At 40.9% G+C, this 57,671-nt stretch carries 48 protein-coding genes and 2 tRNA genes (2 of these 50 cut by a window edge); 24 read left to right on the forward strand and 26 right to left on the reverse strand.

All coding sequences use genetic code 11. The features are described from left to right. Positions 1-1,943, reverse strand: partial view of an outer membrane beta-barrel family protein gene (locus IWX76_RS05675; RefSeq protein WP_196858883.1) — the 5' portion only. It extends 847 nt beyond the left edge of the window; 1,943 of the gene's 2,790 nt are visible here — the first part of the coding sequence; the start codon lies at positions 1,941-1,943; its stop codon lies off the left edge, out of view. Between the two features lie 189 nt (positions 1,944-2,132). Here IWX76_RS05675 and IWX76_RS05680 point away from each other — a divergent pair, with 189 nt between their 5' ends. Next, on the forward strand, positions 2,133-3,191 hold the full coding sequence (locus IWX76_RS05680; RefSeq protein ID WP_196858884.1) for a 2Fe-2S iron-sulfur cluster-binding protein: 1,059 nt from the start codon (positions 2,133-2,135) through the stop codon (positions 3,189-3,191). Here the strand turns inward: IWX76_RS05680 and IWX76_RS05685 are convergent. Together IWX76_RS05685 and IWX76_RS05690 are read right to left on the reverse strand one after the other, a co-directional pair. Beyond that, positions 3,181-4,206 (reverse strand): cytochrome d ubiquinol oxidase subunit II, encoded by a 1,026-nt coding sequence (locus tag IWX76_RS05685; protein ID WP_196858885.1) that lies wholly within the window; start codon positions 4,204-4,206, stop codon positions 3,181-3,183. The genes IWX76_RS05680 and IWX76_RS05685 overlap by 11 nt on opposite strands. A 2-nt stretch (positions 4,207-4,208) precedes the next feature. After that, a complete protein-coding gene (locus IWX76_RS05690; protein ID WP_196858886.1) occupies positions 4,209-5,534 on the reverse strand; it encodes a cytochrome ubiquinol oxidase subunit I in 1,326 nt (441 codons plus the stop codon). A gap of 51 nt (positions 5,535-5,585) precedes the next feature. Between IWX76_RS05690 and IWX76_RS05695 the strand changes: the two genes are divergently transcribed. Both IWX76_RS05695 and IWX76_RS05700 read left to right on the forward strand, forming a co-directional pair. Continuing rightward, positions 5,586-5,990 carry a hypothetical protein gene (locus IWX76_RS05695; RefSeq protein WP_196858887.1) on the forward strand — a complete coding sequence of 135 codons (405 nt, stop codon included), beginning with the start codon at positions 5,586-5,588 and terminating at the stop codon, positions 5,988-5,990. Between the two features lie 36 nt (positions 5,991-6,026). Then, complete coding sequence (locus IWX76_RS05700; RefSeq protein ID WP_196858888.1) at positions 6,027-6,506, forward strand: hypothetical protein; 480 nt, start codon at positions 6,027-6,029, stop codon at positions 6,504-6,506. A 142-nt stretch (positions 6,507-6,648) separates the two neighbouring features. On the opposite strand, the gene IWX76_RS05705 is transcribed toward IWX76_RS05700, so the two are convergent. Then, positions 6,649-7,869 carry an MFS transporter gene (locus IWX76_RS05705; protein ID WP_196858889.1) on the reverse strand — a complete coding sequence of 407 codons (1,221 nt, stop codon included), beginning with the start codon at positions 7,867-7,869 and terminating at the stop codon, positions 6,649-6,651. Between the two features lie 94 nt (positions 7,870-7,963). Here IWX76_RS05705 and IWX76_RS05710 point away from each other — a divergent pair, with 94 nt between their 5' ends. Further along, positions 7,964-10,621 (forward strand): PAS domain S-box protein, encoded by a 2,658-nt coding sequence (locus IWX76_RS05710; RefSeq protein WP_196858890.1) that lies wholly within the window; start codon positions 7,964-7,966, stop codon positions 10,619-10,621. A 73-nt stretch (positions 10,622-10,694) separates the two neighbouring features. On the opposite strand, the gene IWX76_RS05715 is transcribed toward IWX76_RS05710, so the two are convergent. From IWX76_RS05715 to IWX76_RS05740, 6 genes are all read right to left on the reverse strand, one after another. Continuing rightward, positions 10,695-11,303 carry a DUF4142 domain-containing protein gene (locus IWX76_RS05715; protein ID WP_196858891.1) on the reverse strand — a complete coding sequence of 203 codons (609 nt, stop codon included), beginning with the start codon at positions 11,301-11,303 and terminating at the stop codon, positions 10,695-10,697. A 55-nt stretch (positions 11,304-11,358) separates the two neighbouring features. Continuing rightward, positions 11,359-13,068, reverse strand: coding sequence for a sodium:solute symporter (locus IWX76_RS05720; protein WP_196858892.1), 1,710 nt, complete (start codon positions 13,066-13,068; stop codon positions 11,359-11,361). A gap of 98 nt (positions 13,069-13,166) precedes the next feature. After that, positions 13,167-15,533 carry a PIG-L family deacetylase gene (locus tag IWX76_RS05725; protein WP_334641295.1) on the reverse strand — a complete coding sequence of 789 codons (2,367 nt, stop codon included), beginning with the start codon at positions 15,531-15,533 and terminating at the stop codon, positions 13,167-13,169. Positions 15,534-15,676: 143 nt separating this feature from the next. Beyond that, entirely contained in the window at positions 15,677-16,276 is a 600-nt protein-coding gene (locus IWX76_RS05730; RefSeq protein WP_196858894.1) for a hypothetical protein, read from the reverse strand. A gap of 28 nt (positions 16,277-16,304) precedes the next feature. Further along, entirely contained in the window at positions 16,305-16,469 is a 165-nt protein-coding gene (locus IWX76_RS05735; RefSeq protein ID WP_196858895.1) for a hypothetical protein, read from the reverse strand. A 62-nt stretch (positions 16,470-16,531) separates the two neighbouring features. Further along, on the reverse strand, positions 16,532-16,966 hold the full coding sequence (locus IWX76_RS05740) for a DoxX family protein (protein WP_196858896.1): 435 nt from the start codon (positions 16,964-16,966) through the stop codon (positions 16,532-16,534). 129 nt (positions 16,967-17,095) lie between these two features. Here IWX76_RS05740 and IWX76_RS05745 point away from each other — a divergent pair, with 129 nt between their 5' ends. Beyond that, a complete protein-coding gene (locus IWX76_RS05745; protein WP_196858897.1) occupies positions 17,096-18,052 on the forward strand; it encodes a YihY/virulence factor BrkB family protein in 957 nt (318 codons plus the stop codon). A gap of 38 nt (positions 18,053-18,090) precedes the next feature. Here IWX76_RS05745 and IWX76_RS05750 read toward each other — a convergent pair whose 3' ends face one another. After that, positions 18,091-18,537, reverse strand: a complete 447-nt coding sequence (locus IWX76_RS05750) for a KTSC domain-containing protein (RefSeq protein WP_196858898.1) — start codon at positions 18,535-18,537, stop codon at positions 18,091-18,093. A 190-nt stretch (positions 18,538-18,727) separates the two neighbouring features. Here IWX76_RS05750 and IWX76_RS05755 point away from each other — a divergent pair, with 190 nt between their 5' ends. Both IWX76_RS05755 and IWX76_RS05760 read left to right on the forward strand, forming a co-directional pair. Then, positions 18,728-18,982, forward strand: coding sequence for a hypothetical protein (locus tag IWX76_RS05755; protein ID WP_196858899.1), 255 nt, complete (start codon positions 18,728-18,730; stop codon positions 18,980-18,982). Continuing rightward, positions 18,972-19,667, forward strand: a complete 696-nt coding sequence (locus tag IWX76_RS05760; protein ID WP_196858900.1) for an SRPBCC family protein — start codon at positions 18,972-18,974, stop codon at positions 19,665-19,667. Before IWX76_RS05755 ends, IWX76_RS05760 begins: the two co-directional genes overlap by 11 nt. Positions 19,668-19,736: 69 nt before the next feature. Here the strand turns inward: IWX76_RS05760 and IWX76_RS05765 are convergent, their stop codons facing one another. Further along, on the reverse strand, positions 19,737-20,267 hold the full coding sequence (locus IWX76_RS05765; protein WP_334641297.1) for a DUF5362 family protein: 531 nt from the start codon (positions 20,265-20,267) through the stop codon (positions 19,737-19,739). Positions 20,268-20,354: 87 nt separating this feature from the next. On the opposite strand from IWX76_RS05765, the gene ychF reads away from it, so the two are divergent. Continuing rightward, the gene (ychF, locus tag IWX76_RS05770) at positions 20,355-21,449 is read left to right on the forward strand and encodes a redox-regulated ATPase YchF (protein ID WP_196858901.1); all 1,095 of its coding nucleotides are present in this window, start codon (positions 20,355-20,357) and stop codon (positions 21,447-21,449) included. A 281-nt stretch (positions 21,450-21,730) separates the two neighbouring features. Here the strand turns inward: ychF and mgtE are convergent, their stop codons facing one another. Beyond that, complete coding sequence (gene mgtE / locus IWX76_RS05775) at positions 21,731-23,104, reverse strand: magnesium transporter (RefSeq protein ID WP_196858902.1); 1,374 nt, start codon at positions 23,102-23,104, stop codon at positions 21,731-21,733. A 377-nt stretch (positions 23,105-23,481) separates the two neighbouring features. On the opposite strand from mgtE, the gene IWX76_RS05780 reads away from it, so the two are divergent. Further along, positions 23,482-23,553 (forward strand) — tRNA-Arg (locus IWX76_RS05780). A gap of 278 nt (positions 23,554-23,831) precedes the next feature. Beyond that, a complete protein-coding gene (locus IWX76_RS05785; RefSeq protein ID WP_196858903.1) occupies positions 23,832-24,428 on the forward strand; it encodes a tetratricopeptide repeat protein in 597 nt (198 codons plus the stop codon). Positions 24,429-24,548: 120 nt separating this feature from the next. Here the strand turns inward: IWX76_RS05785 and IWX76_RS05790 are convergent, their stop codons facing one another. Then, positions 24,549-24,731, reverse strand: coding sequence for a DUF3606 domain-containing protein (locus IWX76_RS05790; RefSeq protein ID WP_196858904.1), 183 nt, complete (start codon positions 24,729-24,731; stop codon positions 24,549-24,551). Between the two features lie 80 nt (positions 24,732-24,811). Between IWX76_RS05790 and IWX76_RS05795 the strand changes: the two genes are divergently transcribed. The 3 genes from IWX76_RS05795 to IWX76_RS05805 are packed head-to-tail and all read left to right on the forward strand — an operon-like array spanning position 24,812 to position 28,229. Continuing rightward, entirely contained in the window at positions 24,812-25,339 is a 528-nt protein-coding gene (locus IWX76_RS05795; RefSeq protein ID WP_334641301.1) for a TspO/MBR family protein, read from the forward strand. Between the two features lie 44 nt (positions 25,340-25,383). Next, positions 25,384-27,702, forward strand: a complete 2,319-nt coding sequence (locus tag IWX76_RS05800; protein ID WP_196858905.1) for a patatin-like phospholipase family protein — start codon at positions 25,384-25,386, stop codon at positions 27,700-27,702. Further along, on the forward strand, positions 27,699-28,229 hold the full coding sequence (locus IWX76_RS05805; RefSeq protein ID WP_196858906.1) for a hypothetical protein: 531 nt from the start codon (positions 27,699-27,701) through the stop codon (positions 28,227-28,229). Before IWX76_RS05800 ends, IWX76_RS05805 begins: the two co-directional genes overlap by 4 nt. Here the strand turns inward: IWX76_RS05805 and tamL are convergent. Beyond that, entirely contained in the window at positions 28,226-30,619 is a 2,394-nt protein-coding gene (gene tamL, locus IWX76_RS05810; protein ID WP_196858907.1) for a translocation and assembly module lipoprotein TamL, read from the reverse strand. The genes IWX76_RS05805 and tamL overlap by 4 nt on opposite strands. Between tamL and IWX76_RS05815 the strand changes: the two genes are divergently transcribed. The 5 genes from IWX76_RS05815 to IWX76_RS05835 all read left to right on the forward strand — a co-directional run bounded on the left by IWX76_RS05815 (position 30,610) and on the right by IWX76_RS05835 (position 36,417). Next, on the forward strand, positions 30,610-31,356 hold the full coding sequence (locus IWX76_RS05815) for a TrmH family RNA methyltransferase (RefSeq protein WP_196858908.1): 747 nt from the start codon (positions 30,610-30,612) through the stop codon (positions 31,354-31,356). The two genes, tamL and IWX76_RS05815, sit on opposite strands and share 10 nt — an antisense overlap. A gap of 52 nt (positions 31,357-31,408) precedes the next feature. Further along, positions 31,409-31,482, forward strand: a tRNA-Cys gene (locus IWX76_RS05820). 36 nt (positions 31,483-31,518) lie between these two features. Continuing rightward, positions 31,519-31,695: a spore protein gene (locus IWX76_RS05825; protein WP_196858909.1), complete on the forward strand. Its 177-nt coding sequence runs from the start codon at positions 31,519-31,521 to the stop codon at positions 31,693-31,695. A gap of 236 nt (positions 31,696-31,931) precedes the next feature. After that, positions 31,932-35,027: a SusC/RagA family TonB-linked outer membrane protein gene (locus IWX76_RS05830; RefSeq protein ID WP_196858910.1), complete on the forward strand. Its 3,096-nt coding sequence runs from the start codon at positions 31,932-31,934 to the stop codon at positions 35,025-35,027. A 16-nt stretch (positions 35,028-35,043) separates the two neighbouring features. Further along, on the forward strand, positions 35,044-36,417 hold the full coding sequence (locus tag IWX76_RS05835; RefSeq protein WP_196858911.1) for a RagB/SusD family nutrient uptake outer membrane protein: 1,374 nt from the start codon (positions 35,044-35,046) through the stop codon (positions 36,415-36,417). 101 nt (positions 36,418-36,518) lie between these two features. Here IWX76_RS05835 and IWX76_RS05840 read toward each other — a convergent pair whose 3' ends face one another. Next, positions 36,519-37,550, reverse strand: coding sequence for a quinone-dependent dihydroorotate dehydrogenase (locus tag IWX76_RS05840; RefSeq protein ID WP_196858912.1), 1,032 nt, complete (start codon positions 37,548-37,550; stop codon positions 36,519-36,521). 124 nt (positions 37,551-37,674) lie between these two features. Here IWX76_RS05840 and IWX76_RS05845 point away from each other — a divergent pair, with 124 nt between their 5' ends. Together IWX76_RS05845 and IWX76_RS05850 are read left to right on the forward strand one after the other, a co-directional pair. Then, positions 37,675-39,588, forward strand: coding sequence for an ABC-F family ATP-binding cassette domain-containing protein (locus IWX76_RS05845; RefSeq protein WP_196858913.1), 1,914 nt, complete (start codon positions 37,675-37,677; stop codon positions 39,586-39,588). 45 nt (positions 39,589-39,633) lie between these two features. Next, a complete protein-coding gene (locus tag IWX76_RS05850) occupies positions 39,634-40,833 on the forward strand; it encodes a type IX secretion system plug protein (protein WP_334641304.1) in 1,200 nt (399 codons plus the stop codon). Here the strand turns inward: IWX76_RS05850 and IWX76_RS05855 are convergent. Continuing rightward, positions 40,791-42,314, reverse strand: coding sequence for an alpha-amylase (locus IWX76_RS05855; RefSeq protein WP_334641305.1), 1,524 nt, complete (start codon positions 42,312-42,314; stop codon positions 40,791-40,793). The two genes, IWX76_RS05850 and IWX76_RS05855, sit on opposite strands and share 43 nt — an antisense overlap. Before the next feature lie 38 nt (positions 42,315-42,352). Here IWX76_RS05855 and IWX76_RS05860 point away from each other — a divergent pair, with 38 nt between their 5' ends. Further along, positions 42,353-42,874, forward strand: coding sequence for an acyl-CoA thioesterase (locus IWX76_RS05860; protein ID WP_196858915.1), 522 nt, complete (start codon positions 42,353-42,355; stop codon positions 42,872-42,874). Between the two features lie 10 nt (positions 42,875-42,884). Here the strand turns inward: IWX76_RS05860 and IWX76_RS05865 are convergent, their stop codons facing one another. After that, positions 42,885-43,454, reverse strand: coding sequence for a hypothetical protein (locus tag IWX76_RS05865; RefSeq protein WP_196858916.1), 570 nt, complete (start codon positions 43,452-43,454; stop codon positions 42,885-42,887). A 78-nt stretch (positions 43,455-43,532) separates the two neighbouring features. Then, positions 43,533-43,937, reverse strand: coding sequence for an EVE domain-containing protein (locus IWX76_RS05870; RefSeq protein ID WP_196858917.1), 405 nt, complete (start codon positions 43,935-43,937; stop codon positions 43,533-43,535). Between the two features lie 142 nt (positions 43,938-44,079). On the opposite strand from IWX76_RS05870, the gene IWX76_RS05875 reads away from it, so the two are divergent. Next, positions 44,080-44,973, forward strand: coding sequence for an SMP-30/gluconolactonase/LRE family protein (locus tag IWX76_RS05875; RefSeq protein WP_196858918.1), 894 nt, complete (start codon positions 44,080-44,082; stop codon positions 44,971-44,973). On the opposite strand, the gene IWX76_RS05880 is transcribed toward IWX76_RS05875, so the two are convergent. The 3 genes from IWX76_RS05880 to holA all read right to left on the reverse strand — a co-directional run bounded on the left by IWX76_RS05880 (position 44,974) and on the right by holA (position 50,206). Beyond that, positions 44,974-45,630 carry a DUF6266 family protein gene (locus IWX76_RS05880; RefSeq protein WP_196858919.1) on the reverse strand — a complete coding sequence of 219 codons (657 nt, stop codon included), beginning with the start codon at positions 45,628-45,630 and terminating at the stop codon, positions 44,974-44,976. Between the two features lie 410 nt (positions 45,631-46,040). Then, positions 46,041-48,599: a zinc-dependent metalloprotease gene (locus IWX76_RS05885; protein ID WP_196858920.1), complete on the reverse strand. Its 2,559-nt coding sequence runs from the start codon at positions 48,597-48,599 to the stop codon at positions 46,041-46,043. A 581-nt stretch (positions 48,600-49,180) separates the two neighbouring features. Continuing rightward, positions 49,181-50,206, reverse strand: coding sequence for a DNA polymerase III subunit delta (holA, locus tag IWX76_RS05890; protein ID WP_196858921.1), 1,026 nt, complete (start codon positions 50,204-50,206; stop codon positions 49,181-49,183). A gap of 56 nt (positions 50,207-50,262) precedes the next feature. Here holA and IWX76_RS05895 point away from each other — a divergent pair, with 56 nt between their 5' ends. Then, the gene (locus IWX76_RS05895) at positions 50,263-50,724 is read left to right on the forward strand and encodes a type I restriction enzyme HsdR N-terminal domain-containing protein (RefSeq protein ID WP_196858922.1); all 462 of its coding nucleotides are present in this window, start codon (positions 50,263-50,265) and stop codon (positions 50,722-50,724) included. Positions 50,725-52,005: 1,281 nt separating this feature from the next. Here IWX76_RS05895 and IWX76_RS05900 read toward each other — a convergent pair. The 4 genes from IWX76_RS05900 to IWX76_RS05915 form a co-directional block, all read right to left on the reverse strand. Beyond that, positions 52,006-54,672: a valine--tRNA ligase gene (locus IWX76_RS05900; RefSeq protein ID WP_196858923.1), complete on the reverse strand. Its 2,667-nt coding sequence runs from the start codon at positions 54,670-54,672 to the stop codon at positions 52,006-52,008. 451 nt (positions 54,673-55,123) lie between these two features. Then, positions 55,124-55,627 (reverse strand): hypothetical protein, encoded by a 504-nt coding sequence (locus tag IWX76_RS05905; RefSeq protein WP_196858924.1) that lies wholly within the window; start codon positions 55,625-55,627, stop codon positions 55,124-55,126. A gap of 2 nt (positions 55,628-55,629) precedes the next feature. Beyond that, complete coding sequence (locus tag IWX76_RS05910) at positions 55,630-56,154, reverse strand: SprT-like domain-containing protein (protein ID WP_196858925.1); 525 nt, start codon at positions 56,152-56,154, stop codon at positions 55,630-55,632. 2 nt (positions 56,155-56,156) lie between these two features. Next, positions 56,157-57,023 (reverse strand): hypothetical protein, encoded by an 867-nt coding sequence (locus tag IWX76_RS05915; RefSeq protein ID WP_196858926.1) that lies wholly within the window; start codon positions 57,021-57,023, stop codon positions 56,157-56,159. 465 nt (positions 57,024-57,488) lie between these two features. On the opposite strand from IWX76_RS05915, the gene IWX76_RS05920 reads away from it, so the two are divergent. Next, a protein-coding gene (locus IWX76_RS05920; RefSeq protein ID WP_196858927.1) for a M13 family metallopeptidase crosses the window boundary here: on the forward strand, positions 57,489-57,671 show its start. It continues 1,857 nt past the right edge of the window; only the first 183 of its 2,040 coding nucleotides appear in the window; it begins with the start codon at positions 57,489-57,491; the stop codon falls past the right edge of the window.

The following is a 57,671-nucleotide window of genomic DNA, read 5'->3' on the forward strand; positions in this document are numbered from 1 at the left end:
GTAGGTTGGGTTGTTCTCCCTAAATAATTTAAACGAAAAGATTTTTGTTGCGAGAACTTGTATTGGTAACTGGCCTGTGGGTTCCAGTTGACGAAGTTTCGCACCATGTGCTCACCTGTGTATACATCAAGCTGGTCGAAATTAACAGCGCTTACTTTAGTACCGAAATTGATGATTGTTTTTTCACTTTTATAGTTAAAAACGGCACCAACCTGATTAGAAAGCTGCTCCAATTTATAGTTGTTGCTAAATGCGGTATCCAGCAGGGTATATTGACCAGGCGCATTGGCATTGTAAGAGCGCCTGTCCTGATCTGTATTATTAATACCCAGTCCATAGTTTAACACCACAGAAAAGTTTGTACTAATAGGCTCTGAGTAAGTTAGGTTTGAGGTGAATACTTTAGTGGATATTTTATTCACTTTGTACTGATCAATAATACTGGTGCTGTCTAACAAACCGTTTTGGTTATAGAACCCATTTTCTGACTTCAGGAAGCCATTAGCATCTGATTCATTAATGTTTCCGCTAACATTTACGGAAACACTCCGCCCCTTTTTCTTAAACCTTTTGTTCCAGAAAGCGGTTGCTTTAAATATTTTCTCGTCCGTATCATTACTCACTTCGCGGTCACTCGTATTCAGCAGTACATCATTACCCCGGGTGCTGGTGGACTGGTAATTACTGATGGCTTCATTATTTTTTAAGGTTCCATCTACACTTACTTTTAAGGAAGAGGTAGAGTCCAGTTTTATCTCGTAGATCCCGTCGAGTTTTTGCCGAAAAGCAAAGTTGTCGAACACCTGATCAGAATTACTAATGATTAATCCGCTGGGCAGGTTATTTTGAATCCTGGTATTTTTTGCGCCAGTTACATCGAGTGATCCTATTTTATAATTGGTATTGATAGATTCTTTATCGTCATTCCATTTAGCATCGTAATGCAGTCCCCCTGTTCTGGCCACGGGAATTCCCTCCCCATTGTACCGGCCATTGAAAGATTCCAGTGCATCCTGTCCGCTGGAGATATAGATCATGCCATCGTCGTTAAATTCCATATTTGACGAAGCGCCATATTTATTGCCATCTTCCCAGCCCAGGCCCATCACACCTGTATTGCCTAGCGTACCATAACCGGAAAACTTCTTTTTACCTTTAAAGTAGTTGAACATCGCCTGTCCGGTGTAAATTTCATCGGTGGCCAACCCTACATCCACCTTTCCAAAGTACCCCTGTTTTTTGTCTTCCTTTAATTTAATGTTCAATGTTTTGTTTTGAACGCCATCATCGATACCGGTAAAGGTAGCCTGATCGCTTTTTTTATCAAACAACTGTACTTTATCAACCATATCGCCACGAATATTCTTGGTGACCAGCGTGGGGTCATCGCCAAAGAATTCCTCACCGTCGACTAACACTTTACTCACTGTTTGTCCCTGGGCAGTAATTTTACCATCCTTGTCCACCTGTATACCTGGTAACTGTTTAAGTAAGTCTTCTACTTTAGAATTAGGCTGTATGGTGAAAGCAGCGGCATTAAATTCGGTGGTATCGCCTTTGATCTTTATAGCACCAGCAGTACCCCTGATGATCACATCTTGCAGAAGTTTTGCCTTCAGTGTAAGGTTTATTTTGCCGAAATCTTTCTCGTTAGTGCCAGCATCTATTTGAAAACGGTCCACATAATCGGCATATGACGGGTAAGTAACCATTAAAATAAACGGACCAGGCTGTAAGTTACCAATATAAAAAGCACCTGAGCTACTGACCCGCGAAAAGTTAACCAGGGTAGAATCTTTGGCATTTAATACCGATACAGAGGCGTTGACAAGTTTTGTGGTGTAAGCTGTATCAACAACATATCCTTTAACGATATGGTTTTTTTGAGCATACATGGAGGTGCAGCAAAAGCTGGCAAGTAACAGAAGGAGAAGCGTTTTCATACTTGGAATATCTTATAACGAAACTAATATAAATTTTAAGCACTTAAATTATTTTAACATAATTTAACACATTTAATCCCAAAGTTAAGCGTATGCTATCGTGAACAAGGTTTCGTATATTTGATGGAGATGACGATCTTTGCGAATGATGTAATCGTGATAGCTTCATTGCGTAAAGGGAAATAAAGTATGACAGAGACAACCGCACTTAAAATTGTAGACCATCAGCTGATGCCCGGCGACAACGTAGTTATCAAATTTGTAGCTGTAGACGGACAAAAGATTACCTATCAACCTGGCCAGTTCCTGGTTTTTTCATTTATAATTAACGGTAAAGAAATTCGCAGGTCGTATTCTATCTGCAGCACGCCCTTTATGGATGAGCCTCTTACCATTGCCGTTAAATTGGTGGAAAATGGCGAGATCACCAAGTTTCTTCACCATAAAATAGGGATAGGTGATGTGCTCCAGGCGCTACAACCCAGCGGCATTTTTACTTACACACCCCTGCCCTCGTTAAAACGTACGGTGTTTTTATTTGCTGCTGGTATAGGCATTACACCCATCTATGCCATATTGAAAACTGCCCTGTTGGCAGATGAGGCTGCAAAAGTGGTATTGGTTTACAGCAATAAAACGGTAAACGACACCCTGTTTTATGAGGAGTTAAAAGTTTGGGAGCAAAATTATCCGGAACGCCTGAAAGTAATCTACATTTTTAGCGACACTAAAAACCTCCTTAAAGCACGATTGAACAATGTTCGCATCGAAAATATCGTAAACACATTTTTGGAGTATAATAAAGAAGACGCTTTGTTTTACACCTGTGGGCCCATTAATTATATGGTGCTGTGCAGAATTACCTTGCGTGCCCTTGGTTTCCCTCAGGAACAGATAAAAAGAGAAACCTACTTTATTCCGGAAGACGAAGTGGATGAGGACGACATGACGGAAAAAGCCCCGAAAGATACCAACACCTATACGGTAATGATCGACTACCAGGGCAAAACCCATCACCTGGAGGTTCCTTATTATAAAAGAATACTTGATGTGGCCTTAGATCAAAATATTAACCTGCCCTATAGTTGTAGAGCTGGAATGTGTAGTACCTGCACAGCTACCTGTACTTCAGGAGGTGTGAGGATGGAATATAATGAAGTGTTAACCGATGAAGAAATTGAAAATGGAAGGGTATTGATCTGCACCGGACATCCGACAGCCAATAATACCCATATTGTTATCGGTTAATGCGATGAACCTCGGCTTTTTTTTCCTGAAAGACATAAATCAGGTACACTAATGCAGGCAGAATAAATAAACTGCCTATTAAGAGCGCATAACCTAACAGGTCGATCGTTTTTGTTTGCCCCTGGTGTTCCAGTAGCGATAATGCCTCACCATCTTTAAATAACAGGATATTTGGAAAGTGAGAATAGGTAGCGGCAAACAAAATCATGGTGACCTGGAAACCTGCCAGCAAGCGGATCAATGCTTTGGTACCGGTTCGCAAACGGTTCAGCATGACCAACAAGGAAATACTGGCTGACACGATGGCGACTATACCTACAGGATGGCCAAATATCCAGGATAACAAAGGAATACCGGCCAGCGTAGCGGCTATAAATACCAATGCCCCTGAAAAAAACACAGCAAGGGCGGCAGCTTTTGCTTTTCTGATAAATATGTTTTTATCGGCCATATCCTTAGTCTGGCCAATTATAAATACCGCAGCAAGGTAAGCACAAATGCAAACGGTAAAAATACCCACACTTACGGAAAACCAGTTTAACCAACTGTATACATAGGCCACCAAGAAATCATTGGCATCACGGTCTATAGCCCCTGATACGGCACTAGCCGCTATGATTCCTAAAAAAAAGGGTGTAATTAAACTGGAATAAACAAAAATAGAAGAGTACAGTTTCTGCATATCATCTCTTACGGCATCGTAGTTTCTAAAAACAAATGCTGTTCCACGGGCGATAATACCCAGGAGCATACACACCAGCGGAATATGCAGGTATACAGAGACCGTGGTATAGATAACAGGAAAGCCGACAAAAAGAATGACCACAGCAATGATGAGCCACATGTGGTTAGCCTCCCAAATAGGCCCTATAGCCTCATACATTGTTTTTCTGGTCGTAGCTCTTTCCGATTTACGGGAGAATAATTCGATAATACCGGCACCAAAATCTGCTCCACCTAACAAAAGGTACAAAAGAATGGCTATCCATAAAAAAATGACAACAACGTATATCATGATTAGTGTTTTGGTTTAGTTTCTGAATCGTACAAGGTTCCCACCATGGTAATTTGGCGGTACAGGAGAAAAGTAACGATGACAAACAGCGACAGGTAGACCAGGGTGAAAAGGTAAAACGAATAGCGGATGCCTGGCATTGGTGTTAACGCATCGGCGGTACGCATGACGCCATGGATGATCCAGGGCTGCCGGCCCACTTCAGTGACCGTCCAACCGGCTTCCAGCGCAATAAAGCCTAATGGCGTGCTGAAAACAAATAATTTGAGCAGCCATTTTTGCTGCAGCCAGTTTTTCTTTTTCCATAAGGCTATAAAATATAATATGGCCAGGCCCACCATGAGCATGCCCAGGCCTACCATCACCTGGAAAGCATAATGGGTAACAGCTATGGGTGGTTGCTCGTCTTTAGGGATTCGATCCAGTCCGATGACTTCAGCATCCACATCACCATGGGCCATAAAACTCAATAAACCCGGAATCCTGATGGCGTAGTTTACGGTTTTGCTGGCCGTATCAGGGATACCTCCAATAATTAAGGGGGCATTGCTTTCGGTATGGAAATGCGCTTCCATAGCAGCAAGTTTAGCTGGTTGACGTTGGGCAACGTCTTTTGCAGAAATATCGCCACTAATGGGTTGTAAACAAGCGGCAATGGTGGCAAATATGGCTGCAATTTTAAAAGCCTTTTGGTGAAACAACACATTTTTACCTTTCAGGATCATGAGGGAATGAACACCCGCAACGGCAAAACCGGTTGATACAAAGGCAGCAATAGACATGTGTAACGCTTGCGAAAACCAGGCATCGTTAAACATGGCTGCCATGGGATCTATATTGAGGTATTGGCCATTCACATAATCAAAACCAGCCGGACTATTCATCCAGGCGTTTGCAGCGATGACAAGAATTCCAGAAGCGATGCCACTGATGCCAACAACCACACCCGTTGCCCAATGAAACCAGGGTTTAAGCCTGTTCCAACCATACAAATAAAAGCCTAACGCAATGGCCTCAATAAAAAAGGCTGTACCTTCCAGGGAAAAAGGCATCCCAAATATTGGTCCAGCATGCTCCATAAATTTTGGCCACAGCAATCCCAATTCAAATGACAGTACGGTACCTGAAACGGCCCCGGTAGCAAAAAAGATAGCTACACCTCTACTCCAGGCCTTAGTGACATCAAGATATACAGCTTTTTTAGTTTTTAACCAGATCAAGTGGGAGACCATCATAAAAAATGGCATCACCATACCAATACAGGCAAAAATAATGTGAAAACCAAGAGAAAAAGCCATCTGGAGCCTGGCGGCTAAAAGATCATCCATAAGAGCAGTTATTAAAAAAAACAAAATACGAATAAACGTTGTAATTACTATATGCAAGAAGAACCAATATACTGGCTGTTCATACTCGCTATTCCCATCGCGTGTATGTCGTGGACGGTGACTCATGAAGAAGTTTTCCGTGAGCCACGAGAGTATTGCGTAAAGCGCTCTCAAGAAGACAAGAAACTGCTTAAAAGAAAATTTTTCTACTTGTTAACCTGTGAGTATTGTTTTAGCCATTATGTAACGTTATTTATGCTGTTTATTACAGGTTACCAACTCTACCTGACCGACTGGCGGGGTTACCTGATTGCCGGTTTCTCCTTAGTATGGATTGCTAATATTTACATGAGTTTGTATAACATTATCCGCATCGACTTAAAAAAAGAGAAGATCATCACTAAAAAAGAAGAACTTGCCATTGAAGAAAAGAAAAAGGAAACCATAATTTCCTAATTTAACCATCCTAAATTTATTTATATTTTATTACAGATGACTTTGTTTAAAAAAGGAAAATTAGTCTTTACCGAAAGCCTGCAACAGGAAAACGACACGGAAACAAATGTTGCCTACTTTACCGCCAGGGCTTTGGTGGTTACTGAAGAAGATAACAAGGCCATCGGAACTATAGAAAACCTTAAAATATCAGACCTGATTTCTAAATTGTCGTGTTACTTATATGATGGCGTTAATAGTAGGGAAGCTCATAGATTATATACCTGGCCTGTTAACCTGGGTGATAACAACGCTTGGGCGGCAAGCAAAAGGGAATTTTTAGAGCAGCATGTGATGCACTTCCCCATCCGGATCCATGGCGTAGAAAATGAAAACCAGGTCACCTGGTCGTTCATCACTCCTGAGGAATTTAAGCAAACACCGGATGACCTGCAAGCCACTGCAGACTTCCAGCAGTATCTTGACCACCAGTCGGAATACTTCTTTTTAAGAAAAGAGAAAAACGATCCAAAATAATTTTTAAAGCCATACAATAAGGTGAATATAGACACGTTTATATTACCGAGAGCGTTAATTTAAGCGGGGGTATTTCGGACGGAATATCCCCGTTTTCTTTATCTACATTTTTCCAATCTATTCCCATTTTCATGTGGCTTGCCTACTCTTCGGCATAAGATTTTGGCATGACCAACCTGCTGAACCCAAATGCACATAAGACCAATAAAGCTGCCAAAGCTACCCACAGCACCTCATAACCAGCTTTTTCTGCTAGATAGAAACCTGCCGTAGGACCAACTACTTGTGCTACCGACCAGCTTAAGGTATAACCTGCTGCGTATTGACCGCGGTTAAATTCATTGCTGCGACTAATAACAAAAGTATTAATAAAGGGCAGAGAGAACATTTCGCCAAACGTGAAGATTACTGTGCAGAGTAAGGCCACAAGCAGAGGTGCCGTTTTAGGGATCAGCAATAATAAATAAGCCAAGGCAACCAATATTACCCCCACTATAATATAGTACATCGGTGTCCGCTTGTTTTCGATCTTACTGATCATCACCATTTCAAATGCTGCGATAATAAGTCCGTTGAGTCCCAACACCAGACCAATTAAAGACTCGTCCAGGTGCCATACCTCTTTAAAAAACAAAGGTACTACCCTGAACATCAGAAAAAAACATGTGGTGAACAAGGTATTTAACAAGATAAACCTGATAAAAAGCGCGTCCTGCCAGGGCATGCGTACCACGATACCTTTTAATTTATCTTTTATCGCTTTTCTATAACCTCTCACCACGGGTAACCAATAAAGAATAGCCAGCCCAGACAGTATACTTACCGTACCATCGACAATAAATAACAATTGATAGTTAAACGAGGCGATGATGCCGCCAATACTGCTCCCTACCGCCCAACCCAGGTTAACGGCCAGTCGGTTAAGGGAATAGGAACGGGTTTCGGTGCCTGGTGTGGCATAACTGGCAATAGCCGCAAAGTTGGCCGGCCTGAATGCCTCAGAGAAGAAGCTGATGACCAGGGTGAGGAAACACAGGGTTTCAAAATGCCTGATGGTAGAAAAAAAAATGAAGAGCGCACCACCTGTTAAAGTGCTAAAAATCTGTACGGTCCGGAAACCAAACATGTCCGTAAACTTACCCCCAGCTGTAGCACCTAAAATGGAGCCCAATCCGAATAAAGTAATGATTAATCCGGCATCAGATGCTGGCCGGTGTAAAAATTGGGTAACGTAGAGGCTCATAAAGGGCACCGCCATATAACTGCTGCGGTTGATGAGCATAACGATACTTAACAACCAGGTTTCCCTGCTCAGGCCGCTAAAGGATTCTTTATAAGTTGCTGCAATAACGTTAATTCCCATTGTGCCGGTGCTCCATAAAATTTGTCAATTCAGATTGCAATAATACGCGAAAAAGTAAATAAAACGCTATTTTAGCTTAATACCTGCAGTTTGCATGATACAAAACGATAGAATGAATATTCCGGAAGAAGGATACAAAGCCATTTTTTACAAAAGCAACGTAGCAAAATTAATTTTATGCGCTAATGCTCCACATTACACCATTATGGATGTAAACGATGCTTACCTGGCGTCTACCAATAGCACCCGTGAAGCTTTGATTGGCCAGCCGGTTTTCACCGTATTTCCACAAAACCCGACTGATCACATCTCTAAAAATATTGAGAGAACAATTTTTTCTTTTGAAGAGGCGATCAAAACTAAAAAAGCACACACTTTATATAAATATCGCTATGATATTCCCATATCAGGCACTAATGAATTTGAGGAGCGGTATTGGACAACAACACATACTCCGATTTTAGACGAAGCAGGAAATGTGGCCTATATTATTCATTCTCCACAAGATGTTACCGCACACCATTATCTGGAAATAAAGGCTAGAGCAGGTATAGATGCCTTAAAAAAACAAAGAAAACAATTGTATTCGGTATTTATGCAAGCGCCTGTAGGTATAGGCATCTTTATTGGGCCTGATTTTATTGTAGACATGGTTAACCCTGTCCTCAGTGCTATCTATGGAAAAACGACTGAGGAGTTACATGGTAAACCTATTTTTGATGTGTTAGCACAAGCAAAAGGAATAGGCTTTGAAGAAGCGCTTGACCGTGTACGTAAAACGGGAGAGCGTTATGAAGGCAAAAACGTCGAATTACCATTGATCAGAAATGGAATACTGGAGAAAGTTTACGTAGACTTTGCCTATCACCCTTTTTATGACGAGGATAACGCTATTACCGGCGTAATTGCTGTAGCCTCTGAAGTTACTGAGCAGGTTAGGTTTATGCATAAGCTGGAGGAAGCTGAAGAGCGTGCAAGACTTGCCGCCGACGTAGTAGACATGGGTATTTTTGACCTCAATATACTAAGCGGTGCGCTCATTACCTCTCAGCGTTTTGCAGACATTTTTGGTTTTGATGAACCGGTAAGCGGTGAAGAGTATAACAAGGTACTCCACCCTGAGGATGTGATGACCAGAAAAAAAGCACATGAATCAGCTATCGAAAATGGCAGAATGAATTATGAAGCCAGGATACTTTGGAAGGATAAATCTATACATTGGGCTCGTGTGGAAGGAAAAGTCATTTACGATAAAAAGGAAAATCCCATCCGTATTTTAGGAACCTTACTAGACATTACGGCCCAAAAAAGTGATAAAGAACAACAAATGAAATTGATAACCCTGGTAGAAAATGGGGTAGACTTAATGTCTATCCTAAACTTGGACGGTTCAAATTCATATATTAATGCCGCAGGAATCAAAATGTTAGGATTTTCTTCTTTAACACAAGCTATCAATACGCCTATTTCTGAATTTTACAGTCGGGAAGACTATGAGCTGATTCAACGCGAGGTGCTACCTGCGGTATTACGCAGGGGCATGTGGACGGGGAATATGAAAGTTATCCATAATGCCACGGGTGAAGTTTTCCCCGTATCTACCACTTGCATTCGCATTAACGATGGTTCTATGACAAAACCTATTGGTGTGGGTATTGTAATGCGGGATCTAAGGCCTGAATTGATGGCGAAACAAGCACTGGCCGACAGTGAAGAACTTTTAAGAAATATTACCTCTGCTTCTCCTACCGCTTTATGGATGTCGGATGAAGAAGGACGCATCATTTATGTTAATGAAACGTGGACAGACTGGTGCGACAATACTTTCGAAGATAACATGTGCAATGGATGGATCGATCCCATCCATGAGCAAGACCAACAACTGTTTAAATCCCGCTTCGACACCTCTATCCGGGAGCGAATAAAATTTGAAGTAGAATTTAGAATTCAAGACGCCAATGGAAAACTGCGGTGGTGCGTGGCAATTGGTGACCCCCAATACAGAGAACATGGTGTTTTTACAGGTTTTATTGGCTCTTGTACAGATATTACGGAACATAAAGATTTACAAAACCAGAAAGACAATTTCATCGGCATTGCCAGTCACGAGTTAAAAACGCCTGTAACCAGTTTAAAAGGATATACTCAAGTATTAGCACGTGTACTCAATAAAAAAGGGCTGGATATAGAAGTAAGTATGATGCACAAAATGGATGCACAGCTGAACCGCCTTACCAGTTTAATAAACGACCTGCTGGATGTAACAAAAATCAATTCGGGCAAATTGCAATATAATAGTCAGGAATTTGAAATACAGCCCATGTTAACAGAATTGGTTGAAGACCTACAGCGAACGAGCAGTAAACACCACCTGATCGAAGTATATAAGGCTACAGGTACTGTATTTGCTGACAAAGATAGGATTGAACAGGTGGTAATCAACCTGATTACAAACGCCATAAAATACTCACCTGAAGGAGACCAGGTCATCATTCGTTGTGAGCAGGTTGATCAGGAAATTGTGGTAAGTATACAAGATTTCGGCGTTGGCATTTCCAAATCAAATCAATTTAAAGTGTTTGAACAGTTTTACCGCGTAAGCGCTGAAAAGCAACATACTTTCCCCGGTGTGGGATTAGGATTGTACATTTCAGCGGAGATCATTGAACGTAGCGGTGGCCGGATCTGGGTAAACAGCGAAGAAAATAAAGGTTCCTGCTTTTATTTTTCCTTGCCCATTTATAAAGTCTGAAAAATATGTTAAACCAGTACGCATACAACCTGTTACCAGGAGAAGTTACCGCACTGGTTTAATGAATATTTGGTTATAAACCAGCATGTATAGTTTTTGCCTCTGTATGATGATGCACAATTACAGGCATTGTTTTTTTAGCAAAGCTAACCACGTCTTGTTTATTTAAATCCTGACCGTTTTTAAAAAGTTCAACCGTTTTTTGGTGTCCATCGACCATCATTTGCATATATTCTTTATCAAATGCAGCCCCGGTTAAAGTGACCAGGCGATCATACTGTTTTTTCTGTTCTGGCAGCAATTCTGTAGGCAGTAATATTCCTGCTTTTTCTGCAATGGCAGCTAACTCTTTATTGGCCTGACTATGATCTTTTATCATTTGTGCAGCGAAGGCCTTTACTTTTGTACTACTAGCTTTTTTAGTGGCCAGTTCAGCGAAAACCACTTCTAGCATACCGGATGCCCCTGCATCTTTCATGAATGCTGCACTATCATCGTCGGCATTAGATTTATTGGTAATGTTACCGGGATGGTTCTCTGTCCCTGCTTTTTTGTCGTTGTCATTGGCGTTTACATTCATGGAATCCGACTCATGGGCATCCGCCGATCTATTCTCCGGACTCTGGCATGCCTGGGCAGCACACAAAGCGAACGTCAATAAAGCTAAACTCATCTTTTTCATAGGTTCTGTTTTTCAGGTTAAACTCCCTGTTAAAACAGCGATGATCAGAAATAGTTTACAAGCTTTTTTCAGGAAGATGATCCGGCTTTTTTAACAGGGCCTGCATCAGCAGCGACAAGAAGATCACTAATAAACAACCTATTACATTGAGCCAGAGGTAAGCTACTACCTGCAGGTATCCACAAATACAGACGGTAATTTCGGCCATGATGGCCGCAATAAACACCGCCCGTCCATTTACCTTTTTTAAGTAAAAGGCGACTAAAAACACCCCTAGAATAGTGCCGTAGATATAAGAGCCCAACACATTGACGGCTTCAATCAGGTTGCCAATTTTACTGGCATATAGCGCCATCAGGATACAGACAAAGCCCCAGAAAAAGGTAAGCCAGCGCGACGCTTTCAGGTATTGCTTATCAGAACCGTCTTTTTTAATCAGTCGTTTATAGATATCTATGACGCTCGTTGAAGCGAGAGAATTTAAGGCGCTGGCGGTAGAACCCATAGAGGCCAGGAAGATAATGGCGATTAACAAGCCAATCAGGCCTTTTGGCAGGTATTCGGTAACGAAGCTCAGAAAGATGTAATTGTTGTCGTTAATGTCTGCATTGGCATCATTCTTCAACATGAGATCCGTAGTTTTTTTACGCACTTCCTTCTCTTTCACATCCGCAGCAAGCAGCAGGGTTCGTTGGGCATCAATACGTTGCTCGTCGCCCTGGTCTATCGCCAGTCCTAGCTTATCCAGCTCTTGCTGCTTGGCCTGGAACGCTTGTTGGTGCTCCGCCTTAATAGAATTTAGCTGAGGTGCATATGCACTATTTTCTAGTTTATTTAATTCAAAGCGGTTAAAAAAGACCGGTGGTTTAGTGTATTGGTAAAAAGTAAAAACCAGTACGCCAATCAACAGAATTAAAAATTGCATGGGTATTTTAACTATACCATTCATCAATAAACCCATACGGCTCTGCCCTACCGACGAGCCGGTAAGGTAACGCCCTACCTGACTCTGGTCGGTACCGAAATACGATAATTGAAGAAAAAAACCACCGATTAAACCGCTCCATAAAGTGTAAGGGTTGTCCCAGTCGAAATTGAAGTTGATGGCCTCTGTACGTCCCATTTTACCCGCAATACTTATGGCTTTACCAAACCCAACACTGGAAGGCAACAGCTGCACGACAATAACCCCAGCAGCAAATAGACCGGAGAAAATAATTGCCATTTGCAGCATTTGTGTATAAGAAACTGCCCTGGTGCCCCCGTAAACAGTATATAGCACCACAATACTTCCTATAAAAATAGTGGTAAACGTAGGATTGATATTCAGGATGATGGATAAGATAATAGATGGCGCATAAATGGTAATCCCCGTGGATAAGCCCCGTTGGATTAAAAATAGAAAGGCTGTTAATGCCCGGGTGTTTAAATCAAAGCGCTGTTCAAGGTATTCATAGGCCGTATACACCTTTAGGCGATGAAAAATAGGCACAAAGGTTACGCAGAGGACAATCATGGCCAGTGGCAAACCGAGGTAAAATTGAACGAAGCTCATTCCCGAAGAATAACCTAATCCAGGGGCAGATAAAAAGGTAATTGCACTGGCTTGGGTAGCCATCACCGACAGGCATACACTATACCAGGGCATGGACTGGTTCCCTAACAGATAACCCTGAATATTTTCAGTGCCGCGACTCCGGTAAATACCGTAAACCACGATGAATAATAGTGTACAAACTAATACCGCCCAATCCAGATTACTCATGAAAAATATCGGGTAAAGAAGTACAACATTAATATGATCAGGCCTAGCCAAAGGATGAGCAGCCAGTAAATTCTATTCCAGTTTCTTTCTTTTTCCATCTAGTTTTCCCGTTTAGCAAGCAGGTTTACAAACAAGCGGAAAGCTCCGGGAACCCCTGCTGGCAGCTCCCTAAAAAATGACAAACCGGTATAGACATATTTTCCTTTTCCATAAGGCGCAACAATAAGCGAACCCTGTTGTGGCGCCTGCCCAGGGTCATTCATGGCTAAAATAGCGGTATACTTGGTATCGGTTGACGCAGAAAAATAAAGACCTCGCTCCTGCACCCAACCATCGAAATCCTTAGCGGTAATTTTATTCGGATAATTTAAAACCTGATGTTCAGGCACTAAAAAACTAACTGGTGATTGCTCATTTGTTACCCGGTTACGGCTTAGCTCAAAAGGATAAGGACCTAAATTTTCTATTTTTAGTGGGTTGTTCACATTGTATTGTACAAGTAGGGTACCGCCCATTTCTACATATTTTAGGAGGCGAGGCTGCATGGCACTTATCCGGTTGTTCACATTGTAAAGACGCACACCAGTAACAATGGCATCAAAACGTGATAAATCACTATACAAAACCTCATTATCGCTTAACATGGTTACCTCATAGCCTACCTGAGTTAAGGCTTGTGGCAACAAATCGCCTGCGCCTGCTACATAACCGATACGTTTATGCAAGATCTTTAAATCGGTTTGTGCCAGTTTCATCTCTGCTACCGGAAAAACCGTTTGTAAAGGAATATGTTCAAAATTGATCCTTTCCAGACCCTGGTGATAAGTTTCACCCTCCACCATCACATTTAACGACATCACACCCGTATGTTGCGAACCAGCAGGCTGAACAGAAAGTGTTATGGTTTTTTCTGCCCCTTTTTTAGCGAAACTAAAGTCAACCTGAGCTGGCGTAACTGCCCATCCTGCAGGAACTACAGGCTTTAACACACCCGTAACATTATCTTTAAAACTGCGTAAACGAACGCTGAAGGTTTTAGCTTCTGTTCCGGTAAATAAAGCCGCTGCTTCCGACAAGTTTGCGGTCACAGGGGGTGCAACAACCAGTGGCTGGTATATTTCGCCACGGGCAGGGTCTGTAAATTTATAAATAAGTGGTCGTTGAATCTTAATTTCCTCTTTGCCAAAAAGTACTGACACCTGGAATACATCAGGATCAGGATTCTCTGGTAGGCCGCGCAATGCCAAAGAATCGACAATATAATTTCCAAGGGGATGTGGTTGTATTAACCAATAAGGCTGTGAGGTTTTCAGTGTGGAAGGTGGAAGGTTTACCTTAATCGACTGCATTTCATTGTGCTTTAAACTTAGCTCCTGACTAGTGCCACCGCTGCTAAAACGCAGGCGAACGGGCATAATGATGGTTGCTCGGTTAATGGCTTGCACTTGCATCGGGATAGACGCCGTTACGGAATATTCAGGTGCGCTCACGTTGGCTTCCATCCAAATACCGGCACAGGCCAGGATAAGTTCATCTAACAATTCATGTTTGAAAGGGAGTGATTTTGTGGTTTTCCTTAAGGTAAGAAGCATTGGCAGGGAGGCCGCGGGATTGGCCACCTGGTATTCCTTGTTGATCTGGTTTAGCAGTTGCTGCACCTTTGCCATGTCGGCATTGCGATTCAGGCTTAGGTTTATGCCTTCAAACAAGTCGGATTGTGCAGGTTTACCCGCTAGCGGATAAAAGTATTCGAAGGCCGAACCCCGTTGTGCCGCAGCACCGAAACCCTGACTACGATGTTTTGAGCGACTGGCAGCGGCAAGTTCGCCATAACTTTTACCCAATAATACATTGTAGCCGCCCACATCTATCTTTAATTGGTCTTCGGAAGTGGTATTGTTGCCGCCAAAATTAAAAGTATTCCAAACCACACGTGTTACCTGCCAGGGTTTAACCAGCTTGAGCTGTTCTGGAAACTGACGTGGGTCTGCAGCTGCTTTAAAAGCTTCCTGTGCTAACATGGCAGATGCCGTATGGTGCCCATGACCGGCCCTGGAATCGGGCGGAAAACGCGTAATGATTACATCGGGCTGGAATTTACGGATCACCCAGACCACGTCACTTAATATTTTTTGTTTATCCCAGATCTTGAAACTTTCTTCGGGGTTGGTAGAAAAACCAAAGTCATTAGCCCGGGTAAAGAATTGTTCGGCCCCGTCAATGCTACGGGCGGCTAGAAGCTCTTGTGTACGTAAAAGACCTAAAAAATCAGCCTGTTCAGTACCAATTAAATTTTGTCCGCCATCACCTCTGGTTAATGATAGATAACCTGTTCTTACTTTTTTTTCTTTAGCCAGGTAGGCCAGTAAGCGGGTGTTTTCATCATCAGGGTGGGCCGCCAGGTACAAAACACTACCGCTAACATTTAGGGCTTCCAAGCCCTGTTTGATTGATGCAGCGTCCATGGACACAGCCTCTTGCGCAACAAGGCGAAAGGAGGCAATTGAAAGAAGTAAAAAAACTTGGAAGAACCTGAAAATCATCGTATATAATTGATGTTCCCAATTTAATTAAAAATCAGACAGGGCCAAGAGCTGCTATAAAGATTTTACAAGAGGATCTTGCTGCTCACCTCTTTATCAATGGTAATAAAACCAGGATATTTAACAAGGCTGTTTCCAACCATGAAACTAGGTTTGATTTTTAGCGTAACAATTCCTTTTTGTTCAGCGCCGCCCTGGCTGGCTTTAAAGAAACGGGCTACTTCGTCCATCACCTTACTATTGCTTAAAAAAGGAAAAACATTGGCATTGATATCAACGGGTACAATGGTGGTTTGTCCGGGTTTTACCATAACCTGCTGGTTCACAAATCCGGTAGCAATCTCTGCCTGGTTGATCAGAATTTTATATTCAAACTCATTTATGGAAGCGAGGTCACCTGTTGGATTAGTAATCTCCAGGTTCAATTTAGCCCGCATGGGGATATCTTTTCTTAAGAAACCTAAAGCTAAGCCAGGTAAACTACCCAGGTTAATATTTTCTTTTTCGAGTATGCTTTTAACATCTGTTCCTGCTATGGTAATCTGATCTGCCGAAGCTATTTTATAAGTACACTTTTCAAGCGCTTTGATCTGTTGTGTTTGTTTGTTGATTCCGCAACTCCATAGCGTTACCGCTAGCAGGCAAATCGAAAGAAGTTTGTTCATATCAGCTATAACGACGAAATATTAAATTCTATACATGAGGGTTATCATGTTTATCAGTCTTCAGGTCTGTTTTTTTAATGTGGTCTTCCAGATCTTCTTTATCCTTATGATTCTGACGCCTGATGATGAGCCAAATGGCCAGCAGTACGAAAACTACACCAATAACAATTTTAAAATCAACTTCCTCCATCATAACTTTTTTGTGCTAAACTATAGTTTCGGGATGAACCCCAGATAAACTGAACATAAAGTTTATTAAAAAGTTCTGCGTTTATTGGTCTTATGTGCAATAATACTATCGATGCTAAATCTCCCCGGACCAGAAAACAATAGAAATACAAAGGCAACTAAGAACATTAAGCTTGGTTCCTGCTTAGAAAAGGGATCTGAACCATGAACAACGAAACAAGCCACCACCATGGTTATAATAAGTGGAATGAGCGCCAGGCGTGTAAACAGTCCCAAAATAACCAGAACGGCACAGAAAAATTCCGCAAAAATAGCCAGGTAAAAAGACGTTGCCATTCCAAGGCCAATAGGATCACCAAATTGTATTTCTCCACCACTTAATACAACATTCAACTTACCCCAACCATGGGTTAACATGATTGCTGCAAAACCTACACGTAAAATTAACAGTCCAAAATCTAAACTTTGGTGGTTATAATTTGTATTAAATATTCTTTTCATCCTTTTTTATGGTTAAGAGACTGACGTAAATATATTATTTTTTATTAATCCTTAATTAAGAAAAATACTTTGGCAACTAGTTTGCTTCAAGCTTTGCTCTTAAATATACGCTAAATTAAAACCTATATTATGAAAAAAATTACTTTTAAAGGTGCCTGGGAAGTATTAAAAGATGCTTTTGGCGGCTTTTCTGATCATAAAGTAACTAAACTGAGTGCGTCATTAGCTTATTATACTGTTTTCTCAATGGGACCATTGCTGATCGTCATTATTGCGATATGTGGTTTTTTTCTGGGCAGAGAAGCTATAGAGGGACAAATTTATCAGCAACTGGAAGGATTTTTAGGTTCGGACACAGCGATTCAGCTACAAGACATGATTAAAAAGGCTGCTATAAGCGATAAGAGTTTGATGGCCATTATTATAGGTGGTATTACCTTGTTGGTAGGTGCCACGACTGTATTTGCTGAGATTCAGGATTCCATCAACACCATTTGGGGCTTAAAGCCAAAGCCAAAAAAAGGATGGTTAAAATTGATACAAAATAGGTTATTGTCGTTCTCGGTTATTATCAGTTTAGGTTTCCTGCTGTTGGTTTCCCTTGGCGTCACGGCCATCATTGACGGCTTCAGCAATAGTTTTGCAGCCAGTTTCAAAGACGTCTCCGTAGTATTGGTATATGTTGTCAATCAAATTGTTACACTGCTGGTGATATCTTCTATTTTCGGTGTTATTTTCAAGGTATTACCCGATGCGGAGATTAAATGGCGTGATGTAATTCTCGGATCCATGGTCACCGCGGTGTTGTTTATGATTGGAAAATTTGGTATATCTTTCTATATCAGTAGCAGTAATGTAGGTAGTACATATGGTGCTGCGGGGTCTTTAGTTATTTTATTGCTGTGGACTTATTACTCATCGATCATTCTTTATTTTGGAGCAGAGTTCACTAAAGCTTATGCAGTTAAGTATGGAACTAAAATTCACCCTAATGCATATGCTGTAACCACCCGCGAAGTAGAAATAGAAACCGGAGATGATTCGATACAAGAAAACGCAAAAAAGCCTACTGAAGTAAAGAAATAAACAACAGTAGGCAAAAAAAAATATATCGTATCGGTTGCTTAAGCGGTTTCCATTTTAACAATGTTCCTGTAAGGGAATACGCTAAAAATGTGTCTGCGCGCAAAGCGACCAGGTGAATCTGCGTTTACTAATTTAACATAAACTGCACGTGGTACTTCAAAATATTCGTAACCGCTACCATCAAGGAAATGAACTTTTAAAACTGTTTTTTCCCAGGTAAAATCTGCGATACCGCAAGATCCTGTAGTTTGGTCATATTCTTCTTTTGATAAGGCTAAGGTCTCTGGAGCAATACTCACTAAAAAGTGGTAAGCCTCAATGATATCCTTACTTTTATGTTCAGCTTCTATTTTAGCTTCTTCATTATCGTTGAACTTATCAGGGTGACAGTCTTTCATTAAATTCCTGTAAATGGTCTTTAATTCTTTAAGCTCGGCATCCTTTTGTACACCTAACAATTTTCTGTAATCTACTATTTTCTTCATAAAATTTGCGCAAAGATACGCCAATTTTATTGGTATTTGTATGATGTTTAAAATATTTATAACGTGTTGATTAATTGATGTTTTAACACACTTGCGTTAGGCTGCCCTCATCATGTAAAGCAGTATCTTTTTAAGGCGACTTAAAACACTCCGCTCCTTTAACTGTTTTAATCTCAAACAACTCCTTAAGATGACTGAATTTGAATCACAAAACCCAGAATTTACTATCGAAGTAGACTTCGATGGTCATTCGCAATCTTTCCAGGTAAAACCTGAAGAAACCAGCGATGGTGTATCCTATTACAGCTGTTTGCAGGAAGGAAAAACAGTTACCCAACTGAGAACAAACGAAAAAGGGCAATGGGAACAAATCTGGGGCAAGCTATCTCCCCAACAGGTGGAGGCGCTGGGCGCTGTACTAAAAAAGGAAACGTATGAAGACTGAGAATAAGCTTAAGCCCCGGTCGGGAAATTATGAGATCGAAAAGCACCATTATGAAAATATGGGGCTTAATGAACGTATGGCATCCCTACTATTGGGAGGCATTTTAATTGGTTCTACTTTAAAAAATCCGCTAAAAGGCCGATTCCTCTATGGGGCCTACCTGGCCTACCGAGGCATGACGGGTAAATGCATGTTTTATGATTACCTGGGTATTGATGGGAAAAGGCCTCAAGCCGTTAACATCAGGGGTGAATTTGAGATTGATCTGCCACCGGCAGAAGTGTATGCTTACTGGCGGAACTTAAAAAATCTGCCAGGAACAGTAAATAACTTATTGGACGTAGATGTAGTGGATGAGCACCACTCTACCTGGAAAACTGCGGCACTGGGTAAATTTTTAGCCCTGAAATGGGATGCAGAAATTGTTAAGGATGAGCCTGGCCATTTAATAGGCTGGCGTTCCATAAATGCACCCCTGGTACAACATGTTGGTAAGGTTGAATTTGAAGAAACACTGGATGGACGTGGCACTTTATTAAAGGTTGTGTTGTCTTACCGCCCCATCATTGGTGGCATTGGTGTAGGCTTATCTAAATTAATCAACCCTTATTTTGAACACTTGCTGCAGAAAGAAATCAGGAATTTTAAATATACCATTGAGCATAAAACTCCGGTTTTTGTATAATTCGTAAAATACTTATATAATAGAATAAGCCAGGACATTCATCCTGGCTTTTTTTGTAAATGATATTTTTTATCCAGCGCCTACAGCGGTACCCAGACCGGCAACAATAACGAGAATTAGGGTGAGAATGTAAAAGGAAATTAGTACAATCATCAGGATGCCCCAAAATTTAAAGAAGGATTTTAAATTGTTCATCGCCTCGGCCAGACTTTCCTGCTCGCCATATAATATTGCCTTATTTGCTGCATTAGCATGTTTAAACAGCAACAAACTTGGGTAAAAATATAAAAGCGCAATAACTAAAAAATAGACGGTTAAAAAGCCCGACCCCATTGCGGCAAGGGGATTGCCCGGACTCATTTTGGCCAGTACAGACACAAAAGCCCCGGCGCCAAAGCCCATCATGGCTACAATTGCAGTGATGACGAAGCCGACGATAGACAGGAATTTAGTCCATTTGGCGGTATCGTACAGGTAACTCCTGATGTCTTCAGTAATGATTAAAGGTTGCTGAGGAAGTTCTGCTGATAGCTCCTGTTTTGTTTCTTCGATATTGTCCATTCGTAGTGACGTTTGATCTAATTTTGTGTTTTTAAACATAAAGAATATTTACACGCTCTGCAAGTTTATTACGCTCGGGTTTTAATTTTTTTGATACCTTTGCGCCAAATTAACACAAATCTATTCATGGCATTACAATGTGGTATAGTGGGTTTACCAAATGTTGGAAAATCTACCTTGTTTAACTGTTTATCGAACGCTAAGGCGCAGGCAGCAAATTTCCCTTTTTGCACCATCGAACCTAATATTGGCGTTATTACTGTTCCAGATGAAAGGCTGACCAAGCTTGCTGAGTTAGTAAAACCTAACCGGGTGGTGCCAAATACCATTGAGATCGTTGATATCGCCGGATTGGTTAAGGGTGCCTCCAAAGGTGAAGGTTTAGGTAACCAATTTTTGGGTAACATTCGTGCAACCAACGCCATCATTCACGTGTTGCGTTGTTTTGATGATGGCAATGTGATCCATGTGGATGGCTCTGTTGATCCTATTAGAGATAAAGAAATTATCGACACGGAATTACAGCTAAAAGATTTAGATACAGTTAGTAAACGCATCCAGAAAGTAGAGAAAATGGCTAAAACCGATAAGGAAGCCAAAAGAACTTTCGACCTGTTGAGCATCATCAAAACGCATTTGGAAGGTGGAAACTCAGTTCGTTCTGCTGCATTAAACGCTGATGATTTCGATTATATAGAAGATTTGGGTTTATTGACTCAAAAACCAGTGATGTATGTATGTAATGTTGATGAAAATTCTGTCATCAATGGAAACGCCTATGTAGATCAGGTAAAAGAAGCCGTAAAAGGAGAAGGTGCTGAAGTACTGGTTATTTCGGCTAAGATAGAATCAGAAATTGCAGAACTGGAAAGTTATGAAGAACGTCAGGAGTTTTTGAATGATTTAGGTTTAACCGAATCAGGAGTTAACAAATTGATCGTTGCCGCATACCGTCTGTTAGATTTATATACTTATTTTACTGCTGGTGTACAAGAAGTAAGATCATGGACCATTACGAAAGGATTTACCGCGCCACAAGCGGCTGGTGTAATTCATACAGACTTTGAGAAAGGTTTTATTCGTGCAGAGGTGATAAAATACAACGATTTCATAACCCTGGGTTCAGAAAATGCTTGTAAAGATGCTGGAAAACTTGGTGTGGAAGGTAAAACTTATGTAGTGGAAGATGGCGACATCATGCACTTCCGATTTAACGTTTAAGGAATAATCGATTGATATTTGTTTGTAACTGAGTTATAAACAGCAAAAATGCAGCTTCATAAAGAGCTGCATTTTTTGTTAGTTATATTTTGATGAGTCTGGGTTTATGGTTTTATAGCGACGTGCTCAACTCGTTTAGTTATCCTATTAAGCAGGGTAAGCAACTGCGTTTACCTGGTTATAAAATCTATGTTCAAGTGGCTAAGCAACCGCGTTTACCTGGTTATAAAATCTACGTTCGAGTGGCTAAGTAACTGTATGTTTAGGTTTATAAAACCAGGTCAGAGCAATATGCCCTCGAGGAACATCACAGCGACCGAGAAGTAAATGATAAGTCCGGTTACATCGACCAGCGTGGCAACAAAAGGTGCAGAAGAAGTTGCAGGATCGGCACCTAGCTTTTTAAGCAGTAAGGGTAACATCGATCCAGCCAGGGAGCCCCAAAGGACCACACCTACCAGCGCCACACCTACAGTTAATCCAATAAGCATCCAATGCGGCCCATACATATCGCTAAACAGCGTCCATACAAAGATTCTGGTAAAACCAATTGTTCCTAATACAATACCTAGAATTAAACCAGAAAGGATTTCACGTTTCATCACTTTCCACCAATCTCCAATCGTAATTTCTCCTAAAGCCATGGCCTGTATAATTAGTGTGGATGCTTGTGAACCACTATTACCCCCGCTGGAGATAATTAAAGGAACAAACATGGCCAGAATAACCGCCTTAGCGATATCTGCTTCGAAATAACCCATGGCGGTGGCGGTTAACATTTCCCCTAGAAATAAGATCACCAGCCAGCCTACCCTCTTTTTCACTAAACCAAATAAAGGCATATCGAGGTATGGCTCGTCTAAAGCCTGGGTGCCCCCAATTTTATGCATGTCCTCTGTGTACTCCTCGTTGGCGATCCAGAGGATATCATCGACAGTAACAATGCCTAATAAAATATCATGATCATCCACTACCGGAAGTGCCACCCGGTTGTTCATCCGGAATACATTAATGGCTTCTTCCTGCGGGTCGTTTGCTTTTAATGCAATGGTGCGGTTATCGGCGAGGTCGCCAATCATAACTTCCGGACTGGCCAATAAAATCTCTCTGATTCTAATGTCATCTAACAACACCCCATTATCACCGATTACATAAATGACATCGATGGTTTCAGAGTTTTTACCATAACGTCTGATGTGCTCCAAAACCCGACTAACGGTCCAGTCTTTTTTAACAGCCACGTAATCTGGTGTCATCAAACGGCCCACACTGTCCTCTTCATAACCCAGAAGCGACAAGGCCTCTACCCGATCTGTAGCCGGCAATAACTGAATCAATTTGGCAACAGCATCACCTTTTAGTTCACTGAAAAGTGAGGTACGGTCGTCGGGAGGAAGTAAGTTGATTAATTCGGCTAGTTTTGGGCCTGATAGTTTTTTGATAATCCTTTCCTGGGTTGGAAAGTCAAGAATTCTAAACACATTAACGGCGCGTTTTATGGCCAGGGTATCTAAAAATTTTACGGCATATTGGGGAAGTTCGTTGATCAGGTGTTCAACATCTGAGATGTTCAGGTCATCTAAATAGACTTTTAATTGTGCATTGTCACCCTTTTCAACCAGTTCAACCACTTCTTCAACAATCAATTCTTCCATAAAATACGACTCTTTTTTTACATGTTTATGCTTCTTGTTCAGGATTGCAAAAGTGGGGTTTTATTTTTAGAATATGGTTGTAGAGGATAAGTTAATTTGATTGCGACTTAGCTTGAAATTAGTTTACATAAAAAAGTCTTATTATTCTATGTTGTTTACTAATAGTTATGAGAAAATCAGGGGAATGCGCGCAAGGTTTTTAGCGGCAACAAGCTTTTCGTTAAAGGTGTTATTGATAAAAGAGGCGGACGGTGTTCGTGCTGTACGGGGGTTTAGGAGATGATATCTTTGACCTTTATTCAATATAGTCTTTATAACAATGATTTAATTTAAAAACCTCTAGAGATCACCAATGATTTATATATATTTGCGGCCTTGTTCCCGTAGTTCAATGGATAGAATGTTAGATTCCGGTTCTAATGATGGGGGTTCGAATCCCTTCGGGAACACAAACAATTGTATTTAATGATGTTTAGAGGCGGTTTTTGCTAAACTACATACTTAAACACCTATGTTCTTACAAAGAAGCTCCTTAAATGGGGCTTTTTTTATGTCTTTTAATTACCGCTGCATAACTTCCAATTAATTAATATGTTTACTTTTATAAAGACAATGTTATATACAATTTAATAACTTAAACTATTTATCAAACGCTAACATACGGTCAGCTGCTTATATATGTTTTTTAAAAGCTAATGACCATATGATATGCACTCAAAAAAGAATTATGAAAAAAACGTTTCTCCTTTGCTCACTCCTATTTTTCGGCACCACGATGGTCAATGCCCAGGATATAAAAGATTTATATTTCGACTACATGACCACCAGAATGGTCGAAAGTCAAAATAATGAGACAATTAGATCAGCTGCGGCATTATTAAATCGAGCTTCAGAATTAAACGATAAACAGATCGCTAATGTAAATTTCCACCTTGGTAGAATTTATGCCTCAACGGGCGCTCCGGAAAAAGCCATCACCCATTATGAAGCTTCTCTCAAATTAGTACCAGATTATTTTGTTACCCATAACGCATTAGGTTTCCTTCACCTTAAAAAATGTGACACCCTAGGACAAGCAGTAACCGCATCAGCTAAAGCGAAAGACGTTACGCTAAATGAAAAAACTTATAAAGCTTATAAACTTCAGGTTGATAAAACAATTCCATATTTTGAAAAATCACAGGCTTGCGATCCCGACGAAAGAACGATGAATATTTTAAAAGGCCTTTATAATAGCACTAAAAATACTACTGCATTAGCAACACTTCCCGATCGTTTGGCATCTTTAAGCAAAGAGTGTGTCACCTTACTGGATGATGAATAAGTTATACGGAACAAAAAAAAAGGCTCATCACATGGTGAAGGGCCTTTTTTTTGAATTAGTTACGATATTGAAACCTGACCGTACCTAAAATGGAGTTGATCTTTTCTGAATGGCATTGATCTATTTGTGTTTCTGTAGGTACTCTTCCACTTTATCCCTACTGTTGCCAACAGCTTTAATAGCGTCCCTTACTTGTTCCCTGCTAACCCCTAATTTTTCTTGAAGATAAGATAACTCATAGTCCTCATTACCATCTATCTTACTTCGATCTCTTTCATCTTGAATATTTTTGTTGTCTGCCATAATGATTCGTTTAATGAAAATATAAAACAGGAATAATGGTCAAAGTGTTTTATAGAAGGTACATTTGTTTAACCCAAGGCATGATTATTGGAGTCCAAAACCACCATCCCAAACACCATATGACGACAGAAAGAAGCAAGTTCCAATTTTTCCCCTTTATCATCAACCTCGCTATCCCTTTACTCATTGGTGTCATCGGAAGTCTCTTTACCCGACAATCCGTTTCTACCTGGTACCTTACCCTCGCTAAACCAAGCTTTAATCCACCAAGTTGGGTATTCGGGCCCGTGTGGTCCGCCATTTACATCATGATCGGCATCTCGGCCTACCTGGTCTGGAAAAAAAGGAACCAGATTGCACATGTACCCCGCACTGCAGCCATTTACTTCATCCAGCTGGTGCTCAATTTACTTTGGTCATTCCTGTTCTTTTACGCACATAAAATTGGTGCTTCCGTATTCGAAATCGTCGCCTTACTGGTGGCTGTGATCATCAATGCACGCGTATTTTACAAAATCGACAAAACCGCCGGACTGCTGTTTATTCCTTATATTTTATGGGTAAGTTTTGCTACACTATTAACGTATAGTATCTACAATTTAAACTAAACACCTATCCTAATTAATTAAAAAAGCACTATTTTTAGGATGTGATGTCCTATAAATATTTGCTGTTATTACTACTCTTTTCCAGCGCTTTACCCGGGTATTCACAGCGGGTGGGATTGGTATTGAGTGGTGGTGGTGCAAAAGGGCTTGCACATATTGGAACACTGAAAGCACTCGAAGAAAACAACATCCCGATCGACTACATTACTGGCACTTCCATGGGTGGGGTCATCGGTGCCATGTATGCCGCAGGTTACTCACCGGCACAAATGGAAGAAATAGCGAAAAGCAATGAATTCCAGTCCTGGGTAAGGGGCCGCTACACCAGCGATTACAGCTTTTTCTTCCAGAAAAATGGGGTCAATGCTTCCATGCTGAGCGCCAAACTTACCGCAGATACCAGCCTAAGGTTAAACTTCCGCTCGAGCCTGGTGAACGACGTACCCTTAAATTTTGCCCTGATGCAACTATTCTCCCAGGCATCGGCTATAGCTAAAGACGACTTTAACAAGCTGTTTGTGCCCTATCGTTGTATGGTGTCTGACGTACTCGATCAAAGCGCCATCACCGTAAAAAAAGGAAGTCTGGCCGAGGCCGTGCGTGGCACCCTAACCGTACCTTTTGTGTACCGCCCGATTAAACTGGATGATAAATATGTATTTGATGGTGGCTTATATAACAATTTTCCTGTAGATGTAATGAAGCAGGAATTTAATCCCGACTACATTATTGGCGTTAATGTATCTTCCAAAACATCTGATATCTTTCCCGACGAAAACGACGATCGCAAAATGAACCGGTTCATCCTGCAGATGTTTTTATCACGTTCTGATTCTACCCTAATTGGAGATGATGGCGTTTACATCAGACCCGACCTTAAAGATTTTAGTTCTGCCAATTTCACACCTGTCGAAATGCTGATCAAACAGGGTTACGATGCGGCCATGGCCAATATGGATAAGATTAAAAGTGATGTGCGTAAACGCATCTCCGCCACCGAATTGCGCTTAAGGAGAAATGAGTTCAATAATAAAAAACCAGACCTGCTCTTTAAGTCAGTCTCCGTTTCAGGCGTAAATTCTGCACAAAAAAAATACATTGAGCGCCTGTTTAAAAAAGATAAAGATTTGTTTGATTTAAGAGATATTAAACAAGGATACTATAAGCTGGTGGCCGATGAAACTTTCGAAACCATTTACCCAAAAATAGCCTATAATGCTAAAGACGATAACTACCTGTTTGAAATTATTGCCAGGCCTAAAAAAAGCATTAAGCTAGATTTCGGCGGTAACATTTCCACGCGGCCTATTAGCAACGTATATCTGGGTTTACAATACAGCCACCTGAATAAAAACGCCTACACACTTGGCCTTAAATTCTATTCCGGCAGGTTTTATGAAGCGGCTACATTGGCAGCAAGAATAGATTTTCCTACCCGTCTCCCACTTTTTCTGGCTACAGAAATGACCATTAACCATTTCAATTATTACAGTACAAGCTCCATCTATATCGAAAACCTGCACCCCACCTATATCGAAACGATAGACCGTAAAATAGACATCAAGTTGGGTATCCCCTTAGATGGGGGCCTTAAAGTTACCGGGGGCGCAGCGTATTTATTCAATTCCGACTATTACAGTCCGACCAACACTTTTACTGCTGGCGATGTGCTTGATCGCACCATCTTCAAAGGTTTACGCAGTACATTAGCCGTGGAAAAATATACGCTAAATCGCAAGCAATATGCTAACCGCGGAAGAAACTTCCACTTTAGTTTTAACTATTTCAAGGGAAGAGAGCACTATCAGCCAGGAAATATCTCACGAAATAGCCCGATTAGTGAGAATGAGATTGGTGAGGCCAACCTGGATCGCGACTGGGTAAATTTAAAAATTGCAGACGAAAATTACTTTTTCCATAAAGGTCGGTACACACTTGGATATCTGGCAGAAGCCGTCATATCTAACCTGCCTATGTTCTCCAACTACTACTCTACGTTGCTGGTAGCCCCAGCATTTTACCCCATGCAAGATAGCCGTTCACTATACCTGGAGAACTTTCGCGCAGCAAGTTACCTGGCCGCCGGTGTGAAAAACGTATATAGTCTGCGACAAAATTTAGACCTCAGGTTAGAAGCCTATTCTTTTTTACCCTACAAAGAAATTAGCCAGCAAGGCTTTCAACAAGCGCAAGAAACCAAGGCTTTTCAACAATGGCGTTATGCAGCTACTGCAGGGCTGGTTTACCATACGCCATTGGGCCCAATAAGCCTGAGTTATAATTTATACGACGATCCCATAAAAAGAAACGGCATTTTGCTACATTTGGGCTATCTAATTTACAATAAACGATCTATCGAATGAGGCTTTTAAGCATAATCTGTTTCCTGCTACTGATCACTGGTGCAAGCTATGCACAACAGTCCGACATCAACAATTTCATCATTAAAGAAAGTTTATTAAAAAACAGCAAACTAGCTATTATCGCCGCTGATTCTGTTGAAAACCCATTAGAACAAATTAATGGAAATTACACTTTTAGTGTGAGTGGTTTTAAACAAGCTTTGAAGTTTAATGAGGGTGTGGCCATATTACCGTTGCAATTGGAAAGATCAACATTTGTATACATCAAACACATAAACGATCAGGGTACACATAGCAAACTGGTTTTTGTTCATAAAAAAGAAGGCACCCTCACACCTTATGTGATCAGTGCCTTTGGAATGATTTTATTTCCATTAATCGTGATTGTCATCGCCTTTATGTTCCGCAAACTGCTCATCATTGCTATTATTATCCTGGTTGTGTTTGTCTACTTTAACCACAGTAACGGATTAGACTTGAGCACGCTGTTAGAAACCCTGTTCGATTCCATTAAAATGATTTTTTAGAAAGGCAGGCCAATCCCAAAATTGTATTGCACAAAACGATATTCATCCGGACTATGAGTAACCTTATAGTCCGCTTTGAACTGATCAGCTCCATTGATATATTTCCCAATCACCCATTGGTTGGACCCTTCAAACTGTGGATCTTTTAGTTTCAAGCCGATATCAAAGCGGAAAACAAAATACTCTACATCATAACGCAGGCCTAACCCCGTACCAATACCAATTTGGTTAAACACCTTTTTAAAGTCGAAATAGGTTTCTGGTTGCGGGTTTCCCGGCGACACGTTCCATACGTTACCGGCGTCTAAAAAGACTGCGCCTTTAAGTTTAGCACCAAAGAAATTATTGAGCAATTTATAACGGTATTCGAAGTTGGTTTCAATGTGCATCTGACCTAGCTGATCTAATCCGTACAATGTTCTTCTTGTTTCTTCTGTAGCAAGACGTTCACCGCGGTTATAATTACCCGGACCAAGGGTTCTCGCTTGCCATGCCCTTACGCCACTGGATCCGCCTGCAAAAAACAGCTTCTCAAAGGGCATGGTGTCAGAATTTCCATAGGCAAAACCAACACCTGCATTTAGCCTGGCCACAAACTGTTTATCCAGACCCAAAGTTTTATACCACCGTAAATCGATCTCTGGTCTGATGTATTGATTATAAGGTAAACCCAATACGGTTGCAAAATCTCCTTCCGCTATATTATTATGCCCGCCCGCCAAACGGCTAATACCGTCAAGTAAGTTACCTGCCATATCCATGTTCCCTCTGAAATAGAAAAAGCTGCCCGGGGTTAACAATTTATTCTGATTAAGCGTATAGGTATATTTTATACCCAGCGTAATGTCTTGACGACCAAGAAGTTTGATATTATACTCATTATTCCTGATCAGCTCTCTATTAATTTCATTTTGCGCTTCATCTGGCCCATCAGTGACCAACAGTAAGCCTCCAAACCTATATTCAAAGTTTAATGGCGTAAAGGAATGCAGTTTCGAACGGGTTTCAAACCAGTCGTAAGTAACCGAGTTTAAAAACACCCGGCGCACAAAAAAGTCCTTTTGCAATGCATACACATAACTTGTAGAGAATGTAGTAAAAGGCATCCCATTTTTACCCATCATCGGAATATCAAAAGGCAACATCAACCGTGGCACAGCCAGGTTAGCACTTACGGAGAAATCGCGTTGATACACATCGCTAAACAGCGAGCCCCCTTGCCCGAGCCTGGATTGCAAACCACCTTTTATCTGGAACTCAAAACGTTCTGCGCCCCTAAACAGGTTATTATTCGTATAGGTATTACTTAAAGTGAAGCCAACAGTACCAGCATTAAAAGGAATTTCACCTTCTACCCGATTGCTCATTTTTTTCTGAGGGATCAGCCTGATGATAGGTTCTACTACTAAAGAACTGTCTTTAGCTTTCTGGTAATCAATTTTTACGTTTTTGAATACGTTCAGCTCATACAGACGGTTATAGGTGATATCCTCCATAGTACTGTTATAGAGTTCACCTGCTTTTATGAAGTCGTAACGCACAATGGGGTTCCTCCGGAAACGTTTAGCCAAATCGGTGTACCTGATTTGTCTGAATACGCGAGGGTTTAAAGTGATGGAATCAGGAAAACCATCAGAATTTGGCGCAATGATGATATTGGTCTCTCCTATAATATAACGAGGGTGTAAAGGTTTATCCTGTGGATTATCTACCGTCAGTACAATATTTGTTTTACTGGCATTCAGGTTTGAATCAACGGAGTACTTAATATAAGGTCTGGCAAAATCAAAGTAACCATGTTGTTTGGCTATTTCATAAATTTTATCACGTTCATATGCTAAAGAATCGTCGTCATATTGCATGCCTTCGCGAACATGGGTGTAAGTTGGCTTCGTTTTTAAGTAAATTTCTTTTAAAACAGAGTCCTTTACATCAAAAGTTAGTGTATTTACATAAAATGCAGGGCCAGGTGTGGCATTGAATACTATCGAGGCCCGCTGGTTTTCAACAGCAATGCTCGAATTAACTTTGGCATTAAAATAACCTTTACTGTGCAGGAACTTTTCGATTTGCACTCTGGATATGTCTACCAAGGTACTGTCTAATACCGGAGCCGGATTTCCAATGGACTTCGTTTTAAACAGACCATAAAATAGGTTGTATAATCCAACGTTTATCCCCAGTTTAGGTGCAGGGCGGATATCTTTCTGCACATAATTGAGCACCTCTTCTTTAAATTTATCTGGAACACTGTCTATTTCTACCTTTTTCACGATGGATTGGTAGTCTTCTATATACTTGGTGGATGAACAGGAAGCAACAAAAAGAATAATAAATAGTAATATTGCAGGAAAAAGGGTCTTCTTTTTATAATCAGGGTATGCTTTCAAAATCACAGATAAGTTTTATAAAATCATTACATCAAAAAAAGTACCGTAAAGAAAATGGGATTTTTATAATCGAAGGGATTAAATCTCTCGTGGAGTTTATTCCATCTAACTACCAGCTACATAGCATTTACTATTTGGCTGAATATAAATCTTTACTACCAACTTTACCTTCAAATATAAAGTTATTTGAAGTAAACAACGCCGAATTAGATAAGATTAGTACTTTACAAGCCCCACAGGGAATTCTTGCCTTGGTAAACCAACCAAAACCGATTCCCTTAAAGCCCGAAGTGCTTCAAAATTGCTTCTCCCTTTTGCTTGATGGTGTTCAAGACCCTGGAAACCTCGGCACCATTATTAGAACGGCTGATTGGTTTGGCTTTAAAAACATCATTTGCTCTTTAAATACAGCAGATGTATATAATCCAAAAACTATACAAGCCACCATGGGCTCCCTGCCCCGTGTAAATATGTATTATGAAGATTTAGCGCTTATATTACCCCAAATAAGCGTGCCTGTATATGGAGCCCTATTAGAAGGAGAAAGTATTTATAAAACGTCATTTGGCAGCGAAGGCTTATTAATATTAGGTAACGAGGGGCAGGGAATTAGTGCCGAAGTGATCAATTTTATCGAGCATCCGGTAACCATTCCGCGAATTGGAAAGGCTGAGTCTCTGAATGTTGCCATATCTGCAGGCATCTTTTGTTCAGAGATGAGCAGAAATATTATATAATAAATTGCATAATAACTTATAATTGCTATTTTTGCAGTCCTGAATCCAATAGGGTCGAGTGGCCGAGTGGCTAGGCAGAGGTCTGCAAAACCTCGTACAGCGGTTCGAATCCGCTCTCGACCTCCAGATTTATTATAAATTAAAAAAACAAAGGTTAAGACCATGGCAGTTACCAGATTAAAAAGAAAAGACAGAAAAAATAAAAACACTTCACGTCAAGAAGTTAAAACGTTGAAATTAGCTACAAACCTTGAATTGGGAAGCCGTTCAAGACAATCTACTACAGATCAATTAGCTATCAACAACGCTATTTTAGCTAAGCTTTCTGCTCAGGCATAAGCACAGGTTAAAAACATTTTAAAAGGCTATTCCTAAAAAGGAATGGCCTTTTTTTATTTACCTCATTTTTTTTCTCTTCAAGCAAACACTTTTTGCTAATTGACCTGTGATTTCTTCACAACTATACCTTTTCCCAACACAACAATTAAAATTTCACGACACAAATCAAAAATATCGAGTTTTTTGATTAGATTCATCTAAATTCAACCAAACCAATTACTTAATTAGACTATTTGATGAAAAAACTACTCATTCTTTTCATTGTATCTTTGGGTATAATGACATTTGCCTACGGGCAGACCAAGGTAATTAGTGGAAAAGTTACTTCATCTGACGGAAATCCCATTTCTGGGGTGAGCGTCACGATAAAAGGAGTAAATTCTACCGGCACACAAACCAATGCAGGCGGAAATTACCAAATAACGCTTCCTAATAATGCCCAAACCTTAATTTTTAGCTACATTTCTTTTAAAACACAAGAAATAGCAGCAAGTTCCTCCACCATAAACATCGTTATGGAAGAAGACAACCAGGATTTATCTGAAGTAGTTGTAGTCGGTTACGGAACACAGGTGCGAAGAAATGTAACCGGAGCCGTTGCTCAGGTAAAATCAAAAGACCTGGAAAATTTGCCGGTGACCAGTTTTGAATCGGCCCTGCAGGGAAAAGCTACCGGAGTGATGATTGCCTCACAAAGTGGAAAACTCGGACAGGGAATTACTGTTCGGGTGAGGGGTGCTGCTTCGGTAACTGCCGGCAGTGAACCTTTATATGTGGTGGATGGAATTCCCATTGTGTCCAATAGTTTATCCAGCACTTCCGCTCCCACCAGCCCTTTGGCAGACATCAACACCAATGATATCGAATCCATAGAGGTCTTAAAAGATGCATCGGCCTCTGCCATTTATGGTGCCAGGGCGTCAAATGGTGTGGTATTAATCACCACCAAACAAGGAAAGTCCGGAAAAACAACCATCAATTTTAATGTATTAGCAGGCATAAACTCGCCAACAAATCACCGCGAGTTTTTAAACGCTGAACAATATGTGCAACTCATGCGCCGTGCAGGTGAGGGCGCTGCCAATCAAGACTTTTTATTTGGCGATTATGAAACCCTGGAAGAAGCCCTTGACGATTACAGCACCATTGTTAATAACCGGTTAAGAAGGTATTCGGCAGGAAACGATGATTACCAAACCTATAAAGTAAATTCCAACTGGGAAGCCGCAGCTTATCAAGACAATCCACTCACCCAACAGTATGACCTCAATTTAACCGGTGGAAGCGAGAAAACAAAGTTTTACATGGGCGGTCAGGTATTAGACCAGGATGGTATTTTAGTAGGCAACAGCTATCAACGTTATAGTGGCAGGTTAAACCTTACTCATCAGGCCACTTCTTTTATTGAAGTAGGTATGAACCTTAATTTTTCGAACAGCATTAACAACCGTTTGTCTAACGATAATGCTTTCTCTAACCCTTTACAGGCTGTGGCCATCTCTCCGATTACACCTTTCATCGATCCTCGCACAGGCCTCATCAGCGGTAGTTTACCCGGCGAAGGCGCTAACTTCCCCATTTATTACAATCCTTTTCTGGGTATCGACAATGCCTTCTATAAAGCAACCGTGTATAGAACCATTGGAAAGGTATTTGCCAATGTAAACCTGGCTAAAAACCTCAAGTTTACCAGCGACCTGTCCATTGACAACTTAAACCAAAATGAAGAAAGTTATTATGGCTCCTTAACCTTCAGGAACACCGGAACAGCTAATGGCTATGGCGAAAATATTTCCACCTTTGTCATCAATGCCAACACCAACAACTTCCTGAGCTACAATACCACTTTCGGTGAAAAAAGCATATTCGATGCCGTATTAGGAACAAGTTATCAAAAGGTAACCACCAAATACAGCACCATAGAAGGGTCTGACTTTCCCAGCGACGCCTATAAAAAACTGGGTAGTGCAGCAACTAAAGTGGTGGCGACCAGCAACGAAAATGCCTATAGCTTTCTATCCTATTTCTTTCGTGCCAATTACAGATACAATGAACGCTACCTGTTAAGCTTTAGCGCCAGGGCCGATGGCTCCTCCCGTTTTGGCAGTAACCACCGATATGGAATCTTTCCTGCAGGATCTATTGGCTGGATCTTATCAGAAGAAAACTTTTTGAAAGGCAGCGAAACAGTAAGCCTCTTAAAGCTTAGGGCTAGTTATGGTTTAACCGGAAACGCGGAGATTGGAAATTATTCTGCTCGCGGACTGTTTAGCGGAACGGGTGCTTATGGCGGTCTTCCCGGACAACTGCCATCGCAAATTGCCAATCCAGAGTTGACCTGGGAAAAAACAACACAGCTTGATCTTGGGCTGGACTTTGGCATACTCGGTAACCGAATATCTGGTTCCTTTGATTATTACAAGAAAAACACCACCGACTTGTTGTTAGACACACCGGTGCCGCATACCACAGGTTTCTCCATCATTACCCAGAACCTGGGTGAATTGACCAATACTGGTTTTGAGTTGGGTATTACCACAGAAAACCTTACCGGTGCATTAAAATGGACCACCACCTTTACCGGAGCAATAAACAAAAATAAAATCACTGATTTAGGCGGCCAGGTATTAAATAGCAACGAGATTAATGCTGCTATTGAAGGGCAGCCGATCGGCGTCTTTTACATGCCGGAATATGCAGGAGTTGATCCGGCCAATGGCGATGCATTGTATTATTTAAATACACCACAAGCTGACGGCACGGCAAACCGGGGCACCACGAACAACATCAATGAGGCAGAGAGGATCTTTGCAGGAAACCCTAATCCTAAATACATATTTGGGTTCAACAATAACCTTACTTTCAAAAACTTTGACCTGGGTATTTTCTTCCAGGGTGTAGAAGGTAACAAGATTTTTAATAGCGGCGGTACCTATATGAGTGCCAACGGATCAAACGGCTATGATAACCAGACTGCCGATCAGATCAATTATTGGGATAGACCTGGCCAAATTACCGATGTACCTGAACCCCGGTTGGGTTATGGCAACGGTGTAGGTACCTCTACCAGGTATTTATCTGACGGATCTTATATTCGTTTAAAGACACTGACTTTAGGATACAACCTACCAACATCGGTATTAAACAAATTGAAATTAAGCAAATTGCGAATCTTTGCTACAGGCCAAAACTTGCTGACCATTACAGGTTACGATGGTTGGGATCCTGAAGTAAATGCAGATTATCAAAGCACCAACATTAACCAGGGTGTAGATTTTTATTCCGCACCGCAAGCACGTGTAATCTCTTTTGGTGTAAACATTGGCCTTTAACCCTAAAAAAAACAAGATGAAAAATATATATGCTATCCTCATATTATCCATGTTCCTCCTCACGCTGGCTGCCTGCAAAAAGCCGCTTGACATTGATCCGGCTGACACTATTGAACAGGGCGAGGCGCTGATTACCTCCAAGGATGTAGAAGTTGCGCTGATCGGTGCTTATTCTGACCTCGGCAGTACCGATTTATATGGTGGACGGCCTTTCTTAATGGCCGATTTCCTGGCAAATACCAATGCCATTGAGTGGACTGGAACCTACGAAGAGCTCACCCAGACCATTAATAAATCAATCCTGAAAACGAACGTTTTCGTAAGCAATACCTGGAGAGATGGTTACAGTACCATCAATGATGTCAATAATGTACTCAGTGCAATAGATAAGGTTGATGAAGCTAAACGCAGCCGCATCCAGGGTGAGGCAAAATTCATCAGAGGTGCCGTTTATTTCGACCTGGTGAGGTTATATGGTAAGGCTTACAACGATGGCGATCCAGCGGTGAACCTGGGTGTACCCATTGTATTAACACCTACCACTTCAGTAACGGAAGCCAATTACATCAGCCGTGCTACAGTGCAGCAAGTGTACCAACAAGCGATCACAGACCTGACAGAAGCGGAAGCCGAGCTACCGGAAACCAATGGTTTTTTTGCGACTAAATATGCCGCTGCCGGCATGTTGGCCAGACTATACCTGCAAATGGGCAACTATGTGGAAGCGGCAAATGCTGCCGACAGGGTGATCAGTTCCGGACAGTACAACCTGGCGGCCAGCTACCAGCAGGCCTTCCCTACCGTACCCGCTCCGGGTAGTCCGGCTCAACCAGGTGGCAATACCGATGAAGATGTTTTTGCCATACAGGTAACCAATTTAACCGGCTTTAACAGTTTTAATGAGTTCTATGGCTCTTCTACTTACGGTGGACGTGGTGATGCCGCCATTTCGCAAACATGGATCAATGCCAATTACTCCGCCAATGATCAGCGTAGACAAAACTTTTATGATGACGGAGACCTGTTTACCAGTAAATTTGCTAACCAATACGGTAATGTTTCCATCATCAGGCTTGCAGAAATGTACTTGATCAGGGCAGAAAGCAATGTCCGCTTAGCACCTTCAGCACCCATAGGTGGTGTTACGCCTTTAGCAGATTTACAAACGGTGAGAAGCAGGGCTGGATTAACGACCACAAGCGCTACCCTGGCCGATATTCTGCAAGAGCGCAAACTCGAACTGGCTTTTGAAGGTTTTGCCTTACATGATGCAAAAAGAACGCAAACCAACATCGGTAACGTAGCCTGGAATGCACCCAATCTGGTTTTCCCCATACCACAAAGGGAAACAGATGCTAATAAAAGCCTCGTTCAAAACGAGGGCTACTAATTAAAAAGGGATGCTTCAAATGAAGCATCCCTTTTTTAGGTTAAAGTATATCCTTTTATACCCATAACTTAATTCAGCTGTGGCTAATTAAAATCAGACTGTTATTTCAACAATCCCTTACAAATAGTTTTAATAATACCAGGTCCTTCATAAATGAAGCCTGTATAGATTTGAACTAAAGAAGCGCCTGCAGCTAATTTCTCCTTGGCATCTTCTGCAGAATGAATTCCGCCTACACCAATAATCGGAAAAGACCCTTTTGAGCGTTCAGATAAATACTTGATCACTTCTGTAGAACGTTTGCTTAAAGGTTTGCCACTTAAACCCCCGGTTTCATGACTTATCTTTTCTGGTGTATATAAACCATCACGATCAATCGTGGTATTGGTTGCAATAATACCCGCAATGCCGGTCGTTTGTACAATATCTACAATGTCATTCAGCTGATCATTGGTTAAATCAGGTGCAATTTTTAACAGGATAGGTCTGCTCACCCCATTTTTAGCATTACGGTCTTGTAACGTTTTTAACAACAAGGTTAAAGGTTCCTTTTCCTGCAGCTCACGTAAACCTGGTGTATTTGGCGAACTCACATTCACCACAAAATAATCAACCACGTCAAACAGGCGGTCAAAACATTTGATGTAATCGTTAACGGCTTCTTCGTTTGGCGTATTTTTATTTTTACCAATATTTCCGCCCACCACTAATGCAGGGTCTTTCTGTTTTAACAAACGCAAGCGTTCAGCCAGCGTATCTACACCTTTATTGTTAAAACCCATCCGGTTAATCAGCGCTTTATCGTCCTGCAAACGAAACATTCGTGGTTTATCGTTACCTGGTTGTGGCAACGGCGTAACCGTACCCACTTCAATAAAACCGAAACCCAGGTTACTTAAGGCTTCTATGTATTCGCCATTCTTATCAAATCCTGCGGCCAGACCCACCGGGTTTTTAAACTTGATGCCGAAAACCTCACGTTCCAATCCTTTAATGTGAACTCCAAAACTGCTTCTTAATATGGTTTTTCCGAAAGGAAAAAAGTCGTTAAACCATTTCAATCGCTGCACCACAAAATGATGCACGTTCTCTGGATCAAACTGGAAAAAAATTGGTTTAATAAAGCGATACATTTGGCGAAGATAGGAACGATTTACCCGATCACAAAGTACATAAAGAAACTTTCAAGATAAATACTGTTTTTCTTACGCATGTACAACAATAAAATGCAGCTAAAAAGCGTATTTTTGCAGCCACATGATTTCAATAAACGACTTAACTTTCCTTATAGGCTCCAGAGCTTTATATGACGAAGCAAACTGGCATATTAAACCTGGTGACAGAGTTGGCCTTATCGGGGCTAATGGAACTGGAAAATCCACCCTGTTAAAAATAATTGTCGGAGAATATGCGCCATCTTCAGGCTCCATCTCCATGTCAAAAGATCTTAAAATTGGTTACTTAAACCAGGATCTTCTTTCTTACGACTCCCACCACCCCATTTTACATGTGGCCATGGAAGCTTTTGAACGTCAGAATCAATTACACGATGAAATAGAAGAGTTACTAAAGAAAATAGAAACTGACTATTCTGAAGATGTACTTTATAAATTAAGCGACAAACAACAAGAGTTTGAATCTTTAGATGGTTACAACATCGAATACCGTGCTAACGAGATCCTTGCTGGTCTTGGTTTCAGCACTGCAGATCAGAAACGCCCCTTAAACACCTTCTCCGGAGGTTGGAGAATGCGGGTGATGCTGGCTAAAATTCTATTGCAAACACCAGATATCCTTTTACTGGATGAGCCAACCAACCACATGGATTTACCTTCCATTAAATGGTTAGAAACTTACCTGATGAGTTTTGAAGGTGCCATTGTCATCGTATCTCACGATAGGTATTTCCTTGATAAAGTGGTTAACCGTATTGTAGAATCCAGAAAAGGAAAACTTACTGCTTATGCTGGTAATTATACTTTTTACGTAGAAGAGAAAGGCTTACGTGGTGAAATCCAAAAAGGAGAGTTTAAAAACCAGCAGGCAAAAATCAAACAGGAAGAACGCCTGATTGAACGTTTCCGTGCAAAAGCCAGTAAGGCTAAAATGGCACAGTCGCGCATGAAAGCCCTGGATAAAATGGAGCGTGTAGAAGATGTGGACGATGATAATCCAACCGTTAACTTTAGCTTTAAGTTTACCAAACCTTCAGGCCGCCATGTGGTGCGCATTGAAAATGCCAATAAAAGCTATCCTAATGTAGAGATCCTGCAAAATGCCGAGGCGGTGATCGAAAAAGGCGACAAAATCGCTTTAATCGGTGCCAACGGTAAAGGTAAATCAACCTTATTGCGGATTGTTGCAGGTGTAGAAACTTTTGATGGCACTTGCGAAACAGGACATAACGTAACCACCACTTTCTTTGCACAGCACCAGCTGGAGTCTTTACACCTGGGTAACAGTATCCTGGAAGAGATGCAGGCTTTTGCACCAAAACATACCGATACAGAAATCCGCTCAATCCTGGGTTGCTTCCTGTTTACCGGTGACGATGTGTTTAAGAAAATCCGTGTATTATCTGGAGGTGAAAAATCACGTGTGGCTTTAGCAAAATCATTAACCACCGATTCCAATTTCCTGATTCTCGATGAGCCTACCAATCACCTGGACATCCAGTCGGTAAATATCCTGATCCAGGCCTTAAAACAATACGAAGGTACTTTCATTGCCGTATCACACGATAGATACTTCCTGGATAATGTAGCCAACAAGATCTGGTTTATTGAAGATAAAAAAATCAAACAGTACCCGGGTACATACGCCGAATACGAAGAGTGGAATAGCAAGAGACCGCCTGCTCCAGCAACCAGTATTCCATTCAAAGCGGAAAAAGAAACAAAGCCTAAGGTAGAAGAGAAAAAAGCAGTGCCAAATGCGCAGCAGCAGTTAAAAAAACTGAACGATCAGCTACAGAAAGCCGAAGCACAAATCTCTGAACAGGAAGCGATCGTGAAAGCGATTGAAGTGGAACTCGCAGACGATAAAATTTATAGCGATCAGACTAAACTGGCCGAAGTCAATCAGAAATACAAAGCAGCAAAACAAACACTCGACACAGTACAACAGACCTGGGAAGAACTTGCTGCTGAAATCATGGAAATAGAAGGCTAACACATGCCTATACAGTGGAGATTGCTCATTTTAATGGTGTTTTGTATGGCACCGGCCTTTGCACAGCAAAGCGCCTTCGTTAATGATAACCAGGTTTATCAACCTTATATCAAAACGGTACAAGCCTACAACACCCAAAAAGAGCAGTCTCTACCTGTTATTACCCTACAATCTAATGAACAGTTATTGTTTACTTTCGACGACCTCGATGGTGGCAGTAAAAGTTATGCCTATGTGGTGGAGCATTGTACGGCCGACTGGAAACCTTCAGGCCTTTCTACCTTAGATTATGTAGTTTCTTTTGCTGGCGACCGCCTGCAGGATTATGAATATGCTGCCGGCACGCGACAAAATTATACACACTACCGCCTCAGTTTACCTAATGAACAGGTACAGTTTAAAATTTCTGGTAATTATATAATAAAGGTTTTTATAGAAGGGCGAGAGAAAACACCGGTTGTTTCTCAACGTTTCTATGTGGTAGAAAACCTCGCAGGTATACAAATCGATGTGGCCCCTGCCCCTGATGTTACCCAACGTGAAACCCACCAGAAAGTTAACTTTAGTGTAAGCACCAATCGTTTGCGCATCCAGAATCCATATACCGACCTTAAAACGGTGGTCATGCAAAATGGCAATCCTTATACAGCCACGTACAACAGCAAAGCTTCATTCGTGAAACCCAACCTGATCCAATACAACGATATCAAAAGCAATATTTTTGAAGGTATAAATGAATTCAGGAAAATCGATCTCCGCAACTTACGTGCACCGGAAATCAACGTTGATGACAAATCAAGGAATGAACAGAAATACACAACGCAGTTTGATGAAAATGGCAATTTTTACATCAGAAACCTGGAAGATCGGCCTGCAGCAACGGAAAGCGACTACTTTAAAGTCGCACTACTCTTAAATGCCCCGGCCACACTTCAAAACGGCGATGTGTACATCATTGGTCGTTTTAACCAGTACAAACCTGACGAAAAAAGCAAACTCCAATACAACCCGCAGCTAAAAGGCTATGAAGGAAATTTATACCTTAAACAAGGTTTGTATGATTACCTATATATCTATAAAAACAGGGCAACCGGTTTAGTAGACTACAAATTACTGGAAGGTAGTTTCTTTGAAACGAATAATGCTTACCAGGTGTTTGTATACTTCCGTAAACCAGATGGCCGCTGGGACGAGCTGGTAGGTTATTTAAGTACCCAAACCGATACACTACCGCCTAAACAGTAGAATTCTGCCCAGCCCTCTTCATTTACCGTAATTTCTTCTTTACGTTTACCCATGGCATCTACAAAAGTTTTGCCGGCATGCTTCTGGCCCATTTCCATATGTTTATGTCCTTCTGCACTGTTACTCATTACGACTGCCAGTCCAGAATCAGGCTTATCATCCTCACCCTCGCGCGTCCAGCCTATACAATTCGGATGATCAATATAATCGCGCTGTATACCATAACTTTTATCCCTTCGGATTATACATAAATCAGGTAATTCTGCAAGCGGCACCAGTTCCACGTCTACCTCCACCCCTTCTTCATTTTCATCCCGGTATTTACCGCCATACAGATCAGGGTAAAACACACAAGGGATTCCTTGCTCACGTAATAAAATCAGTGCGTAAGCCAATGGCCTGAACCAATAGTCAACGTAGGCTGTAAGTGACTGTAAGGGTTGTGTATCGTGGTTATCAACAAAAGTAATAGATAGCTCTGGATGGGTTTGCACAAGGGTACCCTGAAATATGGTGCTCAGGTTGTATTCATTGCCTTGTAAGCTGGCCTGATAGAGGTTGTGGTGTAAAAGGGAATCAAAAAGTTGAGTTCTACCCTCGGTCATTGCAACATAGTCTTCCAACTCCTTTAAATTATCAACAATCCAGTTTTCGGCAACAAAGAAGAAATCCCTTTTAAAAGTATGTTTCATGTGGTCAATCCACTCATTCAGAAAGTCGTGTGCAATATGTTTTACCGCATCCAGCCTGAACCCATCCATCTTACAAGTATTGTAATACCATTCGCCCCAGCGTTTCAGTTCTTCCCTTACAGCAGGATTTCTGGTTTCAATATCGTTATACATCAGGTAATCAAAATTACCCATCTCTCCGGAGGGTACATCTTCCCACATTTCGCCATAGTTATTCTGTATAGAATAAATGGCATCCTGGTGGAGGTTTTCAGCGTGGTCAACTCCACTAAAACAGTGTTGATCCCATACAAAATCACTGTATTTACCTTTTCTACCGGGAAATGTAAACTTTGTCCAGGCATCAATTTCCATTAGCTCAGAAGTGAACTCGCTACGGTTGTCGTTATTTACAGTGCGCACGCCAACTTTTTCTAGTTCATCAGCGCCAGCTTTGTGGTTGAAAACCACGTCGGCAATTACTTCCACCCCATTTTCATGCAATGCGGCTATGGCATTCAGGTATTCTTTCTTGCTGCCATATTTCGTTACCACACTGTTCTTCTGGTCAAATTCACCAAGATCGTACATATCGTAACTGTCGTATCCTACAGAGTCTACACCTTCGGTACCTTTATAGGCAGGCGGTAACCATACTCGGGTGATGCCTAATGTGGCCAGATGTTTAGCTTCCTGAGCTGCTTTTTCCCAAAGTGGTTGATTATCATTATAATACCAGTGAAAGAACTGGATCAGTAGTTGGTTGTTCATATAGTTGGTGGTCACATTTTTTGCTAAAACTGTATACATAACCAAAAATTGCACAATTTGTTTAATTTTGTCGCCATATGGAAAAAACAACTAAACATCCAAAACAATCGTTCACGGTGATGAATGAGCTGGTGCTTCCCAATGATACGAATACGTTGAATAATTTGATGGGTGGAAGACTACTGCATTGGATGGACATTGCTGCCGCCATATCTGCACAAAAACACAGCAACAGGATTGTAGTAACCGCTTCTGTTGATAATGTATCCTTTAAACAAGCTATTAAATTAGGCGATGTGATTACGATCGAAGCCCTGGTGACCCGTGCTTTTAACACGTCTATGGAAGTGCGACTGGATGTATGGGCAGAGAATATCCCATCAGGAACGCGCCATAAATCTAATGAAGCTTTTTATACTTTTGTTGCCTTAGATGAAAACGGAAAAACTGTCCCTATACCCGAGATCGTTCCGGAAACCGCTGAGGAGCAGGAATTATATGATGGCGCTTTGCGACGCAGACAGCTTCGTTTGGTATTAGGCGGTAAAATGCAAGCTAAAGATGCTAATGAATTAAGGGCAATTTTTTACAAGGATTAAGGGGAAAAACTTAGTTTCCTTTATTGATTTGTGCTTTGACCTCTGCATGTGCAGCAGGACTTCTTTGGTAAAGCACAGAATGAAAAGCTAATGATTTGGCACCTGCCAGATAGTTTTCCTTGCTATAATTAACGTTTACTGTATTGGTACTTCCGTTCATTAAACCTATAGAGGCAATGACGCCATTAATGGCAGTACTATAAAAACTGGTGATGATCCGGCCACTGAGTTCTTCCTCAATGGTTGGATCTTTCTCTCCCCATTTTCTAACGGGAACCATTTTCTTACTTACCTTTTGGAAACTTTTCTCTGAATAGGAATCTGTATTCAGGTACTTTTTATAGCGGATACCTCTTTTTATTTCTCTTAATTTGATCGTTTTTATTTCATCCGGACAAAAATAAACCACCAAAGCGTCTTTTTTTACGCCTATGCTGTCGTTGGTTACCTCATATAAAATGCCTTTAAAAACATCATTCCCTGTATGAATAGTGGCTATAAAAGGCTTAATCTGCGCGGAGGCATCCATTTTGCCCGCAACGAAGAAGCATAAAACCAGGGTAAAGATGTGTTTTGACATAGATGATATTTTTTACAATCTACGTATTTAACGCCATATATACTCATTTGTTTGAAAATTGTCAGAAAAAAGTAATAACTAACTTCCCATCTCCAGTATTTTGTCAAATTCTTCGACTTTAAGCTGCATCACCGACAAACGACCTTGTTTAACTAATGAAATATCCTTCAAACTTTCTTCCGCTTTAATTTGCGCCAGGGTCACCGGATGTTGTAGCGTGGCTACCGGTACAAGATCTACTACTACCCAATTGGCGTTATCTGTTGTCGGGTCCTGGTAAAACTCTTTTACCACTTTGGCTATACCCACCACTTCTTTACCTTCATTGCTATGGTAAAATAACACATGGTCCCCCTCCTTCATCTCCTTCATGTTATTACGTGCCTGGTAATTTCTTACGCCATCCCAAAAGGTGCGTCCATCCTGATTAAATTTGTCCCAACTGTATTTAAAAGGTTCAGATTTTACTAAAAAGTAGTTCATGCAGCAAAAGTAAAAAATATGTTTACAATTTGCGCTAACCGGTTCTTTATCGCTGAGCCGTGATGCCCGCAATTTTTCCACTCGAAATTAACAGTTTTAAACCGCCGGCTACAATTTTAGAAAATTGTACTAAATTGTAACTATGAAACCAAGTATCAAATCTATCCCCTGTCTTTTATTACTGGCGCTGGGCCTGGCAGCCACTCCGGGTACAGCACAAATTTTTAATCCTGCAGACCTTAAGCTTGTAAGCAGTCAGTTCTCCTTTACCGAAGGACCTGCGGTCAATAAAAATGGGGATATCTATTTTACCGATCAGCCCAATGACAAGATCTGGAAATATGACACCAATGGCCAGCTTACCTTATTTATGGACAAGACAGGCCGCTCCAACGGATTGTATTTTGATCAAAATGGCAATCTGCTCGCCTGCGCTGATGAAAAGAATGAGCTTTGGTCTATTGATAAAAACAAGAATGTCACGGTACTGATCACTGATCTGGATGGGAAAAAGCTTAATGGCCCAAATGACTTGTGGCTTGACAACAAAGGAGGGATCTATTTCACTGACCCTTATTACCAGCGAGACTACTGGACCAGAAAAAAACCGGATATGGAGAAGCAAAATGTATACTACATCCCTGCGGGCAAAGAAAAGAAGATACACTTGGCTTTAGATGATCTTAAGCAGCCCAATGGAATTGTCGGCACACCTGATGGCAAATATTTATACGTTGCTGACATTGGCGCTCAGAAAACCTACCGCTATACCATCGCCTCTGCTGGAAAACTTACCGACCGGAAGCTGATGTTTGAAAAAGGTTCTGATGGCATGACGCTGGACAACCAGGGCAACATCTACATCACCGGGGATGGGGTAACGGTTTACAATCCCGAAGGTAGGCAGATCGCTCACATTCCCATAGAAGGCTGGACAGCTAATGTATGTTTTGGAGGCAAGAACAGGTCAGACCTGTTCATCACTTCCACAAATTCAGTATACACCATTCCAACTAAGGTAAAAGGGGTAGAATAACTATCCCATCTCCTCTTCAGGGCCTACTGTACCAAGATATAAGCTATCCGCAGCATTTAGCCTGTCATTCGATACGAAAGAGATGTACACCTCCAATTGCTCTTGCAGCATTGCAGGAAGGAGAATTAATACATCTTCTTTCTTTTCACGCCTGGCGCCACTGTCTATAAATGTACTCTTGTTTAGCCGTGGAGAATAAGCCAGCATCATCACCTGGTCTTTGCCATATCCCTCTACAGGGCTCCCCGGATAATCCCATGTAAACTTCAAACCGTTTTCCACACGCTGTACCATAGGATTCGCCGCCATATCCAGATCTCCTTTGCTCAACATCAAGTGTTCGAAGTCTATCTGGATGTCGGGGTAATTTCCCGTCGTGCCCTGCGATCTGTTATAACCAATGGCCAGATTATGGTAATTCCTGGTGGTACCCATGGCTAAAGGACTAAATCCTGTTTTAACGAATCCTTTTACCTTATCTATAAATAAAGTGAGCACGCCCATTTCCATTCTACTTTGCAATTGTGGTAAAGTGGGTGGCTTAGTTGAGCGACGGGGTTTTCCGCGCATTACATTTTGTCCATTTAACTGATAGGTAACAACTGCGCCAACTGTTCCGTTGGGCCCTCCTAAGATTCCTCCTGGTAATAGTGCCATGATAAGTGTTTTCTAAGTGATTAATTCATCTATCCAATGTAATAAATAATAATTAATAAAATTTAACAACGCCCTACAAATAAATGAGCGGTAGATGGGTATTAGCAGGGCGTTTAGTCGGCGTTAAAAGGGCTGTAGCCGTTATAAGGCCCTTCAAAGGCCCTTCTAACACCCTTCTAAGGCCCTTATACCTGTAAATTATTGTGCAGATTTTATTTTTTTCCTTAAGCGAACATCTATTGCCCAGAATTTAGTTGTCCGACAGGTTTAATTAACTCAGCATCGGCATGATAAATCGCCTAGCTTGTGGCTTATCGGAAATTTTTTAAACCAAAAAGGGCGCCCCGATATGGAACGCCCTTTTTAACCTTTAAACTGAGGTTAGCTTTTGCTATTTAAATTAAGCTTGCTTATTTCTTTGGATCTAATGCTGCATCAATGCGATCTGAAAGATCTTCTAAATGGTATTTGCTTAAGCCACTAACAGAAGGAATGGCATCTTTAATCATCACATTTAAGCCTTTCAACTGCGCTTTTACCACAGAGGTCACATCGCTTTGCGAAACACTGACCATGCTTTGAGGCAAACCTCGACCAACCGCTGCTGTTGCTGTTGAGGTAACAGGCGAAGGGTACAATAAATTAACCATCTTTTCTACATAGTTCTTTTGCAGGTTACGTTTGTAAACATCAATCTCTTTCTCCTCTTTTACTTCGCTAAAAACACTACCCTGCAAATCAGTAAACATATCGGTAATTTTATAAGCTTTTTGTCCATCAACTGCTTCTGCTGCAATCAATTTACTCAAGGTAAAACTGCTGATCAGCCTGATCAATACCGGGTTTTGAACTTTGTACACCACATCCAAGGCATTGGTACCCGTGTTATCAAGCACTTCCTGGTTTAATAACCAGGTTGGTGTACTAAATAGGTTTTTATCCAGAAAATCCATCGCTTCTTTTTGAGTTGCTGCAGGTGTACGTTGGTAAATAACTCCCTTTTGCTCTATTGTTTTTGGTGTTTCTTCGATACCACCAATATTTTTAGCTACATGGCCAACATAACGACCAAATTGTGTAGTCAGTTGTGTGTACATGTTATCAAGGTTTTCATACCCTTCGTTATCAGCCGCTGTCCAGTCATTTAACTTATTTAAAATGACTTTCAGGTTTTTAATACCATATTCACTGGCCAGCATGGCATTGTCCCCAAGGTCTTCATTTTGTGAACGTGGGTCATTCGGATTGGTCTCTGTTCCAAACCATAAACGATTATTCTTTAACTTCTGTACAGTAACTTTGTTTAACAAGGGAACTTCGGCAAGTGGCGTTTTAGCTTCTGGTAGTAAACGGTAACCCCATTCAATGGCCCATAAATCATAATCCCCAATTCTTGGGTACAAACCCACGGTCGAAATTTTATCTTCAGGTTGTGCTACGTAGTTGAAACGAGCATAATCCATAATGGATGGCGTGTGGCCATTGGCTTCAAGGAACGCTTTATTACGTAGTTTTTCTACCGGAACCGTTGAGCTTGAACCATAGTTATGGCGTAATCCCAAAGTATGTCCTACTTCATGTGAAGAGACAAAACGAATAAGGTCGCCCATTAGTTCATCACTAAATTCCATTTTTCTTGCGCGCGGATCTACAGCTGCAGTTTGAATCATGTACCAATCGCGAACTAATTTCATCACATTGTGGTACCAGTTAATGTGGCTTTCCATAATTTCACCGCTTCTTGGATCAGCAATACTCGGTCCGCTGGCATTTGAAATTTCTGATGGTTTGTAAACAATGGCCGAGTGGGTGGCATCGTCAAGACTCCAATATGGATTTTCCGCTTTTGTAGGCGCTGCTTTACCCTGGATGGCATTTTTAAAGCCTGCTTTTTCAAAAGCTTTCTGCCAATCGTTAATACCTGCTATTAAATAAGGTACCCATTTTTTAGGGGTCGCAGGGTCAATGTAAAAAACAATGGGTTTAGCCGGTTCTACAAGTTCGCCACGTTTGTAACGCTCCATATCTGCAGCTTTAGGCTCCAGTCTCCAGCGTTTAACGAGCTGCACTTCGCGCACTCCCTGTGGATTCAGGTCGAAATCTGTGTATCCCACCGTGAAGTAACCTACACGTGGATCAAAATAACGCGGTTTCATGGGTACTTTAGGCAAAATAACCAGTGAAGTATTGAGCTCTACGGTAGACGAACCACTTGCCCCACCTGCCATAGCCGATGCACTACTTCCTCCGAAAGGGTTTGGTGCTGCAGTTAAAGTATAGGTTTTAACCGTACCAATTTCTACGTTTTTAGGAAAACTACGGATACCGACAATGTAACTTCTGTCGGATAATTGTGAACCCAGGCGGAAACGAGATTTAGTTTGAGGTGAACCAAAGTAAAAAATATCGTTATCGCTACTGATGTAGTCAGTCATATCAATTACACTACCTTTTTTATCTGGCGAATAAGCTGCAATGTTAAACGCAGCAGCAATGGCCTGGATATTGGAGTTCTGTAGCGACTGGTACATAGCTGTGGTACTATCTGGACCATAAGTGCGGTAAGATAGTTTACGCATGAAGATTTTGTTGTTTGGCCCTTTTTCAAACTTAATTACACTGCTTCCAATCTGGTCGCCAGCATAACCCGCAGCAGCTCTTACTTCAGCCCCTGCTTTAGAAATCCGGTTTACGACAAGGATCTCTCTGTTTAAAATGGAATCGGCAATTTCAAAGTAAAACTTATCTTCCAGCCTGTGTGTGGTAATCATCCCCTTTTTCGTTTCCGCTTTCGCGGTAATGACAGTGGTATAAGGTTTAGGTGCGGCTTTTGTGCCCATGGCGGCTAATGGCCCAGCGGTCTTTTTTACGCTGTCTGTAGCAGAAGCTACTGGCCGTGGACTGGTTTGTGCGTTGGCATAAGACAGACTTGCCATCGCCAATGCAGAAATGAGTAAAGTTTTCTTCATGTAAGTTATGTTAGGATACACAAATATAACGTGGGAGTTGATGTGTGTATGGTTTGGGATATAACTTTACAGTTACAAAGAGGGGTTTTTTACTGCTAAAAAAATCGATATGATCTATTCAAAGTCTGAAAACTTTTACCGGAAGAGGTAAAAGCCTTCTAGGCCTTTTCACAGACATAACGATTTTTTTTCTGCGTTATAAAGGGGGGATCCGGTAGAGCGGGATATGGGCGTTCTGAGGGAAGTGTCGATGTTACAAGTAGACGTTATTGTTAACAATTTCAGCAGGTGGCGATGTTACAGGTAGACGTTATTATTAACAATTAGAGCAAGTGGTGGGGTTACAGGTAGATGTTATTGTTTACAATTTGAGCAGGTGGCGAGGTTACAAGTAGACGTTATTGTTAACAATTTCAGCAGGTGGCGAGGTTACAGGTAGATGTTATTGTTAATAATTTGAGCTGGTGGAGAGGTTACAGGTAGACGTTATTGTTAACAATTTGAGCTGGTGGCGAGGTTACAGGTAGATGTTATTGTTAACAATTTGAGCAAGTGATGGGGTTACAGGTAGATGTTATTGCTTAGTGAATAATTTTGAACACCAATTCTTTAAGCAATTCGCCATCAGTTACGTTTCCGGTGCTCTCTACGCCTTTACTTTTCAGGTCATACTCTCTTAATAGGCTAACCACCTGAAAAACTTTATTGAGGTTATAATTACGGGAGGCCATCTCATAATCCTTTATAAAATACGGATTTACACCCAGTACTTTGGCGGCATCGTGTTTGTTAACCAGGTAATGGTATTTTAATACTTTGGAGAAGTATCCGTTTAAACTGGCCATCACCATGATCATGGGGTTCGCTTTTGGGTTATTAGCAAAATAGTTGACGATCTGGTTGCATTTGAAAGGATCGCGCATGACGATGGCTTTCTGCAGTTCGAAAACATTGTATTCTTTACTGATGCCAATGTTTTTCTGTACCAAGGCAATGTCTATGGTCACTTCCTTACTGATGTTCAACAATAGCTTCTCCACCTCATTGGCTATTTTTGACAAGTCGGCACCCAGGTACTCGGCCATCAGTGCTGCAGCCTGAGGGGCAATTTTGTAACCTTTCTCTCGAACAAAATCTTCAATCCATGGGGCTAATTGATAATCTCTAATGGGATCAGACTGAAAGATTAAGCCAGATTTTGTAATGGCCTTGTATATTTTTTTACGCTTATCGAAGTTGGCATATTTATAAGCCAGGACAAGGATAGTAGATGGCAAGGGGTTTTCGAAATAATGCTGCACAAATCCGGCTTCCTTACTGGCACCTTCAGTTTCCTTGGCCCATTTTAAGTCCTGCGCTTCCTTTACAATGATCAACTGGTAATCAGACATCATGGGATACCGTTTTGCAGCGTTTAGGATGGTGGCCATGTCTGCATCCTTACCATATAGAACGGTTTGGTTAAAGCCTTTTTCCATATCGGTTAGCAGGTTAGCCTCTAAATAATCAACCACCTGGTCGATATAAAAAGGTTCTTCGCCATGTAATAGATAAACGGGCTTAAGTTTTCTCGCTTTAAGGTCTTTAATAATTTCTGCAGCAGTCATATAATTTACCAAATGTAACCGCTAAAAACTAAATATTAAAGGTTAATTTTGCACAAATGGCATTTACCCCTGTTGCGCTTAACCTTCCGGGCTACCCTTTTAAGTTAACTAAAAAAGAGGAGCAGCATTATATCTTCGATGAAATCCGCCGGAAACACCTGGTGTTAACCCCCGAAGAATGGGTAAGGCAGCATTTCATCCAATATCTGATCCTGGAAAAAAAGTTCCCCAAATCGCTCATCCAAATAGAGGGGGGACTGACCTTGAATAGTTTGCAGAAGCGCACAGATGTGGTTGTTTATAATCGCTTTGGCGAAAGGATAATGATCATAGAGTGTAAAGCGCCCTCTGTGAAGGTTACACAGGCGGTGTTTGATCAGGCGGCGCGTTATAACACGGTGCATAAAGTCAAGTGGCTGGTTGTTACCAATGGGTTGTTTCATTGTTATGCGACAATTGACCACCAGGAGGAGCGGTTTGCGTTTGTGGAGGCGCTTCCGGTATTTGATGAGTTGTAGCATTAAATTTTGCTTGCTTGTCAAGTAAAATTTTGCTTGCTATCAAAGTCTGAAAACTTTTACCGGAAGGGGTAAAAGCCTTCTAGGCCTTTTCTTAGCAAGCAAAATTTTTCCGCATAAAAATAAGAACAGTGCAGATTTGTAGCGGCAGTTAGACCACAGTAAGCACAAACCAATAAGCACAGGACAAACACAGGTGTACCATCAAATTGGGCAACATGGTTATACTACAACAAGAAATTAAACAACTTAACGTATACACACAACAGGAAAATTCGATTAACAGTTAGTAGCCGACCACCACCAATAGCCTCCCAGCTCTAAAAGAGTCATTCCGTGTACTAACACATTACTCCTAGGATAGGTAACTACTGCGTTGGGTCATCCAGAAGGATAAATACGCTAAAGTATACAAATAGTTATAGATCAAATTGACGAGGCAGTCAGCTACATATGCTTACAGTAAACATAATCTATTTTGATGATTTCCTCATCAAATTGTTTGATCGTGATTCCAATTACAACTATTGTTTAAGAATCACCGATTAATTAAATAAGGAAAATAAAACCTTGTCATACGTATATTCAACTAACTCTTAACATAGTTATTAACACACAGTTATTTGGCAGTATTTCCCTTAACACCTACCTGAAATATCTTAATTAAGCATGTGGAATTAAAGAATTAACACATTGATTAACATACCAATACACATTAAAAAACGGTATATAAATCAATAAATAGATTTCTTGCCAATATTATACTAGTCAAAGTGGAATTTTAAGTTATTAACATCTACTATCCCGCTAGTTGTTAACAACCTTGTACACATTCCACTCCGGCCTTTTGCACAGTACGCTTATATCCCTCTCTGCCAGACCACCCTCCCCTTTCACACGCACAAAAAAAATCGCTATGTCTGTGAGAAGGCCTAGAAGGCTTTTACCCCTTCCGGTAAAAGTTTTCAGACTTCGAATAGATCATAACGATTTTTTTAAGCTAGCCTCTCTAACCGCTTTGCCGGATCACCCCCCTTTCACATGCACAAAAAATCGCTATGTCTAAGAGAAGGCCTAGAAAACTTTTACCCCTTCCGGTAAAAGTTTTCAGACTTCGAATAGATCATAACGATTTTTTAACAGCCCCTTCTCACCTCCATACCGGATCACCCCCCGTCTTTCACACGCACAAAAAAATCGCTATGTCTGTGAAAAGGCCTAGAAGGCTTTTACCCCTTCAGGTAAAAGTTTTCAGACTTAGAACAGATCATAGCGATTTTTTTAAGCTTTTAAAGCACTCAAACTCTCTTGTATGATAGCAATCTTCCCCTCCGCATCCGCTTTTTTATTCCTTTCATTCTCTACCACTTCGGGCTTCGCATTTTGCACAAAACGCTCATTGCTTAACTTGGCATCTACAGATTTCAGGAAACCATTCAGGTAAGTAAGCTCAGCCTTTAGGCGTTCAATTTCAGCTTCCACATCGATATCCTCATTTAAAACAATGAAGAACTCATCGTTACCTACCATGAAACTAACTGCACCAGCTATTTTATCATTCACAATTTCTACCTCACTGATATTAGCCAGTTTAAACACGATGTTTAACCATTTCTCATAATCAAGCGAAGAGTTAATCTTTATACTCAAAGGCAAGGCCTCTTTAGGAGAAATCTGCTTGGTATTACGCACATTTCTCACCTCAGCAACCACCTGTTTAATAATTTCAACATCCTTTAAAATCTGAGCATCCGCAGCAGCGAAAGTTGGGTAGCTGGCCACGATGATACAGTCCATTTCACCCTTTTCACCGAAAAGCTCATCATGCCATAACTCTTCTGTCAGGAAAGGCATAAATGGGTGAAGTAAGGTCAGGATACGTTCAAAGAAACCGATGGTCGCTTTCAGCGACTCCGCATCAATAGGATGCTGATAAACAGGTTTCACCATTTCCAGGTACCAGGCACAGAAATCATCCCATACCAATTTATAGGTCGTCATCAGGGCTTCCGACAAACGGTACTGCTTAAAGTTATCCTCAATCTCGGCTAAAGCCTCATTAAATCGGTTATCGAACCAGGCGATGGCCTGTGTATTAGGATTCTCCAGATTCTCATCCACTTCCCAACCTTTTACCAGGCGGAAAGCGTTCCATATTTTATTGGCAAAATTCCTTCCCTGTTCGCAGTAGCTCTCATCAAACATCAGGTCGTTACCCGCTGGCGAACAAAGCAACATACCTACACGAACACCATCAGCACCATACTTCTCAATCAGGCCGATAGGATCAGGGGAGTTGCCTAAAGACTTAGACATCTTCCTACCCAGTTTATCACGCACGATCCCTGTTAAGTACACATTAGTAAAAGGCTTTTTACCCATAAACTCATGGCCAGCCATGATCATCCTGGCTACCCAGAAAAACAAGATCTCTGGGGCAGTCACTAAATCATTAGTTGGGTAGTAATAGCTGATTTCCTTGTTACCCGGGTTTTTAAAACCATCGAAAACCGATATTGGCCATAACCACGAGGAGAACCAGGTATCCATCACATCCTCATCCTGTTTTACAAAAGGGGCTAGCTGGCTTTTAAAGCCTGCTGCTTCCGCTTCCGTAAACACATTGTCTATATCTTTTAACTTTAAAAACTCATCTAATGCTTCTTCCTTAGTTTTTGCAACTACCCAGTTACCTTCATGGTCGTACCAGGCAGGAATCTGTTGTCCCCACCATAATTGGCGACTAATGTTCCAGTCGCGCACATTCTCCATCCAGTGGCGGTAGGTATTCACAAACTTCTCCGGAATAAGCTTCACTTCACCATTTAGCACATCGTCTAAAGCCGGTTTCGCCATTTCTTCCATCTTGCAAAACCATTGCATAGATAATTTTGGCTCTATGGCAGCGTCGGTACGTTCAGAGAAACCTACTTGCGACTTATAATCTTCTATTTTATCTAAATGTCCGGCTTCCTGTAGCAGGATAGCGATCTTTTTGCGGGCGGCGAAACGATCTTCACCCACTAAAATAACTGCTAGTTCATTTAAGGTACCATCATCATTCAGAATGTCAATTACCGGAAGTTTATGTTTAACACCCAGTTCATAATCATTCAGGTCATGCGCTGGTGTTACTTTTAAACAACCTGTACCAAAATCCATCGTTACATAGTCATCCTCAATAATTGGAATTTCACGGTTAATTAGAGGCACATATACCTTTTTACCCTTCAGGTGGGTATAGCGCTCATCATTAGGGTTAATGCAAATGGCTGCATCAGCCATGATGGTTTCCGGACGGGTGGTCGCTATAGTTAAGCTGTCTTCCGTGCCGGCGATGGTATATTTGATGTAATATAATTTCTGATTAACTTCTTTACGGATCACTTCCTCGTCAGAAACAGCCGTTTTACCTGCTGGATCCCAGTTTACCATGCGGATACCGCGGTAAATCCATCCTTTTTTATACAAATGGATAAAGCTGTCGATCACCGAATCCGAAAGATCTTCTTCCATGGTAAAACGTGTACGGTCCCAATCGCAACTGGCACCAAGCTTTTTCAATTGCTCGAGGATAATGCCTCCGTATTTTTCTTTCCACTCCCAGGCATAAGCCATAAACTCCTCTCGGGTCAAATCGGCCTTGCTAATTCCTCTTTCTTTAAGCATAGCCACTACTTTGGCTTCTGTAGCAATAGAGGCATGATCGGTACCAGGAACCCAGCACGCATTTTTACCCTGCATCCGGGCCTTACGAATTAATACATCCTGTATCGTATTGTTGAGCATGTGGCCCATGTGTAAAACACCCGTCACGTTTGGTGGAGGAATAACAATGGTATAAGGCTCACGTTCATCTGGCTCAGAATGAAAAAACTTCTTAGAAAGCCAGTAACTGTACCATTTATCTTCTGTTGATGCAGGATCGTATTTAGTGGAAATGCTCATTGATATAGATTTCGAAAATATTAGATTGAATTGTGGGTATAGGATATGTGCAAATTTAATGTTTCTGGCCTATATAATGAAAAATCAATTAGCCGAGTTTAGCGCTAATAAAAATCCTGAAATATTCAGCACCAATGCGCAATTGGCTGATCAGGACATCAGAATCACATGAGGGAACTAAACCCAGACCAAAATTCATAGCAATCCTCGGAAGCACATAAAGATCATGAAAAAACATCGGGTACTTAACCGATATGCTTCCGTTGCTCTTCCTATAATAAACATAAAGCCAAATTGCAACTTGAAGTGATAAATGGTAAGCCTCAGCCTAGTGAAAGAGATCTTCAAGAAATAAAGCTTCAAAAAACGATTGTATTTGTGCTCGCCCTTCAGTGGTAAGATTAATAGTATAAAAAGGGATCTTTAAGGCATATCTACTTGGTTAGTAGTGCTAATGACTTTTAAAGTAACGATTGATGAATGGTTCAAGAAAAACTACCTGCTTTGATTTGTCTTCTATTTTAAAATTAGGCCAGAATGCTGTAAACTCAGTTAAGAAATCAGGCGCATTGTCAATTTCTCGATCTTCTAATCTTTTAATAATTATAGGCAATAAAAGTATTTTACCGGTAAACTGATTCTTGAAGTCTATAGTTCTTAATGAATCGGATAGACTTTCACTCGGTTTAATAATTTCCTTTAAATTGTTTGACATTTTATTACTAAAATAAACCGTGTCAATTTCTCCTTCCGAATTAAACGAAAGACTTATAGAAAACACATATGCATGATTCTTTGGACTTTCAAAAAGGCGGTCAATATTCATATGCCTTCCAACAATTTTCATTATTGGAATTCTAAAATCAATGTTCTGGGTTGGAGCCTCAGTAATTTGACTTTTAACGAAATTAATGTTAAACGTCAAAATAAATAGTAAAAAAGCAATGGTTTTCATAATTAATTACAATAGGTTCCTAAGCGGACAGTACCTTCCTCTGACTTTTTATGTTTTTTATTAATTGATTCAATTTCTAGTCGCTGGTCTGAAGTAAGTTCAGTAGTATAGAAAGGGGTTTCTTCTAAACCTCCCCAAGAGAGCGCCCAGGCTTCTGGGTTACTAATATTTGGAAACGCAGTTTTAAGTGCCGTGGTCATTAAAGAAATATAACTATCGGCCATTGTACTGTGATGATCAGGCATTATAAATTTTCCAAGTCCATCTCTGGTATATTGTGAGTACAAATATGCATGAAGAATTTCATGATATACTGTAGCTAAAATATATTCCTTGGATTTATGAGGCAATGTGTTTGCATTCAACTCTATTCTAAAGGTCGTTTCGTTTTCTCCCCTTGTAGTTCCATCAGTGTTGTCTGGAAGATTTGTTACATCATAAAAATCAACATCATGATCGGTGTATTGATTACTATTAAAGGTCAGATTCAGCATGTTCTTTATTTTCGTATTGGCATTAGTTGCCATATTTACACCTGCAGAGAGGCACAAGTTGTTAACATTATTTGTAATTCTCCTACTACTAGGCGTGCTTGGAGCTGGGCCACTACCTGAACCACCACTACCTCCAGAGCCGTTGCCCCTGGCCCAGACCCACCCCCGTTGCCACAAATTGTATGACCAACATATATACTATATATACTCTGACAAAAAGTATAATACGATCCTATGTCATAACAATTTACACCTATAACTTCATAAATTGCTGTTTCAGTACAGTGATCCAGGTATGCGGCACTTATTTTACCCTTACTAGAAAAACGAGATGTTGATGCTGTTTTATTCAACTGTATTTTTTTTTTAGTTAATACAACATTTGTCATATTTCCTTGTAAATCATGATACATAATTGTACCACTAAAATTTAATTCTTTTTTTAAGAATGTGTTTTTATCAGGATTTGAATATGTATTTGCCAGATATCGGTCATCATTAATTATTGTCATAAAATAGCCTTCCATCTTTGTCGCCGTTTTTATAAATAAAAGCCTAGTGATACATTTATTTACGCGAATTGTATCTCCAGGCATATGAACCTTTGTGTCAAATTTAAAAATACCACCACTCGATATTGGAATTTCGATGATTGTGCTATCTGATGTTGTATAGGTTTTTGCGTTTTTCCAGTTTACACTAAGTGCATGATGTCTGATGCTTGAGTTCACTTGAACGCCAACTGATGACTTTAATGAGGATAATTTGTGTGTACCACTATTTTGACTAAAGAGGGATGTAGTTATCGGTCGGCTTGATGTTTGTTCATTAAACCAAGTTTCTACTTGTGAAATGGTGGCAGAATCTTCATTGATTACCTTATCCTTTTTACAAGAATACATGAATGTGCCTATAAAAAACATAAATAAAAAAAGATATTTTCTTGGAGTGAGCGTTTTGTTCGTTTAATTTAATGATTTGTTGAATTTTAAATATAATCATTCAGGTCAATAAACTTTAATAAAGGTTATAATAAATTACAATTATGCTAGTCGCCATATTAAAATTAAGCAGACTAACACAATAATTTATGTTAAAATATGTTAATAGTGTATAAAATCGAGTGTTATGAAGTCACTTAAAGTTTTTTACATTACTGGGGATATCCTCAAAAAAATTAGCCTGACGAAGCTTTACTATTGGTTTAATAAGTAAAATTTTCATTAGAGAGCGATTTGTTTAATTCTATTCCCTAAATTGAGTTTTTAATTGCAAACATTGCAATAACTAACTTAAAAACTGGATTGCTGTAACGGTAGCGCATTATTCGCGCCATGCCCAATCCTCCAATAGAAAGAATTATTCAAATGAAACTACAAGAACTCAAAGGCTATTTCGCTGTCCTGGGAATTGTTGCAGCCAGTTATTCGGCTACTGCGCAACAAGCACCATCCAAACTTATCGACCCTGCAAACATGGACCTGAGCGTAAAACCAGGTGATGATTTTTACCAGTACGCCAGCGGATCGTGGATTAAAAACAACCCTGTT

The sequence above is a fragment of the Pedobacter sp. CAN_A7 genome, from assembly GCF_015752175.1.
Taxonomy (GTDB): Bacteria; Bacteroidota; Bacteroidia; order Sphingobacteriales; family Sphingobacteriaceae; genus Pedobacter.

What these genes read in the sequence shown, in the direction of transcription:
- IWX76_RS05835 (WP_196858911.1), top strand. Translation starts at nt 35,044, where the DNA reads ATGAAAAATATATATGCTATCCTCATATTATCCATGTTCCTCCTCACG.
- holA (WP_196858921.1), bottom strand. Translation starts at nt 50,206, where the DNA reads ATGACTGCTGCAGAAATTATTAAAGACCTTAAAGCGAGAAAACTTAAG.
- IWX76_RS05885 (WP_196858920.1), bottom strand. Translation starts at nt 48,599, where the DNA reads ATGAAGAAAACTTTACTCATTTCTGCATTGGCGATGGCAAGTCTGTCT.
- IWX76_RS05685 (WP_196858885.1), bottom strand. Translation starts at nt 4,206, where the DNA reads ATGATATACGTTGTTGTCATTTTTTTATGGATAGCCATTCTTTTGTAC.
- IWX76_RS05900 (WP_196858923.1), bottom strand. Translation starts at nt 54,672, where the DNA reads ATGAGCATTTCCACTAAATACGATCCTGCATCAACAGAAGATAAATGG.
- IWX76_RS05830 (WP_196858910.1), top strand. Translation starts at nt 31,932, where the DNA reads ATGAAAAAACTACTCATTCTTTTCATTGTATCTTTGGGTATAATGACA.
- IWX76_RS05700 (WP_196858888.1), top strand. Translation starts at nt 6,027, where the DNA reads ATGACTTTGTTTAAAAAAGGAAAATTAGTCTTTACCGAAAGCCTGCAA.
- IWX76_RS05730 (WP_196858894.1), bottom strand. Translation starts at nt 16,276, where the DNA reads ATGAACAAACTTCTTTCGATTTGCCTGCTAGCGGTAACGCTATGGAGT.
- mgtE (WP_196858902.1), bottom strand. Translation starts at nt 23,104, where the DNA reads ATGGAAGAATTGATTGTTGAAGAAGTGGTTGAACTGGTTGAAAAGGGT.
- ychF (WP_196858901.1), top strand. Translation starts at nt 20,355, where the DNA reads ATGGCATTACAATGTGGTATAGTGGGTTTACCAAATGTTGGAAAATCT.
- IWX76_RS05735 (WP_196858895.1), bottom strand. Translation starts at nt 16,469, where the DNA reads ATGATGGAGGAAGTTGATTTTAAAATTGTTATTGGTGTAGTTTTCGTA.
- IWX76_RS05840 (WP_196858912.1), bottom strand. Translation starts at nt 37,550, where the DNA reads ATGTATCGCTTTATTAAACCAATTTTTTTCCAGTTTGATCCAGAGAAC.
- IWX76_RS05855 (WP_334641305.1), bottom strand. Translation starts at nt 42,314, where the DNA reads ATGTATACAGTTTTAGCAAAAAATGTGACCACCAACTATATGAACAAC.
- IWX76_RS05865 (WP_196858916.1), bottom strand. Translation starts at nt 43,454, where the DNA reads ATGTCAAAACACATCTTTACCCTGGTTTTATGCTTCTTCGTTGCGGGC.
- IWX76_RS05825 (WP_196858909.1), top strand. Translation starts at nt 31,519, where the DNA reads ATGGCAGTTACCAGATTAAAAAGAAAAGACAGAAAAAATAAAAACACT.
- IWX76_RS05785 (WP_196858903.1), top strand. Translation starts at nt 23,832, where the DNA reads ATGAAAAAAACGTTTCTCCTTTGCTCACTCCTATTTTTCGGCACCACG.
- IWX76_RS05695 (WP_196858887.1), top strand. Translation starts at nt 5,586, where the DNA reads ATGCAAGAAGAACCAATATACTGGCTGTTCATACTCGCTATTCCCATC.
- IWX76_RS05755 (WP_196858899.1), top strand. Translation starts at nt 18,728, where the DNA reads ATGACTGAATTTGAATCACAAAACCCAGAATTTACTATCGAAGTAGAC.
- IWX76_RS05860 (WP_196858915.1), top strand. Translation starts at nt 42,353, where the DNA reads ATGGAAAAAACAACTAAACATCCAAAACAATCGTTCACGGTGATGAAT.
- IWX76_RS05845 (WP_196858913.1), top strand. Translation starts at nt 37,675, where the DNA reads ATGATTTCAATAAACGACTTAACTTTCCTTATAGGCTCCAGAGCTTTA.
- IWX76_RS05875 (WP_196858918.1), top strand. Translation starts at nt 44,080, where the DNA reads ATGAAACCAAGTATCAAATCTATCCCCTGTCTTTTATTACTGGCGCTG.
- IWX76_RS05720 (WP_196858892.1), bottom strand. Translation starts at nt 13,068, where the DNA reads ATGAGTAATCTGGATTGGGCGGTATTAGTTTGTACACTATTATTCATC.
- IWX76_RS05905 (WP_196858924.1), bottom strand. Translation starts at nt 55,627, where the DNA reads ATGAAAACCATTGCTTTTTTACTATTTATTTTGACGTTTAACATTAAT.
- IWX76_RS05795 (WP_334641301.1), top strand. Translation starts at nt 24,812, where the DNA reads ATGATTATTGGAGTCCAAAACCACCATCCCAAACACCATATGACGACA.
- IWX76_RS05680 (WP_196858884.1), top strand. Translation starts at nt 2,133, where the DNA reads ATGACAGAGACAACCGCACTTAAAATTGTAGACCATCAGCTGATGCCC.
- IWX76_RS05880 (WP_196858919.1), bottom strand. Translation starts at nt 45,630, where the DNA reads ATGGCACTATTACCAGGAGGAATCTTAGGAGGGCCCAACGGAACAGTT.
- IWX76_RS05790 (WP_196858904.1), bottom strand. Translation starts at nt 24,731, where the DNA reads ATGGCAGACAACAAAAATATTCAAGATGAAAGAGATCGAAGTAAGATA.
- IWX76_RS05715 (WP_196858891.1), bottom strand. Translation starts at nt 11,303, where the DNA reads ATGAAAAAGATGAGTTTAGCTTTATTGACGTTCGCTTTGTGTGCTGCC.
- IWX76_RS05850 (WP_334641304.1), top strand. Translation starts at nt 39,634, where the DNA reads ATGGCACCGGCCTTTGCACAGCAAAGCGCCTTCGTTAATGATAACCAG.
- IWX76_RS05760 (WP_196858900.1), top strand. Translation starts at nt 18,972, where the DNA reads ATGAAGACTGAGAATAAGCTTAAGCCCCGGTCGGGAAATTATGAGATC.
- IWX76_RS05800 (WP_196858905.1), top strand. Translation starts at nt 25,384, where the DNA reads ATGTCCTATAAATATTTGCTGTTATTACTACTCTTTTCCAGCGCTTTA.
- IWX76_RS05765 (WP_334641297.1), bottom strand. Translation starts at nt 20,267, where the DNA reads ATGTTTAAAAACACAAAATTAGATCAAACGTCACTACGAATGGACAAT.
- IWX76_RS05910 (WP_196858925.1), bottom strand. Translation starts at nt 56,154, where the DNA reads ATGGCAACTAATGCCAATACGAAAATAAAGAACATGCTGAATCTGACC.
- IWX76_RS05690 (WP_196858886.1), bottom strand. Translation starts at nt 5,534, where the DNA reads ATGGATGATCTTTTAGCCGCCAGGCTCCAGATGGCTTTTTCTCTTGGT.
- IWX76_RS05805 (WP_196858906.1), top strand. Translation starts at nt 27,699, where the DNA reads ATGAGGCTTTTAAGCATAATCTGTTTCCTGCTACTGATCACTGGTGCA.
- IWX76_RS05750 (WP_196858898.1), bottom strand. Translation starts at nt 18,537, where the DNA reads ATGAAGAAAATAGTAGATTACAGAAAATTGTTAGGTGTACAAAAGGAT.
- IWX76_RS05870 (WP_196858917.1), bottom strand. Translation starts at nt 43,937, where the DNA reads ATGAACTACTTTTTAGTAAAATCTGAACCTTTTAAATACAGTTGGGAC.
- IWX76_RS05710 (WP_196858890.1), top strand. Translation starts at nt 7,964, where the DNA reads ATGATACAAAACGATAGAATGAATATTCCGGAAGAAGGATACAAAGCC.
- IWX76_RS05915 (WP_196858926.1), bottom strand. Translation starts at nt 57,023, where the DNA reads ATGTATTCTTGTAAAAAGGATAAGGTAATCAATGAAGATTCTGCCACC.
- IWX76_RS05705 (WP_196858889.1), bottom strand. Translation starts at nt 7,869, where the DNA reads ATGGGAATTAACGTTATTGCAGCAACTTATAAAGAATCCTTTAGCGGC.
- IWX76_RS05815 (WP_196858908.1), top strand. Translation starts at nt 30,610, where the DNA reads ATGCTTTCAAAATCACAGATAAGTTTTATAAAATCATTACATCAAAAA.
- IWX76_RS05740 (WP_196858896.1), bottom strand. Translation starts at nt 16,966, where the DNA reads ATGAAAAGAATATTTAATACAAATTATAACCACCAAAGTTTAGATTTT.
- IWX76_RS05725 (WP_334641295.1), bottom strand. Translation starts at nt 15,533, where the DNA reads ATGGACGCTGCATCAATCAAACAGGGCTTGGAAGCCCTAAATGTTAGC.
- IWX76_RS05895 (WP_196858922.1), top strand. Translation starts at nt 50,263, where the DNA reads ATGGCATTTACCCCTGTTGCGCTTAACCTTCCGGGCTACCCTTTTAAG.
- IWX76_RS05745 (WP_196858897.1), top strand. Translation starts at nt 17,096, where the DNA reads ATGAAAAAAATTACTTTTAAAGGTGCCTGGGAAGTATTAAAAGATGCT.